Genomic DNA, 57,671 nt, shown 5'->3' with positions numbered 1-57,671 from the left:
GCTTGAGCGTCGTGGCGGACGCCCCGACCGTTTCGAGAATTCCCGAAACCGCCTCGTCGAACCGGGCATTGAGCGCCTCGATCCGGCTCGCCCGCTTTTCGCGCAATTCCCGCTCGCGGGCCTGCGCGGCGGCAAGCTCCTCCGCCTTGATCATGCTCGCCTTGAAATCGGAAAGGGCGCGGTTGATGTCGCCGATCTCGTCGGCGCGGTCGGTATCGACGATCGGCGTATCGAGATGCCCGTCCTGAAGCGCACGGATCGTGCCGACGCTGCGTGCCAGCGGGCGCCGGATCATCCGGTGTGTAAGGAGCGCAAGCACCGCCCCAAGCAGCACCACCAGCGCCAATCCTCCGATCACAAGCCATTGCGACAGCTGGTGCGCCGGGCGCATGATCACGGCCTCAGGCACGGAGACGATGACCGCCCAATTGCGCCCGAAATCCTGGATCGGCGTCGGCACGATGACGTGAAGGATACCGGCATCGTCACGCACGAGCTGACGGGTTCCCTCGCTCAGGGCTTTTTCGATCCCGGGCGCCAGCTCCGGCTCCGTGTCGCTGACGGACTTGCCGAGATTTTCCGCTTCGTCCGTCGCCGTCCACAACCCGCCATGCGACACGAGGCGCACATGGCCGACATCATAAGGATGGATCGCGGCAAATTCCTTCGACAGACCCGAAAGCTCGATGTCGACACCCGCCACGCCGACCGTCTTTCCATCCACGTCGAGCGGAAACGCGGCCGAAGCCAGCATGATGTCCTTGCCGTCGATCGTGTAGATCGTCGGATCCGTCATGAAGGCCCGGCCGCTCTGGAAAGGCTCCTGATACCACGGCAGATCGGTGTTTCCCGCACTCGTCGCCTGCAGGCCGGAGCCGTAATTGTAGTAATAGGGTGCGAAGCGGCCGGTTGCGGTCTGCGTCTTGACGGCGGCCTGGCCGGCCAGCTCTGCGTCGCGTCCGTCGAAGAGGTTCGGCTCGAACACGGCCCAGGCTCCCGCGAGGGCGGCATCCCGCTCCATCAGCTGCTCCAGGACCCGCGTTGCTCCGGAGCGTTCACGGTATCCCGCCTCCATCAGCGCCTCGATTGAGCTGTCGAGCGTCTTGGCGGTCTGCATCATTCCGCCGAGCCGGCTGCGCACGTTCTGCGCCTGCGCCTGCCCGGTCTCCTCCAGCCGCTGCGTTGCCAGCTCGTTGACCGAATTCGTGACGAAAGTTGAGATCGTGGCGATCCCGATGATTAAAAGAAAAGCGATGAGGCCGACGCTCGCCAGGGCGAGACGTAACCCGATCGACCGAAACTTCGACATGTAACCCCCTCGAGATGACGTTGCAGGACTTCGTTGAGACGGTTCGTGAGATTTTGCGGCGAGCCCGCTTCCCGCGTATTTGCCGAAAACCTGCTCCGCCCTGCCAATTCGCCCAAAACCGACCCTGCAACGGCGGCAACGTTCACAAGCTAACTGGTGCCGGGCTTGCGTGACGTTGCGTCAGAGATCTTGCCGCGGTGAAGCCAAACCGTATCCGCCGCCTTCCAGGCGCACGTCGAATGCTGCAAACTTGTGCAGAAGAACGGACAAACGTGCCCGCTGGAGACTGGGACGATTGCGTGGCGATGGCTTAAGAACCTGATTTGACGCGGCTTTCTCCGCCTCGGTCGAGTTGCGGATTGAAGCCGGCTCATCGACACCCAAAATATGCAGACACGCCATTTATGGGTCGGAGCAAACAAGACGATGAACATGATGAAGACGGCCATGTTGCTGGCCGCCCTGACCGCCCTTTTCATGGGCGTCGGCTATCTCGTCGGCGGTTCCGGAGGTGCCTTCATCGCCTTTCTCTTCGCCGCCGGCATGAACCTCTTTTCCTATTGGAACGCCGACAAGCTCGTCCTCAAAATGCACAATGCGCATGAGGTCGACGAACGTTCGGCGCCCGATTTCGTCGGCATGATCCGCCAGCTTGCGGAGCGCGCCGATCTGCCCATGCCGAAAGTCTATCTCATCGACAGCGACCAGCCGAACGCCTTCGCCACCGGCCGCAATCCGGAAAATGCGGCCGTCGCCGCGACGACCGGACTGTTGCAGCAGCTCAGCCACGAAGAGGTGGCGGGCGTCATGGCGCATGAGCTCGCGCATGTGAAGAACCGTGATACTCTGACCATGACGATCACGGCGACGCTCGCCGGTGCCATTTCGATGCTCGGCAATTTCGCGCTCTTCTTTGGCGGCTCGCGCGACAACAACTCGCCTTTCGGGTTCGTCGGCGTGCTTCTCGCCGCGCTGACGGCGCCTTTCGCCGCGATGCTCGTGCAAATGGCGATCTCGCGCACGCGCGAATATTCCGCCGACCGCGACGGGGCGGCGATCGCCGGCAATCCGCTCTGGCTCGCTTCCGCGCTCGGCAAGATCGCCGGCTCGGCCAAACGTCGTCCGATGATGAGCGCGGAGCAGAATCCCGCCTCCGCGCATCTCTTCATCATCAACCCCCTGTCGGGTGCGCGCATGGACAACCTCTTTTCCACGCACCCGTCGACGGAAAACCGCATCGCCGCCCTGCAGGAGATGGCATCAGGCGGCGGCGGGCCGGCCATTCCGCGCCAGGCCTCCCGCCCCGCAATGGAGTCCGGCCCCGCCGCGCGCGGCCCTTCCGGGCCCTGGGGTTCCGCCGGTACGGGCCGTCCGAGCTCCGGCACGGTGCCGCAGACCGGTCGCAGACGCAGCGGCCCCTGGGGCTTAGCTTTCTGGGGCCGATTCTTCCGGGCTGAGGTTTCCGGGCGCTGAATCCGCAAGGGCGTCGCGACGCCCGTGCGCAGAAGAAGGGCACGGACGAGAAGCCACAGGGACGGTGAGCCGGCCTTCGCCACCATCTTTTGACCATTCCTGCATGCGACACGCAGAAGGACGATTCGAACGGCGCCACCCCGGGTGGCGCCGTCGCTTTGCGGCGTCCCTGCCGCAGAGCTGCGATACGGCGATGGCCAAGCGCTGGTCGCGCGGGTAGGAAGACAGGATGACGACAAAAAATCGGCGAGCCGCTCATGAGCGCTGACGAGGGCGCGCGTCGCGATGTCCGCGAACCGCACGACACGCAGGAAAGCCGCGCCGCCTCCGGAGCACGGCCGCATCGCTCTGGCGCTGGCAAAGGCGCAAGCAAGAGCGGCGGCAAGACGGGCGCCAAGGCAAGTGGAAGGGGCACGGCGCAGCCCGGCCCGCCGGGCCTTGCCGCACGCGATGCCGCGACCGCCATCCTCCTCAAAGTGGTGCGCGACGGCTCTCCGCTCGGTCCCCTTCTGGAGGCGGGCGGCGCACCGGGCTTTCGCGCCTTGTCGGCGCAGGACAAGGGGCTCGTGCGGGCAATCCTCGATGCGGCGCTGCGCCACCGCGGCGCCATCGAGGATGCGATCAGAAAGCGCCTGGAACGCCCTCTCGACGAGAAGGCCCACCGCCTCTCCGCCCTCCTGCATCTTGGTGCCACGCAAATCCTTTATCTCGACGTTCCCGACCATGCGGCGATCAATCTCGCCGTGACGGCGGCCGGCCGCGACCGGCGCACCGCCAAGACCAAGGGGCTGGTCAATTCCGTGCTGCGGCGCATCGCCCGCGAGCGGGGCGAGATCCTGGCCTCTGCGGCTTCAGTGAACGGCGCGCCCGACTGGATGATTGCGCGCTGGGAGAAAAACTGGGGTCCGGAGCGCACCGCCGCGATCCTCGCCGCCCATGCCGACGCGCCCCCGCTCGATCTGACGGCGAAATCAGATCCGGCCGAACTTGCCGAACGTCTGTCGGGCGATCTTCTGCCGAACGGCAGCATCCGTCTCGATCGTCTTCACACCGTCTCCAAACTCCCCGGCTACGACAGCGGGGATTGGTGGGTGCAGGATGCGGCCGCCGCAATCCCCGCCCGTCTCCTCGGGGATATCTCGGGCAAGCGCGTCGCCGACCTCTGTGCCGCACCCGGCGGCAAGACAGCGCAGCTTGCAGCCGCCGGCGCGCTCGTGACGGCCGTCGAGAAATCCGCCTCGCGCATGCGCCGGCTCAAGGGCAACCTCGAAAGATTGCGTCTCTCGGCGGAATTCGCCGAGGCCGACGTTTTTTCCTTCCAGCCCGCGGAATCCTTCGATTTTATCCTTCTCGACGCACCTTGCTCGGCGACCGGCACCATTCGCAGGCATCCGGATCTGCCCTGGACGAAGCGCGAAGACGACATCGTGACGCTGCGCGAGCTCCAGCAAAAGATGCTGGCGCAGGCCGCTAACTGGCTGAAGCCAGGCGGAATTCTCGTTTACGCCACCTGCTCGCTCGAGCCCGAGGAGGGCGAGGAGCAGGCCCACATCTTCACCAAGAGCCACGCCATGTTCGAGCCGATGCCGCTCAAGACCGCGGAATTCCCCGAGCTTCAGGACTTTTCCACGCCTGAGGGTTTCTTCCGTTCGCTGCCTGGAATGGCGTTTGGTGGCGATCTTCGCGGCGTCGACGGCTTCTTCGCCGCCCGCTGGCGGCGGCTCAATTGAGCGAAAAAGCAGTGGGCGCGCGGTTTCCGGGCCTCTCGCCTCGCTTGCCAAGAATCGCAAACCCCGTTACGCGCCAATAATATGGCACCCCTGGCCTCGAGCGACCGATGGAGGCTGACGCTCTCACGCGCCGAACGCGTGAGCCGCCGTCTCCGCTTGGGCACGCTCATCGGAACACCCGCTTTCATTGGTGGCGGTGGCAGATCACAGCTTTTGATTGCCCCGCCCGACCTCCGAACCGCCGATCCGACGATCGCGGAAGAGGTCTATTCGGGCCGATTTTCCTTTGCAGGACAATGGGTTGAGACGAAGGGAAAATCACCCTTCGAAATGATCCCGCCGAGCTCGGACTGGGCCGAAGAGCTGCACGGTTTCGGCTGGCTGCGCCATCTGAAGGCGGCCGCGACACCGGTTGCGCGCTCCAATGCGCAGGTCATCGTGCACGATTGGATGAGCGCCGAAAGGCGCCACCATGCCGTCGCCTGGGAACCGCCGGTGGCAGCACGGCGCACCATGTCGCTGTTGTCACAATCGGCGCTGGTGCTCGAAGGCGCCGACCACGATTTCTACCGCCTTTACGTGCGTTCCATGCTGCGCCACGCGCATTTCCTGCGCAAATCCTTCTACGCCGCCGAGCCTGGCCTGCCGCGCCTGCAGGTCGCGATCGCACTCGCCATGGCCGGGCTGTGCCTGTCGCGCCAGGAGCGTCTCGCCAAGCGTGGGCTGGAGCGCGTAAGTCACGAGATTGGCGTGCAATTCCTGCCCGATGGCGGCCATATCTCCCGCTCTCCTGCGGCGATTTTGGAAGCGCTCCTCGACCTCCTTCCCCTGCGCCAGACGGTGGTCGCGCGCGGCCAGCACCCTCCGGAAGCGATCCTGGGCGCGATCGACCGCGCCATGCCGATGCTGCGCTTCTTCCGCCATGCCGACGGCGCCTTCGCCCAGTTCAACGGTGCCTCCGCAGGCGGCCGCGATCAGCTCTCCACCGTGCTCGCTTATGACGAGGCGCTCGGCAAACCCGTCGCCTCCGCCCCCTATTCGGCCTTCGAACGCCTGGAAGCCGGAGAGGCTGCTTTGATCGTCGATGCCGGCCCGCCGCCGCCGCTCGCCTTCAGCGCCGAAGCGCATGCCGGCACCCTCGCCTTCGAATTCTCCCATAACGGACAGCGCCTTATCATCAATTGCGGAGCACCCCGCGCCCGCTATGAAGCCTTGAGGCGCGCCGCTCGGCTGACTGCGGCGCATTCCACCGCAACGCTCGCCGATACGTCCTCCAGTCGATTGGAAACTGAAGGCGAGCGTGTCCTCCTCGTCAGTGGCCCGAAACGCGTCGAGAGAAACCGCCGCCAGGAAAAAGACGGCACGATTCTGCTCGAACTATCCCATGACGGCTACGCAAAGACGCTGGGTTTCGTGCACAGGCGCCAGCTCGTCCTCTCCGGCAACGGTCTCGCGCTGGAAGGACGTGACCTCTTCGAAGGCAACGGTTCGGAGCGAACCCCCTTCGACATCCGCTTTCATCTGGAGCCGAGCGTCGGGGTCGAAGTGCCCGAAGACACAGACATGCCGCCGCATATCGATCTCGTCCTCTCCGATGGGGCGGTCTGGCGCTTCACGGCCGATCAACCTCTGGCTCTTGAAGAAAGCACGATTTTTTCTCTTTCCAGAGGATCCGGCCGCAGCCTGCAGATTGTGGTGAGCGGCGAGGTCGGCGATGCACACGCTGTCGCCTGGAGACTTGCGCGCCTCGCCTGAGGGATTAAGACCGGACGCTCTTCCTTTCTTCGCGACGTCCCCGAGGCTCACCATGTCGGTTTCTTCCAAAAAGGGCTCTTCCGGTCCTGAACGCGTTGTCGTCAAACGCGCCCTTATTTCCCTGTCCGATAAGACCGGAGCGGTCGAGTTCGCCAAGGCGCTCGTCGAGGCTGGCGCCGAAATCCTGTCGACCGGCGGCACGGCGCGGGCGCTCAAGGAAGCCGGACTTCCCGTCAGGGACGTGAGCGAGATCACCGGCTTTCCCGAGATCATGGACGGGCGCGTAAAGACGCTGCATCCGGCAGTCCATGGCGGGATTCTGGCGATCCGCGACGATTCCGAGCACCAGGCCGCCATGCAGGAACACGGGATCGGGCCGATCGATCTCGTCGCGATCAACCTTTATCCGTTCGAAGAGACGGCCGCCAAAAGCAGCGATCCGCTCGAGATCATCGAAAATATCGACATCGGCGGACCCGCAATGATCCGCGCCGCGGCCAAGAACGCCGCCTTCGTCGCCGTGGTGACCGATCCCGACGATTATGGACGTGTCGCAGAAGCCGTTGCCTCCGGCGGCGTCGACAAGGCGCTGCGCCGCGAGCTTGCTGCAAAAGCCTTTGCACGGACGGGCGCCTATGACGCCGCCATCTCCAGCTGGTTCGCCGAGCAGTCGGAGACGCAGTTCCCGGAACGTATGGTGTTCGCCGCAACCCGCGCATCGGAACTTCGCTACGGCGAAAATCCGCATCAGAAGGCGGCGCTTTATTCCACCGACAAGAGCAAACCTGGTGCTGCGAATGCCTGCCTCGTCAACGGCAAGCCGCTGTCCTACAACAATCTGAGCGACGCCGACGCAGCCTTCCAGCTTGCCGCGGATCTCGATCCGGAAAGGCCGGCGATCGCCATCATCAAACACGCCAATCCCTGCGGTGTCGCCGTCGCTGACACGCTCGCCGAAGCGCATGCCAAAGCGCTGATGTGTGACCCCGTCTCCGCCTATGGCGGGGTCGTAGCCGCAAACCGGCAGCTGGACGAGGCGGCGGCCAAGGCCATCACGGCTCTCTTCACCGAGGTCGTCATCGCGCCCGACGCCGACGAAGCGGCGCTCAAGATCCTCAAGGCAAAGGCCAATCTCCGTGTGCTCCTGACGGGCTCCGCCATGCCGGCGACAGGCATGATGGTCAAGTCGATTGCCGGCGGCCTTCTGGTCCAGGAGATCGACGCCGCGCAAGTCAAGATGGCGGATCTCAAAGTGGTCACGAAGCGCGAGCCGACCGAACAGGAACTTGCCGATCTGATCTTCGCCTTCCGCATCTGCAAGCATGTGAAGTCGAACGCGATCGTCTATGCGAAGGACGGAGCGGCTGTCGGCATCGGCGCCGGTCAGATGAGCCGAGTCGATTCAGCCCGCATCGCCGCCTGGAAGGCGCAAGAGGCGACGCGCGCCGCCGGGCTCGAAGATGCTCTGACGCGTGGCTCCGTCGTCGCCTCGGATGCCTTCTTCCCCTTTGCGGATGGCCTCCTGGCCGCCGCAGAAGCGGGCGCCACGGCCGTTATTCAGCCGGGCGGATCACTGCGCGACCGGGAAGTGATCGACGCAGCCGACGAGGCGGGCCTTGCGATGGTGTTCACGGGGCTTCGCCACTTCCGGCATTGATCACGACCAACAGCGAAAACGTCATAGAATGCAGGCGGGTCACATGAGCCGCCTGCAACAAAAAGATGGGCTCCGCGTCGGGCGCACCGCGCACGGAGGCGGTTTTATTCGGCCGCGGCGACCGTATCCTGGAGCGCTTCTTTCGCCGCCTGTATAGCATTGTCGATATGCGCTTCGGTCCGACGCCGGGCTGTGACGGCATCCTTTTGCAGAAGCGCGTCGGCAATATCGGAGAGTTCGGCCACCATTTGCGCGGTGCGTCCCGGGCGTGACAGCGACGTCCCCCGCAAAAGCCGGATGCGGCCATGAAGGTTGCGCAACACCTCCTGCAGCACCTTGTTTCCAGACCCTACCGAAAGTGCCGAGTAAAAGCGGTTCTTGGCGTCGAGAAGCCCTTCGGTATCGTCCGCCGAGAGGGCCGCATGCAAATCAGAGATAATGCGCTGCAGTCTCACGCGCTCTTTCTCACTGGCCGTTGAAGCGAAGAGCGACGCCGCCAACCCCTCGATCTCCCGGCGCACCACATAGATCTGCATCGCTTCCTCGGGCGTCAGCACAGTTACGGCGATCCCGCCGCGAGGAAGCGGCCGCACGAGCCCGTCCGATTCCAGAGCCCGGAGCGCTTCCCGGACGAGCGGACGGCTCACTTCGAGGGTTTCGCAGATCTCTCGTTCGATAAGCCGATCACCCGGCAGCAGGTCACCCTTTTCGATTGCTCGACGGAGAAACTCCTCCGCCTGGCCCCTGACCGGAGCGACGACACGCTGGATTCTGCTCACGGCTTCATCACCTCGCTTGCAATCTGTGCAGCAACGTACATCTTGTCGAGCGTTATGTCATCTTGTCTGACAAACAGTTTGACAATCAATTTGAGATCGTTTCCACTTGCACAAAAGATACAAAATTCGTCTCAGAGGATGACAGGATGAGTTCCCCTCGCTCCAACTCGTCAACGGCAGCGACGCAGTCCCAGCCGAAGAGTGCCCAGCGCAAATCCGCTTTGTCACGGGACACGATGATCAGGATCATCACCGCTGTGATCCTGATCGGCGCGTGGGAAATTTTCGGTCGTTACGGCAACCCACTCCTAGTCGCCGTGCCCAGCGATGTGCTCGCGGCCACCTACGCGCTCGCAGCCGATGGCGAACTGTTCACCGCCACGGCGCAATCCATGTCGAGCTTTGCCGTCGGCTTTACGATTGCAGCTGTCCTGGGGGTGATCATTGGCGTCGCGATGGGATTGAACCGAACGACGGAAATCGTTCTCGATCCTTACATCAACGCGCTCTACTCGATGCCACTCATCGCGCTCGTTCCCTTACTCATGCTCTGGGTCGGGGTCGGCTTTCTATCGAAAGTGGTGATCGTCGCGCTCTTCTCGATCTTTCCCGTGATCATCAACACCTTGTCGGGCGTGCGCAATGTCGAAAAGAGCTATCTCGACATCGGCAAGGCGTTTGGCGCCGGGCGCTGGATGACCTTCCGTCGGATCATCATGCCCTCCGCGGTGCCCTACATCGCCTCAGGAATGCGCCTTGCCGTGAGCCGCGGCATCATCGCGATGGTCATTGCAGAGTTCCTGACGTCGATCGCGGGGCTCGGCGGTCTGATCATCAACTACACAAACCAGTTCGAGACGGCGAAGGCGTTCGTCCCGGTCTTCCTCCTGGCCATTATCGGCAACATCCTGACCTTCGCCGTCAAATGGCTGGAGGAGCGTCTCGGCTCGTGGCGATAACGCCCGGGTCGAATGCGCCACAAGCAACAAGAGGAACAGACAGCATGAAATATACGCTCGGTTGGGCAAGGTCTTTCGCCTTGTCCGCAACGCTCGCGGCAGGATTTATGGGAGCCACGGCGGCCAACGCCGCAGACACGGTTCGGCTGACCCTTCCAGCCAAGATGTTTTTGAACCTGGTCGAATTCGTCGCTCAGGATAAAGGCTTCTACACGGACCAGGATCTCGATGTGGAATTCACCCATATCGCCGACAGCTCGGTGCCCATCCGCACCCTGATTGCCGGATCGACCGACATCATCGAAGCGGGCATGTCGGAAACACTCGTCGCAGCGGCCAAGGGGGCCAAGGTCAAAACCGTCGGTGGCGTTCACAACGGCCTGCACTACGCGTTCTGGGTACGGCCAGGCGCCGGTGTGGAGAGCATCAAAGATCTTCCCGGCAAGAACGTTGCCATTTCGAGCCCCGGCTCGCTGCCGCATGTCGTGACCCTCGCCCTGCTCCACAAAGCCGGCGTGACGGATGAGCAGATCGACACCATCAACTGGGTCTCCTTCAAAGGGTCGAGCGCAAGGCTCAACGCCGTGATTTCCGGCTCGGTCGATGCCACCGTCGCGTCGTTTTCACCCGAAGTCGAACGCAGCGGCAAGGCAGAGCTTCTCTCCATCGTCGGCAAGGATTTGCCCGATTATGTCATGATCCCCTGGGACACCAGCGACGACATGATCGAGAACCGGCGCGACATCCTTAAGCGCTTCATCAAGGCGGAACTCCTCGCCGCCCGCTTCGTCTTCGACAACAAGGATGAGGCGCTCGCCGTCGCCAAGCAGCATTTCGACTATTCCGACGAGGACCTTGATGCCTTCTACAAATTCTACACCGAAGGCGGCATCTGGGATCCAAACGGCCTGATCAGCGATAATGCGGCCGAATACATGCAGCAGCTGAACGTCGACACCGGCCTGCAAGCTGAGGTGCTGCCAGCAGATCGCGTCGTCGACCAATCGGTGACGCAAGAGGTTCTCGAGGACATCGGGCGCTACGAGCGCTGAACATCGAATACCCGAAGGGCGGAACAAGCCGCCCTTCGGGGACTACGGAGAAATACTCAATGGCCGTTCTTTCGATCGCGAACCTCTCCAAAACCTTTCTCGACCGCCGCGGCAACGAGGTGGAGGCCCTCTCCGGCTTCGATCTGACCGTTGAGCCTGGCGAGTTCATCACCGTCGTCGGCCCGAGCGGCTGCGGTAAGACGACGATGCTGCGCATTGTGCAGGGGCTGGAGGACCGTTCCGGCGGCTCAATCAAGTTGGGCGAGCGCGAAATCACCGGACCGGGGCCGGAACGTGGCTTCGTTTTCCAGCAATACGGCCTCCTCCCGTGGATGACCGCAAGCCAGAACATCGCTTTCGCCCTCGACGCACGGGGCGTTCCTCGCAATGAGCACGAGGATCGGATTACCCGCACGCTGCAAACGGTCGGCCTTTCCAAGTTTCGCAATCACTATCCACGCCAGATGTCCGGCGGAATGCAGCAGCGCGTCGGTATTGCACGCGCGTTGGCAATCGACCCCGACATCCTCCTCCTCGACGAACCGTTCGGCGCTTTGGATGCTCTGACACGCGAAGTGCTTCAGGAAGAGATGCTGACCTTGTCGGAGACGATGCAGAAGACCGTTCTCTTCGTCACGCATTCGATCGACGAGGCAATCATGCTCGCCGACAGGATCGTCGTCATGTCAGCACGTCCGGGTCGCATTGAAAACGTCATCCATGTCGACATCGAACGCCCGCGTGCCGGACGCGCCGAAGAGATCCGTGAAAGCCGCAAATTCGCCGAATACCGGCGCGTGCTGTGGGATCTGCTCATGGAAAAGAAGGAGGCCGCCTGATGCCGACAGTCCGAGAGGCCGCCATCGCCCGAGATCACGAATGGCAATATAATCCTCGCGTCTCGACAGACGATGTGGAGGCTTACCATGCGCGGGCCGACACGCTGAGCGAAGAAGCTCGTCTTAGCCAGCCCGATTATCTCGCCGACATTTCCTACGGCGAGGGACATGACGAAACGGTCGATATCTTCCCGGCCGCTCCAGACAGCCCTCTCCATCTCTTCCTGCACGGCGGCTATTGGCGCGGACGTGACAAGCGCGACTACAGCTTTCTCGCGCAGCCTTTCGTGCGCTCCGGCATCTCTCTCGTCATCGCCAATTACAGCCTCTGTCCGAAGGTGGAGCTTCCGGAGATCGTCGAGCAAACGAAAAGATGCCTCGCGGCGCTGCCGTCCTTCGCCGCAAAGATTGGCGCCGACAAGACCCGCATCACCGCCTCAGGCCACAGCGCCGGGGCTCATCTTCTCGCCTGCGCTCTTGCGACAGCGGACGGCCCCCCGCCTGGAGGTCTTGCGGCGGCGGCGCTGATAAGCGGCATCTATGAACTCCAGCCCGTGCTTGGGATCACCGTCAACGAGTCGATCCGGCTCCGCCCCGAACAGGTGGCTGCAGTCAGTCCGTTGAGAATGCGACCAAGGACAGATGTCGCCCTCGACATCATCGTCGGAAGTGCTGAGAGCCCGGGCTGGGTCGCACAATCGGCACTATTCGCCGAACACTGCCAGAAGGCTGGCGCCAGCGTCGACTTCCATGTCGAGCCGGGCGCCAATCACTTCTCCATCATGGAGAGATACGCCAACGAGCGCGACCCTCTCTTCGAGCGCCTGAGAAAGCTCGCCCTCGCCTGAGTGGCCAACCAACAAAAGCAAGGAAGACACATGCGTCTCGTCACCGAAACGCAGGCGCGCACCTGCGTCACCCTGGAGAATGCCATCGAGGCCGTGGCAACGGCTTTCCGCGATGTGGCGGAAGGCTCTGCGCGCAACCTGCCTGTCGTGCGGGAGCGGCTTGCAAGCGGCCTCGGCACCTTCGGCGTGAAATCCGGCGAGATCGACAGGTTCGCGCTGGTGGGGCTGAAGGCCGGCGGCTATTGGCCGGGCAATGCCGCCAAAAGCGATTTGACCAACCATCAGTCGACCACACTGTTGTTCGATGCCACAAGCGGCAAAGCGCTCGCCTGTGTGGAAGCCAACTGGCTGACGGAGGCTCGCACCGCCGCAGCCGGGGCCGTCGCGATCCGCGCCTTGTCACGTCCCGACAGCACAGACCTTGGTATACTCGGCACCGGCATGCAGGCCCGAAGCCAGGTCGAGGCCGCCATGGCGGTGCGCGACATCGAGACGGTGCGCATTTGGGGACCCGAACACGGTCAGGCGAAAGCCCTTGCCGAGATGCTTTCTGAGGCTCATCCGCAACGCCAGTTCATCCTTGCGGAGCGCGAAGACACCGTGCGCTGCTCCGACATTTTGATCACCGTCACGCCGTCACAAGCCGAGCTGTTTCCAGAAGACTGGTCACCCGCCGGCCAGCATATCAACGCCATGGGCGCTGACACGGCCGGCAAGCAGGAACTTCCCGTGCCCTTGCTCGCTCGATCGTGTCTCTTCTACGACGACCTCGTTCAGTCCGCGACGCTTGGCGAGTTCCAGCGTATCGACCTCAAATCCGGAACTGCCTCGTCCCTTCTCGACGTGCTGGCCGGCAAGGCCGAAGGGCGCAAACGTCAAGACGAGCGGACGATTTTCGACAGCACCGGGATTGCGGTTCAGGATCTCGCGGTCGCGCAGCTTGCTCTGTCGGGGACAGTGTAGCCTCAATCAGACACTCGCGGAGGCGGCGCGGCAAAACGTGCCGCGCCCCGCCATCAGTGCCTTTCGGCGAAACCTGATGTCTTCGACATCTGCTGTTCCGCAAGCTCGGCAAGGAGGCTCGCGGCGACTGTGGCCTTCGCCGTCGTCGCACGGCCATCGGCAAGGATCGCGGCCACCCGGCTCGCGGTCGCGCTGACATTGCGGCCATATTCCTCTTCCCAGGCGGAGACGTCGGGGAACCCTCCATTGGCATAGGAGAGAACGTCGAGGGCGAGCACCCGATGCGCGGAGGCGAGCTGATCGCGCGCCTTCTCTGTTGCCAGATTCTCGTAATAATCGGGGCTTTCGACAGCGAGGATCATCGCCTCGAGCCTGGAGAAACAGAAGCGATCTGCGACCTCGAAATAGGCCGCTGCGGCCGCCTCGATCGGCCGGCCGCAGCGTTCCGCGATAAGGGCCACGTCGATCGCATTGGCAAGTTCGGGAAGGATGGCGAGCTCCTCGGCAAGCTCGCCGGGGACGCCCGCCTCGACAAGCCAGGCTTTTCGCGATTTGACCGCATTTGCGGCGAATTCTGGCAGGAGGTCGGGCAGCAATTGCCGCAGCGCCTCCAGCGTCTCCTGAAAACGCTCGACCACTGCACCGATGCCGGACCGGAGATCGACATTGCGCAGGAACCAGCCAATGCGATCGAGAAGCACATCCTGCACCCGCAGATAGAGCTCAAGCTGCAGCTGGCCGCCGATCTTATTGTCGAGGGTTTCGAGCTCCGCATGCAGACGCTGCATGGAGAAGGCATCGCGGACGGCCGTGTAAGCGCGGGTGATGTCCGCCGGCGTCGCGCCGGTGCGGTCGCGCAGCCGCACGATCGCGGTGGGCCCGCCGCGGTTGATGAGCGAATTGGCGAGCTGCGTGGCGATGATCTCCCGCCTCAGACGATGGCCTGAAATCTCATCACCAAACCGCTCCTGCATGTTCTCCGGAAAATAGCGGAAGAGTTCGCGCGCGAGATATTCATCGTCGGGGATGTCGCTTGCCACGAGATCATCGAAGAGAACGATCTTGGCGTAGGAGAGAAGAACGCCAATTTCTGCCCGGGTCAGCGGCTGGCGCTGGGCCTGGCGCTCCGACAGCGTCGAATTGTCCGGCAAGACTTCCACTGCCCGATCGAGCCGGCCCGCGGCTTCAAGTTCGTTCATGAAACGCGCCTGATTGGCGAGGGCGTCGAGGCCGCGCATCTGCTCCAGACTGATGGCCAGCGTCTGTTGGATATTGTTGCGCAAGACGAGGTCGGCGACCTGATCGGTCATCGCGGCCAGGCAGCGGTTGCGCTCCTCCAGCTCCAGCTTGCCCGACCTCAGCGAGGGCGCCAGGGCGATCTTGATATTGACCTCAAGGTCGGAGGAGTTGACGCCACCGGAATTGTCGATCGCGTCGGAATTGCAGCGCCCGCCCCGCAGGCCGTAATCGACACGCGCCTGGGGCGTCATGCCGAGATTGGCACCTTCGCCGACCACCCTCGCACCGACCTCTGCAGAGGTGACGCGGATCTGGTCGTTTGCCTTGTCACCCACTTCGGCATCGCTTTCGTGCGGCGCTCGCACATAGGTGCCGATGCCACCGAACCATAGAAGATCGACCTGCGCCTTCAGAATGGCGCGGATGACCTCATTGGGGCGCGCGGATGTCCCGGAAAGGCCAAGAAGCGCACAGGTTTCAGGCGAAAGCGGCACTGTCTTGTCGTGGCGAGAGAAGACGCCACCGCCCTTGGAGACGAGGCTCGTGTCGTAATCTTTCCACGACGAACGCGGGAGTTCGAACAGCCGCTGACGCTCCTTAAAGCTCGCCTCAAGGTCCGGATCGGGATCGATGAAGATGTCGCGGTGATCGAAGGCAGCGACGAGACGGATCGCACGCGACAGAAGCATACCGTTGCCAAAGACATCGCCCGACATATCGCCGACGCCGGCAACCGTGAACGGTTCGCTCTGGATATCGTGGTCGACCTCGCGGAAATGTCGCTTCACCGCTTCCCACGCGCCGCGGGCAGTAATGCCCATTTCCTTGTGGTCATAGCCGGCCGAGCCCCCCGAGGCGAACGCATCGCCAAGCCAGAACCCATGAGCCTCAGAGACGGCATTAGCCGTGTCGGAGAAGGTCGCCGTGCCCTTGTCGGCGGCAACGACAAGATACGGATCGTCCTCGTCGTGGCGCACGACATCTTCAGGCGGAATGACCTCGTCACCCTCAAGATCGTCGGTGAGCGCAAGCAACCGATCAACGAAGGCGACATAAGCATCGCGTCCCGCTTCGAAGATTTCCTCGCGGCTGCCCTCCGCCGGCAGGAGCCGAGGAAAGAACCCGCCCTTCGCTCCGACCGGCACGATAACGGCATTCTTCACCTGCTGTGCCTTGACGAGACCGAGAACCTCGACGCGAAAATCTTGCGGTCGATCCGACCATCTGAGACCGCCACGGGCGACGGGCCCGAACCGCATATGCACGCCTTCGACCTGTGGCGAATGCACAAAGATCTCCCGGAACGGCCGAGGCGGCGTAAGGAAGGCGAGGTCGCGCGGCTTGAGCTTGATGGTGATCGCGAGCGGCGGCGCACCTTCGGCATCCGTCTGGAAATAATCGGTACGCTTGGTCGCGAGAATGACAGCCCGGTAAGCGCGTAAGATCGTGTCCTCATCGAGACTGTCTACGCGGTCGAGCGGGCCATCCAGAGCCTTTTCGGCATCAGCCTCTGCGGCCTCTCGATCCTCGATCGCGGGATCGAAGCGCGCCCGGAAGCGGTCTACGAGAAGGCGCGCCAAAAGCGCGTTGCGGCCGAGCGTATGCCAGATGTAGTCGAGCGAATAAGGCAGCTGCGTCTGCCGCAGATACCGCCCGATGGTGCGCAAGAGCGCAGCCTCACGCCAGGTGATGCCGGCGGAAAGGACAAGCGCGTTGAAGCCGTCATTGTCGGCACGCCCACCCCATACGGCACTGATCGCCTCCTGGAGCCGAGAAGCGGCATCGCCGACAGGATCGACTTCGCCCGAACCCGCCTCATCCTTGGCGGCAAGCGTCATGTCATGGATGTAAACGGCCGGGCCGGTCGCCGGGCGAACCAGGTAGGTGCGCTCGTTGACAACGGCGAAGCCGAGGTTTTCGAGAAGCGGCACGCGCCGCGACAACGGGATCGGCGCATCGAGATGATGGAAGCGCAGAGCCGTGCGCCTCAACCCGCCGGCGATGCGCCGGTGAAAATGCGCGGCAATCACCGACCGGTCGGAAAGCTCACGACCGATGCGGATGTCTTCGACCGCATCTTGCGGGGTGAAGGCCGCCTGGTACTCGCGTCCGAAGGCATCCCGATACTCTCCGAAAAGCTCTGTTTGCTGCGGGAAGGCGTTGGCGAGCGCCTCGCGCAGCCCGTCTTCGAAGGTGCGGGTGATGGCTCGAATGCGTGCCTCGACCTCACCCTGGTCGGGATCCACGGGAGCCGTTTCGGGATCACGGGCCTCCCGCGCCACGATGAAATGCACCCGGGCGAGATGTCCCTCGGGGAAAGCTGGATAGGCGGCGGAGATCCGCCCGTCATACATCTCCGCCAGCGCCTCACCGATCTTGGCGCGGATGTCCGAGGAATAATGGTCGCGCGGCACATAGACGAGGACGGAGACGAAGCGGCCGAATTTGTCGGCCCGGCTGAGCGCACGCACGCGCGGACGCTCCTGCAGATGCAGGACGGCCATAGCCTGATCATAGAGCGTGGAGAGATCGGCCTGGAAAAGCTCGGTGCGCGGAAAACTCTCCAGGATGTTGAGGAGCGTGCGGCCGGAATGGCTGAAGGGATCGAAGCCGGCGCGCTTCAGGATCTGGTCGACCTTGCGGCGGATATAGGGGATCGACTGAACGGAACGGGTGAACGCGCTCGACGTGAACAGGCCGACGACACGCAATTCGCCAGTGACGCGGTTGTTCTCATCGAAAATCTTGACGCCGATATAGTCCATATGGTCGCGGCGATGCACGCGCGAGCGGACATTGGCCTTCATGATGATGAGCGGTTCCGGGCTCATCAGGAATTCCTGGATCTGCGGCGTCATGGTGACAAGTTCGGCGCCACGGCGCAGCACTTTCACCTCGGGGTCACGCAGCAGGCCGAGCCCCTCGCCATGAGCGTGGTCGAGTGCGCCACCCGAATCCTGTTCGTAGGTGAATTCACGCGTGCCCAGGAAAGTGAAATTGTCGTCCTCGAGCCATTCCAGAAGGGCGATCGCCTCTTCCAATTCGTCCTCGTCGAGCTCGGGCGGATCGACACGGTAGTCCCGGATCGCCATGCGCAAGCGGTCGCGCATGGCGCGCCAGTCTTCGGTCGCAACCCGCACCTCTTGCAGAAGGCTCTTCAAGGACGCTTCGAGCTCACTCTTCGCCGCCTCGTCGGGCAGGCGAGCGATCTCGATATGCAGAAAGCTCTCCCGATTCGGGCGGCCTTTCGATTCCGCACCCGCGGCAGCGAATTCGGTCAGGCGTCCGGCTTCATCGCGCGAAACCTCAAAGATCGGATGCAGGACAAGATGGATCGGCTGCCCGGCGGCCTGGATCTCCCCGAGAACGGAATCGAAGATGAATGGCCGGTTCTTACCGATGATATCGATCGCGGTGACCGGCCGACCGCGCTCGTCGGCGGCTTCGATGTCTCTGAGGCTGACCTTCGGCACGTCCGGATCGCGCTGCGCGATGAAGGCGAAGGCGGTCTTGGCGATACCCGCCAGGCTTTCGGCCGGATAGACGGCGATATCCTCGCCCGCGGCATGGGCAAAAAAGATCTCGGCAAAGCGTTTGAGTGGCGCGGCCTCGATCCCCGCCTCTTCAGCCTCTGCCTCAAGCCTCGCTGTGGCCTCTTCGATGCGTTTCTTCTTCTCCGGCTCGTAGCGGTCGGGCATCGGGTCTCCTCGCCTCTTCTTTCAGCCGCCTGACGCACGAAACGAACGCAAATAGCGCCCTTTCTCGCAGCGGCCGCCTATCTCTGAGGCAAGACATGCACCCCGGCCGGCATCCGGCAAGAGCCAAATGCCGCATGCCGCAATCGTTATTGAACGACGGCCCGCATAGGTCCCGAAAAAGCGGTGAAAACAAACCGATTGGTGTCAGGGCAAAACAACAACCGGCGTTCCGACGCGCACGCGTTCGAAGAGATCGACCACGTCCTGGTTGTACATGCGGATGCAGCCATAGGAGACAAAACCGCCAACCGATTTCGGCCGGTTGGTGCCGTGGATGGCGTATTCACCGCCGGCAAGTGTCATGGCGCGCGGCCCAAGCGGATTGCGCGGTCCTGGCGGGATCAGATCTGGCAGTGAGGGGATGTCGTGTTTGACTTCCTTGGGCGGCGAAAAGGTGGGATCGACCACCTTGCGCGAAATGCGCGTGCGCCCCTCCCATTGTTTGCCGTGCCGACCGACGCCGACGGTGTAGCGCAGGGCCTGCCCCCCACGCATAACGAGATAAAGCCGGCGCTCCTTGGTTTTGACGACGATCGTGCCAGGACGATAAGTGTCCTTGAAAGGCACCGGCTCCCGCGCCTCGGCGACACCCGCAAACGCAACTCCTGCGACGACAACGAGGGCCGTCGCCCACTTCCACACAATCCGCATTCAAAGCCCCCAGAGCCCTGGTTTTGCTTAGATTATGCGGCCGTCATCGGGGACCGGACGAAAAAAGTTCCGGTTTGGTTGAGAATTTAAGAAAATTCGGCACCTGGGGTGCCGGCGCAAGCCGCCAGGACCCCAGATTGCCAAACCAAAAGCCGTTTATCTCAGTTGGCGCGATTCTGCCGATGCTCGACGAGGTCGTCGACCACGGCAGGCTCGGCGAGGGTGGATGTGTCACCAAGATTGGAGAAGTCATCCTCGGCGATTTTTCTAAGGATACGGCGCATGATCTTACCGGACCGCGTTTTCGGAAGGCCGGGCGCGAACTGGATGAGGTCCGGCGAGGCGATCGGTCCGATCTCGGAACGCACCCAGTTCCTGAGCTCCTTCTTCAGCTCCTCGGTCGGCTCTTCGCCCGCCATCAAGGTGACGTAGCAATAGATGCCCTGACCCTTGATGTTGTGCGGGTAACCAACGACGGCAGCCTCCGACACCTTCGGATGGGCAACGAGCGCGGATTCGACTTCCGCCGTGCCCATGCGGTGCCCGGAAACATTGAGCACGTCATCGACGCGGCCGGTGATCCAGTAATCCCCGTCCGCATCGCGCCGGCAACCGTCACCGGTGAAGTAAGTGCCTTTGTAGGTGGCGAAATAAGTCTGCACGAAACGATCGTGATCGCCATAGACCGTGCGCATCTGGCCGGGCCAGGAATCGAGGATGACCAGATTGCCTTCCGTGGCGCCTTCGAGAATGTTTCCCTCGTTGTCGACGACCGCCGGCTGCACCCCGAAGAAAGGCTTCGTCGCCGAACCCGGCTTCTGCGCGATGGCGCCCGGCAGCGGCGTGATCAAAATGCCGCCTGTCTCCGTCTGCCACCAGGTGTCGACAACCGGGCAGCGTTCTTCGCCGACGACACGATAATACCATTCCCAGGCTTCGGGATTGATCGGCTCACCAACGGAGCCGAGGAGCCGCAGGGACTTGCGCGAGGTCTTCGTCACCGCCTCGTCGCCGGCCCCCATCAGAGCACGGATGGCGGTCGGCGCCGTGTAGAAGATATTGACGCCGTGCTTGTCGCAGACTTCCCAGAAGCGTGAGCCCGAAGGGTAGTTCGGCACGCCCTCGAACATGAGCGTCGTAGCACCGTTCGCGAGTGGCCCGTAGACGATATAGGAATGACCCGTCACCCAGCCGACATCGGCCGTGCACCAGTAGATATCGCCGTCGTGATAGTCGAAGACATATTGGTGGGTGATGGAGGTATAGACCATATAGCCGCCGGTCGTGTGCATCACGCCCTTCGGCTTTCCGGTCGAGCCCGACGTATAGAGGATGAAGAGCGGATCTTCGGCGCCCATCTCCTCGGCCGGACAATCGACGTCAACTTTTTCGATCTCCTCATGATACCAGAGATCGCGGCCTTCTTTCATGGTGACGTTGCCGCCGGTGCGCTTGACGACGAGGACGTTGCGGACTGAGGCACCATCCTTCTCGGCCCGCTCGATAGCCTTGTCGGTATTCGCCTTCAGCGGGATCTTGCGGCCCCCGCGCACGCCCTCATCCGCGGTGATGATGAAATCGGAACGGCAGTCCTCGATGCGGTTCGCCAAGGAATCTGGCGAGAAGCCCCCGAACACGACAGAATGGATGGCGCCGATGCGGGCGCAGGCGAGCATCGCATAGGCCGCTTCCGGGATCATCGGCATATAGATCGTGACACGATCGCCCTTCTTCACGCCGTGCGCCTTCATCACATTGGCGAGGCGGCAGACATATTCGTGAAGCTGGCGATAGGTGACGTGCTTGTCATCGGAAGGCTCGTCGCCCTCCCAGATGATGGCAACCTGATCGGCGCGGTCGGCAAGATGGCGGTCGATGCAATTGACCGAGGCGTTGAGCGTGCCGTCCTCGAACCAGTTGATCGACACGTTGTGGTAGTCATAGGAGGTGTTCTTCACCTTGGTGAAGGGCTTGATCCAGTCGATGCGCTGCGCCTGCTCACCCCAGAAACCGTTCGGGTCTTCAACGGACCGGGCGTACATTTCTTGGTACTTGTCCCAATCGATGAAGGCACGCTCGGCCCATTCGGGCGTCACGGAATGTACTTTCGCGTCAGACATGGATGAGCCTCCCCAAGGTTGTGTCGGACCTTACAGCCCGGATTATACCGCGGCATTATGCCGAGGCGGCCGCGGCTGTCCATGCCACGGTCCTCGCACTTTCGTACATAATATCGAGCGCTTCGAAGTCGTGACCAGGGCGGGCCTTCATGCCCCGAAAACGCCGAGACAAAAGCCTTCGGCGACGAGGACAAAAAACCAGCGACCGATCGTCATGAAAGTCTGTCGCGCAGGCTGCCCGGCGAGAACACCGTTGACGCCGGAGGTCGTGGCGACAAAGCCGGCCCAGAGAATGACCGCGGAAACGACGCCGTTGCGGGTGGTCGTCTGACCGGGGCCGAGATGGCCGATCGCGCCGGCGAGCACATAGGCCATAATCAAAATAAGGATGAAGACGAGGATCTGCCGCGGAACCGTGGGGGCGCCCATTGCAAGCGAGCGCCGGACACCGCCGCTAACGCCCTTGGGGGCCGGCAATATACGCAGCCACAGGAGATGGGCGAGGAAGCCGAAAACTGCGGCGAGCGGAATCGCCCAATAATTCATGCTGCCAAAATGCAAGAGCGTACTCCGTGGCCGTCTTTGGTCACCCCGATCTTACGTCCCGAACGCACCGATGATGAAGCCCTGGAGCATGACGACGCCGAGCCAGTGGCCAGAATCGATGAAGGTGAGCGTCCAAGGCATGATCTGGTAGCGGTGATTGACGACGAGCGGCACCAGGATGAATCCCGACCACACGAAGAAGCCGGAGGCGAGGCCGGTTATGATCGACACCTCGCCGATATGACCGATGAGGCCCGCAAGCATCCAGGCCATGAATATCTCGCCGGTGAGAGAGACGAGAAGCGGCGTGCGATCGACGTTTTCATCGCCATCATCGACCTTCACCTGGATGAGGCCGGTCGCGGCAGTAAACGGCTTTGCCAGCACCGCGTAATAAATGGCGCCGAAGCCGAATGCGGCAAACCCGGCCACAATGACGGCAAAATAATTGATTCCGGCAAAAGCCATTCCGTCTCCCCCTCGCAAGGCAGATCGGTACCGCCCCGCAGCCTCAAAAAAGCCTCGCGTCAGCTCTTAACCAGCTTTGACGTCGTCGGCTACCAACCCTCCCAGTCGGCAGATCATTGCGAACTCGTCGTCGCTGACAGGCTGCACCGACAGACGCGAATTTTTGACGAGCACCATCTCGGAGAGGCGTTCGTCGGCCTTGATGGTCTCCAACGAGACGGGCTCCTTCAACGGCGCCACGGCCTTGATGTCGACGCACTCCCATTTCCCGCTCTCGTCCGTGGAATCGGGATGCGCCTCGGCGACGATCTCGACAACCCCGACGACCGCCTTGCCTTCATTGGAATGGTAGAAGAACCCGCGCTCACCGGTTTTCATCTGGCGCATGAAATTGCGCGCCTGATAATTGCGCACGCCATCCCACTCCTGTCCCCTCGCACCTTTTTTGACCTGGTCGTCCCACGACCATTTGTGCGGCTCCGACTTAAACAGCCAATAGGCCATACCCACCCCTTTCAAGGACTTGCAGCGGTCCGTCTTCGTGCCTCAGGCGATCTCTTGCTTCAAGGGCCGGGAGACCAAGGCTGCGATCGCCTCGTCGAGGGAGAGCCTGCCCGAGAGCACCGCCGCGACGGCATTCGTGATCGGCATGTCGATGTCGTGCTCGCGGGCAAGACGCGCGGCGATGGCGGCGGTGAAAGCGCCCTCCGCCAGCGGCTTGCCTGGAGCGGTCAGCTCGGCAACTGATCGACCCTCGGCCAGTGCAATACCAAAACTCGTATTGCGCGATTGCCGGCTCATCGCCGTCAGCATGAGATCCCCGAGACCAGAGAGCCCCATGAAAGTCTCAGGCCGAGCCCCCATTCTCGCGCCGAGACGGCTCATCTCGGCAAGACCGCGGGTGACGAGCGCGGCGCGCGCACTCTCGCCGAGCCGGCGGCCTTCGACGATGCCGGCAGCGATGGCGATGACGTTCTTGAGCGAGCCGCCAAGCTCCGCGCCGATGATGTCGTCGCTCGCATAAGCCCTGAAACTGTCGGAAGAGAGGGTGGCGGCCACCTGCTCCGCGACGGCAATCTCACTCGCTGCCACCGTAACAGCGGTCGGCAGCCCCCTGGCGATCTCCGCGGCATAGCCCGGACCCGACAATGCCCCGATCCGATGGTTCGGCAGCGCCGCCCGCACGATCTCACCCTGCAGCGCACCGGTTTCCTGCTCGATGCCCTTGGCACAGGCGACAACCACGGCGTCGTCCGAAAGCGTTGCGCCGATTCCGGTCAGCAGCGACCGGGTCGCCTGCGACGGCACGACGAGAAGCACGCAATCGGCGTCACCGAGACGCGAGGTGTCGCTGGTGACGTCGATCGTCTCCGGCAGACGCGGACCGGGCAGAAAATCAATGTTTTCACGGCTTGCTGCCAGTCGTGCGGCGGCGGCTTCGTCGATTGTCCAGAGAGTCACCGAAGCCCCGGCGCGGTCTGCAACAAGAGCAAGCGCGGTGCCGAAAGCGCCGGCTCCCGCGACAGCGACTTTGCGAAAAGACGTACCCATTAAACGCGAGCTCCATGACGGCCCGAACCGAGAAGTGGTTCCGCGGCCTGATCGAGGGGCCAACGCGGACGGGCAACGATCTCCTCGACCGCCTCGCCTGCGCTAAGGCGCATGAGCCCAGCCCAGGCAATCATCGCCGCATTGTCGGTGCATAGGTCGGATCTCGGCGCCACGAAGGCGATGCCGGCTTTGTCGGCAAGGTCGGACAGGGCGGAACGGACGGCCCGGTTGGCGGCGACCCCGCCGGCGACAACGAGGGCGTTCCACGGCTGCAGGGTGAGCGCATGGGCTGTGCGCTCGGCGACAATCGCGGCCACGGCCGCCTGGAAGCCGGCACAAAGATCGTCGATATCCGTCTCAGACAGCGGAACCAGTGTCTCCGCCTTGATGCGCAACGCCGTCTTCAGGCCCGAAAAGGAAAAGTCGCAGCCTTTTGTGCCGAGAAGCGGCCGCGGCAAGTTGAAGCGGCCCGGATTTCCTCTGCGAGCACGTTTCTCCACTTCCGGACCGCCCGGATAGCCAAGACCAAGGAGCTTTGCCGTCTTGTCGAAAGCTTCGCCGAGCGCATCGTCGATGGTGGAGCCGAGGCGTCGGTAGCGACCATAGCCTTCGACGGCGACGAGTTGCGTATGTCCGCCGGAAACGAGGAGAAGGAGATAGGGAAAGGCAACATCATCGGTAAGAACCGGGGTGAGCGCATGGCCTTCCAGATGATTGATACCGAGAAGCGGAAGCCCGGCAGCGGCCGCAAGCGCCCGCGCCGTGGTCACGCCGACGAGGAGACAGCCGATGAGGCCCGGCCCGGAGGTCACAGCAATCGCATCGACATCGCAAAGACGTTTGTCCGCATCCGCAAGGGCTGCGGCAATGATGCCGTCGAGGGCTTCCACATGCGCGCGTGCAGCAATTTCCGGCACGACCCCGCCAAAGGCGGAATGCTCCGCGATCTGGCTGAACACCGCATTTGAAAGGATTTTTCCCTTCCCGTCTGGGCCCCGAGTCACGACGGATGCGGCGGTTTCGTCGCAGCTCGTTTCGATGCCGAGGACACTCGATGCGGCGCCTGGGGGGACGCCGGGGAGGACCGGGTCCATTGCACTTATCCCCTTGGCTGATTAGACCCTAGGCGTGTAGCACCGGCTAAGCTGAAGGGGCAAATGGAACGGCTCAGAATTGGGACACGCGGCAGCGGCCTGGCTCTATGGCAGGCGCATGCGACGCGTGACGCGCTGGTCGCGACCGGGATCGACGAAGCCGACATCGAGATCGTCGTCATCAAGACCTCGGGCGACCGTATTCAAAATCGTGCACTGCTGGAAGCAGGTGGCAAAGGCCTCTTCACCAAGGAAATTGAAGAGGCGCTGATCGACAAATCCATCGATATTGCCGTGCATTCCGCCAAGGATATGCCGACGCGCCTCCCGGAAGGGCTGACGCTTGCCGCTTATCTGCCGCGCGCTGACATTCGCGATGCGGTTATTTCGCATCACGGCGGCGGGCTTGAAAATCTGCCCGAAGGTGCCCGCTTCGGCACCGCCTCCTTGCGCCGTGAGGCGCTTTTACGGCGAGCCAGACCCGACCTCGAGATCACACTTCTGCGCGGCAATTTGCCGACCCGCATCCAGAAGGTCGAGGACGGCGAACTCGACGCGACGCTGCTTGCCTATGCCGGCATGTGCCGCCTCGGTGTCGACAGCCATGCAACGGCGCTTCTCGATCCGTTGGAATTCCCGCCGGCTTGCGGTCAGGGCGCAGTCGTCATCGAGTGCCGCGAGGACGATGCAAAGATGCGCGATCTCCTCACCAAGATCGGTCATACCGAGACCGCCTCTGCCGTCACCTGCGAACGCGCTTTCCTCGACACGCTGGACGGCTCCTGCCGCACACCGATCGCCGGCTGGGCACAGGTGGAGGGCGATAAGCTCTCCTTCCGAGGCCTTCTGCTTTCGCCCGACGGCACGGAAGTCCTGGAAGGCTCCGCCGAAGGTTTGGCTGCAGATGCAGAGAAGATCGGTCGCGAGACGGGAGCCGAGGTGCGCGGCCGCGCCTCTGCCGAACTGTTGGCCAAGATCGGGATCGCCTGATGCGCCTCGTCGTCACCCGCCCCGAACCTGATGGTAGCCGCACGGCCCATACGCTGATTGCTCTCGGCCATGAGGTGGTGCGGTCGCCGGCCCTTGCCGTGGTGCCGCTTCAGGCGCCTCTGCCGGAGGACGATTTTCAGGCGGTGCTGGTGACGAGCGCCAATGCAGTGCGGGCTCTTGCCGCCCATGCGGAACTCGCCCGCCTGCAGCATCTGCCATTGCTTGCGGTAGGCGACCGCACGGCCGCCGAAGGACATCATCTCGGCTTCCCAGACGTCCGCAGCGCAGGCGGCGATGTGAACGCGCTTGCCGTGTTGGCTCGCGAAACACTGAAGCCCGAAGACGGCCCGGTTCTCTACCTCGCCGCCAATAGCCGCGCCGGGGCACTCGAGGACAAGCTGGCGACCGCCGGCTTCGAAGTGGTCTTGCGAGAGATCTACCGTTCAGAGCCGGTCAACGAGCTGAAGAGCCGCGCGCGCGACATGCTGGCCTCAGGTGAAGAAGCCGGTATCCTCATCTATTCACAGCAAAGTGCCGCCACCTTCGCGCGCGCTCTGGAAACCGTCGGGCTGACACCGCTCGGAGAGAACATCGTCTGCTTCTGCCTGTCCGACCAGGCCGCCGCGCCGCTCAGACCCATTGCCCGCGGCCCGGTCCTTGTGTCAGATCGCCCCGATCAGGCTTCGCTCTTTGATATGATTGCGCGCTACCGAGGGCCTTCTTGCGACGGATAGGCCGGCAGAATGGGCGAGGCGTTCCACCAACGCCCGCATTAGGGCATAACAATTGAGGAACCGATCGCCGCGATCGGCTTTCAGCTGCAGGAGGGGCAGGTGGCCAGGCAACCTGAGGACAAGCGTATGTCCGCCTCGGGCGACAAGCGTAAACCCGTGACAATCGATCTGAAGGCCGAAGAAGTGAAGCAGAGCTCCGCGGGCGGCCCCGCCGACCCCAAAAAGACCGAAACGCCGAAAATGGCTAGTGACCGCGAGGGACGCCAGGAAGAGCCTGGCAAGACCGGCGCGCCGGCCGGGCCCGTGAAGCCATCGGAAGATGAAAGCGCACATCGCGAGGATGCCGTGAAGACCGGCGCCGCGAGCCGGGGCGCCGACAGCACGAGTGCCAGCAAGACGGACGCAGCGGCCAAGGGCGCCGCCGCCGCGACCGCATCAAGTGCAGCAACCGCGAAGGCCGGCGAGAAACCCTCGACATCGGCCACCGCCGCGGAGAAGGCCACCCCAGACAAAGCTTCTGCGACCTCGAACAAGACATCCGATAAGGAACCGGCCAGGCCTGAGAGCAAGACAACCGCCCCGGGCGCTGTAGGCAAAAACGCTTCCAGCACGAGCGCTGCCGGAACGGCTGGCGCGACCGCAACTGGCACTGCCGCAACTGGTACGGCGACGGGCAAGCCGGGTGCGGTCCCGAGCACGGGCACGAAAGCGGGCGCCGCCGGCAGCGCCGACAAGGGCGCTCCGAAGCCGGGACCCGAAAAATCCGCTTCCGGCAAGACGCCACCCCCGCCCAAGCCGCCGAAGCGCGGAGTGGGATTTGGCGGGCTCCTCCTCGCCGGCATCGTCGGCGGCGGTGTTGCGCTTGGCGGCGCCTGGGCACTGCAGACCTATGGTCCCCAATACGGCGTGACGCTTCCGGGCACCAATGGCGGCGGAGGAACGGGCGCGACAGCGGGAACAGGCAGCTACGATGCGGCAATCTCCCGCCTGCAGGACGAGCAAGCGCAGCTTCAGGAACAACTCGAAGCTCTGCAGAACCGGCCCGCTGTGGCAGAGGGCGGCGAATCGGACGATCTCCGCGCGGAAGTCTCAGAGTTGCAGCGTTCCGTGGCAAACCTCATGGATCAAAACGGCGCTGCGTCGGCGGAACCGACTGCGCTCAATGATCTTCGCAACCGTATCAATTCGCTCGAAGAGCAGATGAGCGCTACAGGAGGCAGCGGCGAAAGCGCGCCCGCCCAGGCTAGCACCGGCGCCAGCGAAGAAGAGCTTCAAGCCCTCTCCGGCCGTCTCGATGAACTTTCTGATCGCCTCGGGGATCTGGAAAACGCCGCACCCGTCGATCTCGGCCCGCTGCAACAGGCGGTGACGACCAACCAGCAGATGCTCACAAAGCTGCAGCAGAGCGTTTCCGGCGCGGCCAACAGCAACGACCTTTCGAAGGTTCGCGATTCGGTCACGGAGGTGCAGAGCGCGCTTCAGGAGACACAGGGCACGACTGAGCAGACGCGAGCCCAGCTCGAGGAGCTTTCCCAGCGTGTTGCAACGCTCGAAGGAAGCATCGAGAACGCCACCGCGATCGCGCCGGCCGTTGCCGCCGAGGCTTTCGCCGACGCGGTGGCAAGCGGCGAACCTTACGAAACCGAACTCAAGGCCGTCGCAGGCTTTGCTGGTGAAGGCGCCGTGACCGAAACGCTCTCGGCGCACGCAGCGGAAGGGCTGCCGACGCGCGAAGCTCTCGCAGCGGAATTTCACACCTATGTTCCGAAGATCCTCCGCGCGGCCGATGCACCCGCCGAGGATGTCGGCGTGATGGACCGGCTCCTTGCCAGCGCGCGCGGCCTCGTCGAGGTGCGGCCCGCAGGGCCGCGTCAGGGTGACGAACCGGATGCCATCGTCTCCCGCATCGAGGCCGATCTCGCTGCCGGCCGCCTCAGTGAGGCTTATGCCGAATGGCAGAGCCTGCCTGAAGATGTGCGCCAGCCCTCCGCCGATTGGGCCGAAAAGCTCAAGGCTCGGGCCGACGCAGACGCGCTCGCGGAAGATCTTCGGGCGAAATCTCTCTCCCGCCTCAACGCCGCCCGCTGAGGACCTGACATGATTCGCTTCCTCATTCTCATCGCCGTCGTCTTCGCCTTCGTGCTGGGTTTCTCCTGGCTGAAGGAGGCTCCCGGCGAAGTGACCCTCACCTTCGCCGACACGGCCTATACGGTCGGGCTTGCCCGCGCCGCCCTCGCGGCTCTCTTGGCGATCGCTGCCGGCTTCATCATCGTCGGCCTGATCGTGCTCATCCTGCGTTTCCCGTGGAAAGCCCGCCAATCCTGGCGCCGCCGCCGCGAACGCCGCCAGCGCGAAGCGCTGTCGACGGGCCTTCTCGCCGTCGCCGCCGGAGATCTGCGCACAGCCGAGCGGGCGTCCCACGACCTGGCGCGCCGCGACAACGAGCCTCTGGCTCTGCTGCTTCGGGCACAAACGGCCCAGCTGCGCGGCGACCACGCCAAAGCGCGTGAAGCCTTTAAGGGCATGCTTGGCCATGAACGGACTCGCATCGTGGGCCTGAGAGGCCTGTTCATCGAAGCAGCCCGCGAAGGGGATCACGACACGGCCCGCGCGTTCGCCGAACAGGCGCGCGAGACCTCGCCTTCGGCCGCCTGGGCCTCGCGCGCCCTGATGCGCTATCAGACGGCGGAAGGCTCCTGGGAAGAGGCTCTGAAGACGCTTTCGCGTTATGCCGAGACCGGAGACATCGATCGCAAGGAAGCGCGCCGTCTGCGCGCCGTCATCCTGACCGCCCAGGCAATCGACTGGGAGGACGGTCAGCCCGACAAAGCCAAGGAAGCAGCGCTCGAGGCCCATGGCCTGCAGCCGGGCCTCGTTCCGGCGGCGGTTCTCGCCGGCCGCCTCTCCTCCCGCCTCGGCGACATTCGTCGCGCGACGCGCGTTCTGGAGACCACGTGGAAGGCCAATCCGCACCCCGACATTGCCGACGCCTACGCCAATGTGCGCCCGGGCGATTCCGCCCGCGACCGCTTCCAGCGTCTCGAAACCCTGATGAAGCTGCGCCCGCAGGAAGATGCCGCACGAATGGTGATGGCACGCGCGGCGATCGGCTCGCGTGACTGGGAGCGCGCCCGCGAGACGCTCCTGCCGATGATCCGCACGCGTCCGACGCAAAACGCGCTTCTGATGATGGCCGAGATCGAGGAAGGCGAGCATGGCGACCGCGGCCGCGCGCGCGAATGGTTGTCGCGCGCCGTGCACGCGCCACGCGATCCGGCCTGGACGGCCGATGGCGTGATCCTCGACGAATGGGCGCCGGTTTCGCCGGTGACCGGCCGCATCGACGCGGTGGAATGGAAGGTGCCGATCGAGGAGCCGGAGAGCCGGCGCACCATCGATATCGACGAGGCGAGCTTCCGTCCGCGCGAGATCAGTCCTCTGCACGACGACGGTCCGACCCCAACACTGACCACAACGCCCGTGCCCACGACATCTGCGGCCAGCGGACCGGCGACGGCACCTGCCACAGCGCCCGCGCAGACAGACAGAGCGACCAAACCCGCCAATGCCGGAAAGCCGGAAGCGACAAAGCCCGTCGCCTCGGTTTCGCCCGCCGCGGCGGCGACAAAGGCCGAGCCGCAGACTGCAACGGCGGCAGGCTCGCCATCGTCACCGACGCAGTCTCCGCAGACACAGCAGCCCAAGACAGCCGCCATCATTGGCGGAGCCGGCGCAGCAGCCGGTGTGGGAGCCATCCAGCCGCCGAAGCCGAGGGACTCTTCTCCCGCAGCATCCAACAAGCCGGCGGCGACGGGTACGCCAGAGACCCCAAAGGGCTCCGCGACAACCGATGCCGCAAAACCGAAGGAGAGCGGGGCGGGCTCACAGGCCACGACATCCTTTGCCGCGCCAGTCGCGTCCGACAGCAAGTCTGTCGAAAGCACAGCCGGCAGCTCAGCAGAAGCAAAACCGACGGATGAAAAGCCGTCGATCGCCTCGCCTGCGGCGAGCCCGACACCAGCAACTCCGACACCAGCAACTCCGACGCCGGCCACTCCCACCCCGGCCACTCCCACACCGGCCACTCCCACACCGGCCAGTCCGACTCCAGCCACGCAGACGCCTGCCACATCGGCGAATGCGGCTCCCAGGCGGCCTGACCCCTTGGCCGAGGGGAAGGGCGAACCACCCAAAGCACCGCCCGTCCCGGTCGATGCGCCAAAGGATGCCCATTCTGACGACGAGGATGCTTCGCCCCGCGCCAATGGCAGCCAGGGCAATAGGCCGCGCCTCCCGGACGACCCGGGGCCAGAGAAAAAGAAACCCGATGAAGAGGCCGGACGCAGCCGCTTCAGGCTTTTCTGAGACTTTCGCCATGGCAAATGCCCATGGCAAACGGGTGTCTTCCCCGCTTGCCCGCGCGCCGACATTTCGCTAAGAGGTGGCGCGCTAAGGGGCACTGCCCCTCAAAGCCCGGTGTCGATCGACGACATCTTGTCGCCGAGCCAAGGCTCGGCCGGGCCGCATTAGCTCAGTTGGTAGAGCACCTCATTCGTAATGAGGGGGTCGCTGGTTCGAGTCCGGCATGCGGCACCATCGCCTCCCTTTCTCCAACCCGGGAGGCAGCCATGAAAGCCCAGTTAAGTGCAGCGTCGACAGCTACGTCAGTCGCGTGACGGACGAGACGACGAAGGCTGCGCGGGCCACCTCTTTTGCAGCGTCGGAAAAGCAGAGCCAGTCGGCTTACTCTCGTGAGAATTTTCCGAAGCAGATCGGGCACCGCGGCTATGATTTCTGGCTGAAGCCGGGTGGTGAGCGTCTCAACCTCGCCCCGATGATTCGCACCAGTGCCGCCGCCTATTTCTCTGAGCGCCGCATCACCTGGCATCTTGCGGCCGACCATGCGCTTTCATCGCAGGCGTGCTGTCTCAACTTCCTGATGCCTCTCGCCGAGCGACCCGAAATCCTCTCACGGCTCGTCTCGCAGGCGCTCGACATTCCCCCACCTCGCATGCTCCCGATCGAAGCCGGGCCGGAAGGACGTCCCTGGTATGTGGCTTTCGAATGGATCGGCGGCGACTATCTCAACGAAAGCCGCTCAGTGGCGAAAGGAACTGGCAACGGGGGACGCACCCGCGGCGCCAATTGCACCAGCGCCGATGCCTGCCTCGCCTTCCAGCATCAGGGCCGGCGCGAGACGCTGCTGATCGAGTGGAAATACACTGAAAGATACGGCGCACCGCTCGCTCCGGCAGGCCATGAGGTCCGCATCTCACGTTATGGGAATCTCACCTTCGCTCCAGATGGTCCGATCCGCTCAGATCTCGGGCTCTCGCTGGCCGATTTCTTCTACGAGCCGTTTTATCAGCTCCTGCGCCAGCAGATGCTCGCCTTTCAAATGCAGAAAGCGCACGAAGAAGGCGCGGAGCGGGTCCGCATCCTGCATATCGCCCCGTCCGCCAATCTGGCTCTGCGCAAAGTGACATCGCCAGCGCTCAGGCCATTCGGCCGGGACGCCTTTGCCGTCTTCAGCGGCCTTCTCGAAACGCCGGGCGACTTCGTCAGTTGCTCGACCGAGGCGCTCTTCCGGCCGCTGATCGACGAGCTCGGCCCGGATGATCCGTGGGCGTCCTATCTCGATGAGCGCTACCGCTTTCTGACTGCCGACAGCGAAGCCACCTCTGCCTAGATCGGCCCTCCTAGAGGACCAACACTCCCAGGCTACGGCCGCGTGCGTTCGATCGCCTCTTCGAGCCGCGCGCGGGCGCTCGCCGACAGACGCTCCACGTCGATGAGCCGGGCCAGCACCAGCGGCGGATCATCCTCGTCGAGCAGCGCCAGATTGGCCTCCACCACGTCGCTCAATTCCGCGATCGCGATCTCGCCGACGGCGCGCCGATGCGCAGGCCCTGCCGGCGGCCGGTAGGCGACGCGGCTCGCAACCGTTCCCTTCTTCCACAGGAAGTCGCCGGACGATTCTTCCGTACGATCGACCTCGCGCAGATGTTTGGCGATCTGGTCGCGAATGCGCCGGCCAGTCCGCTGCCAGCCATGAGCGCGGGCGATGCGCTGCGCCAGGATATCTTCCCGCACCGGCGCTTCGGCCGCGATCACAGCCTCGACCATATCGTGCAGCGTCTGCCGGTAGGAAAAGTCGAAGAACTTGTCCGGATCCGCGTGAAAGCGCGAAAGGTCGGCGATACGGAAGCGGCCGTCAGCGGCCTGTACGGATTCCGAGGGTTGCTTGTCGACCGCGTCTGGATCCGGTTGTGTTTGCGCCATGGGGAACCTCTCCGTTGTGATCGATCTGCGCCCCGCCTGGGCGCAATCTGCATAGAGGGGATAAGGTCCTCAAGAGGCAGGAGCGCGACCGACGATGTCGCGCGACGACCCGTCTCGACAAAGGCCGGCTTGCGATCATCGCCCACGCATCCCATAGCTGAACCAATCCACTCTTTGCCTGCGACGAGGATTCCTTGGCATCCTTCACTTTCCTGCACGCCGCCGATCTGCATCTGGGTAGCCCGCTGCAAGGCCTGAGCGTCAAGGATCCAGACATCGCCGCACGCTTTGCACAGGCGATCCGACGCGCATTCCAAAACCTTGTGGCCCAGGCGATCGAACGCAAAGTCGCCTTCCTCGTCATTGCCGGCGATATCTATGATGGCGAATGGCCGGACAACAATGTCGGCCTCTTCTTCAACCGCGAGGTCGCGCGTCTCGACCGCGCCGGCATCCCGGTCTTTCTCCTCAAAGGCAATCACGACGCTGACAGTGTGGTGACGAAGAGCATCGCGCTTCCAGGCTCGGTGCATGCCTTCGACACCGCGAAGCCGGAGAGCTTCCGCATCGACACTCTCAAAGTGGCTCTGCACGGCCAGGGGTTCCGTGAACGTGCGGAGCGCAACAATCTCGCGCTCGCCTACCCACCGCCCGTCCCCGGTTATTTCAACGTTGGCGTCCTGCACACGGCGCTGACGGGACGCCCGCCGCATGCGAGCTATGCCCCCTGTTCGGCCGAGGAGCTCGCCGCGCGCGGCTATGATTACTGGGCACTCGGCCATGTCCACGATTTCGAGATCGTGGAAGAGGATCCGCCGATCGTCTTCCCCGGCAATCTTCAGGCCCGCTCCATCCGCGAGACCGGCGAGAAAGGCGCCGTCCTCGTCACCGTCGAGGACGGGCATGTGACAAACAAAGAGCGACTTCTGGTCGACGAGGCCCGTTTTGCCGAGGCAACACTCGATATTGCCGGCATCGAGACCATGCCGCAGCTTCTGACAGCGGTGGAAGAACGCATCGCCACCCATGCCGAGGCCGCAAAAGACCGGCTCCTGGCCCTGCGTCTCCGCCTCACCGGCCCGTCGCCGCTGCGGCGGCGATTGGTCGCCGATCGCGCCAATCTCGTCGATGACGTGCAGGCCGCCTGCCATCGCTGCCATCCCGACATCTGGCTGGAAAAGCTCGATCTGCGCGTGAGCGAGCCGGCAACGCCGGCACAAGCGGTCAGCCCTGATCAGAAGCTCGATATCGAACCGTTGCTTCAAACGCTCGTGCACGATCCGGAGATCGCCGAGCAGGCCGAGGCGATCATCGCCGAAATCACCGCCAAGCTGCCGGGCGGGCTTGGCGCGGAGAAGACACCGCTCGGTGCAGATACCACCGCTCTTCTCGCCGAAGCCGCAGATCTTCTGCGCGTCCGTCTCGCAACCTGGGAGGATGCCGATGCGCTTTGAGCGCCTCACGCTGCTACGCTACGGCGCATTTTCCGAGCGGCAGATCAGCTTCCGCGACGGAGCGAAGCTGCATCTCGTCTATGGGCGCAACGAAGCCGGCAAATCCTCCGCGCTTGCCGCGATCTCCGACCTCCTTTTCGGCTTTCCAGAACGGACCAACGGCTTTGAATTCCTGCACGGGACGAAAGCACTCCGTGTGGCCGCGAGCCTCCGGGCGGGGGACGGAACGAGCCTCACATTTCGGCGAAAGCGCGGACGCAAGCTCACGCTGCTCTCCGACGACGACAGCGAAACGCCGTTGCGTGACGACGCGCTTCTGCCCTTCACCGGCGGTCTGTCGCGCGATGTCTTCGAGCGGGCATTCGGTCTTGATTCAACGCGGCTGCGTGCCGGAGCCGATGCCATGCTCGCCGCCGAAGGTGAACTCGGCAGTCTTCTGTTTGCTGCCGCGTCGGGGCTTTTGCATCTGCGGGCCACCAAAACGAGGCTGGAGGAAGACGCCACGCGCATCTTCGCGCCACGCGCCTCCAAAGACCGCCTCTTCTACCAGATCCGCGAGCGCCATGAAGATGCACGCAAGGAGGAACGCGCGAGCCAGCTGCGCGCCGGCGACTGGCGCGACCTCAACCGCGCAATCGACGAACTGCAGGAGGAATATGAAGGTCTGGCAGCGCGGCGCGCCAAATTGCGCCAGAGTCTGCACGCGCTGCAGCGCTTGCGACAAATCGAGCCGACGGTGGCCGAGCTCGACCGCGAGAGAGAACGGCTCGGACATTTTGCCGATCTGAGCGCCTATCCGCCGGGCGCCGCCGACCGGATCGAGGTGCAATTGCACGAGGCCGCTCGCGCCGAAGAGGCACTCACCGCAGTTCAGGAGCGGGTCAAATCCGCCGAGGCGGCGCTCGCCGCGATCACGGTGGACGATGCTCTCCTCGGCAAGGCGGAAGCGATTGGTGCGCTTTACGGCAATTCCGGCGCCTATGCGTCGAGCCTGCGCGATCTCCCCCGCATCGCGGCCGAGCGCGACGATTACACCGCCCAGATGGCGGAGCTCGCCGGCCGGCTCGGCATCGCCGCCACGGATCTCGAACGCCTGCAGCCGACCGACGCCGCCCTTGCCGCGCTGGAGACCGCGGTCGGTGAAGGACGTGCGCTCGCAGGCGACGAGGAGACGCTCGGCAAACGCCTGTCGGAGGAGCGCGAGGGGCTCGCCGCGCTTGCCCGCAAGGCACCGTCCACACCGCTCATCGACCCGAAACCCTTCGAAGACCGACTTCTGGCGCTTCGCCCGGATCTCAAGACGCTGGAGCGGCACGACGAGCTCGAACACGCCGAGGCCGCGCAGCGCCGCCGGCTGACCGAGGAGGCGGCCGCCCTCACGCCGCCTGTGACGGATCTCGATCGCCTTGCCGCAGCGCCGCTGCCCTCCGCCGGAACGCTCGCAAACCATCGCGACCGGCTGAAGGCGCGCAGCGAAGAGCTGCGGGAGATCGAGACAGCGCTGCGACGCAACACCGAAGCGCAGGCCGAACTTGAAGCGGCAGGCAGGACGAGCGGCGATCGCGCACCGCCGGACGCAGAGGCGATCACCGAGGCGCGCGCCCTACGCAATCAGGCTTTCGCGCGGTTTCGCGGCCCGCTCCTCGGCGAGGCGCCGCCCCTCGCTGAGGACGACGCCGCGCATGCCCTCGCCACATTCGACGTCCTGACGCGCGAGGCCGACCGGCTGGCCGACGAGGCCCTGGCCGGGGCGGAATCGCTGGCGCGCCGCGCTCTTGAAGAGGCAGAATATCAGACGCTGCGCCAGGAGGCCGAGTCCTTAGAGGACAACGCGGAGACGGCCCGCGCAGCGCTCGCCAGCGCAGAAGCGGACTATCGGGCGCTCTTTGAGGAATGCGGCGTCGTCCCGGGCACGCCGGACGCCATGATCTCGTGGCGAAGCGAGGTCGCGAGGCTTCTGGAAGAGCGCCGCGCCCAGCTCGAAAGGGATGCCAATCTCGCCGCCCTGCAACGGCTGTCGGAGGAGATCGCGCCGGCGCTCACGTCACTTGCCGATGGCATCGGGCTCAAGGGCGCAGAAGAGCTCACACAGCCGGCGCTCTTGCGCGCCATCGAGGAGCGCTTGCGCGCGCTTGCCGCCGCCTGGGGCGAGAGCCGCGCGCTCGCCGGGCGGCGCGAGGACGCCGAGGCACGCATTGCGCGGCTTGAGGAAGAGACGGCGAGACTCAGCGAGACGAAGCGGCTCTGGCAGGAACGCTTCACCGCTGCCTCGGCCGTGATCGGGCTGTTGCCGAAGACGACGATCGCAGAGGCCGCCGCCAATATCCGTCTGTGGGAGCGCTTGCCCGATTTGCGACGCGAGCGCGATGCCCGCGAGCGTCGGGTTGCCGGGATGCGCCGCGACATTGCCGATTTCGAGACGAGGGTGGGAGCCGTCGTCGCGGAGGTTAAGACAGAGCTCGCGGGACTTCCAGCCGGCCATGCCATCAAGCTTCTCGAGGAACGGGTCCAGGAAGCCCGCACCGACGCAGCGCAACGGCGCGCAGCCCAGACGGCGCTCGCCGACGCAAAGGCGGCCCGTATCGCGAGTGAAGAGAGTTGCGAGCGCGCCCGCAAGGCGCTCGAAGAAGCGCTCACCGCCACCCCGGAGGCCGATCCGAGCGAGCTGATCGCGCGGCTGCGGGAACGCGATCGGCTGGCGGCAGATCTTGCCCGCTGCCGGGAGCGCCTTGCAGAGATATCGGACGGTGCAGGCGAAGACGCCGTGCGCACCGAACTCGCCGCCTTCGATCGCAGTCGCGCCGAGATCGACATGGAAACGCTGAGGCGGGACGAAGAGCAACTCGACCAGGAGATGGCTGAGCTCTATGCCCGTCTCGCAGAAAAGCGTGGCGAGCGCGAACGCCTGGAACGCGCGCCCGGCTCGGAGGCCGCGGCCTTCGCAAAACAGGCTGCGGAGGTCGAAATCGTCGAGGCCGCGCGCCAATGGGCGGTCTTGAAACTCTCAGCGGCGCTTCTCACGGCCGCGATGGAGCACCACCGGGCAAAAGAGAGCGATCCGATGATGGAGCGCGCCGGCACCCTCTTCTCCATGCTGACCGCCGGCGCATTTGCAACACTTGCGCAGGAGCTCAACGAGGCAGACGAGCCGGAACTCAAAGCGGTGCGGAAGAGCGGCGAGCAGATCGCCATTTCGGGTCTGAGCGACGGGACGCGCGACCAGCTCTATCTCGCGCTTCGCCTCGCCTTTCTGGAGGATTACTGCCGCCACAACGAGCCGGCGCCCTTCATCGGCGACGATCTCTTCCAGACCTTCGACGATGAGCGCACAGCGGCCGGCATCAAAACGCTTGCAGCTTCGAGCACACACTTCCAGCCGATCCTCTTCACGCATCACAGAAGCGTGGTGGCAACAGCCGAGCAGGCTCTGGGACAAGACCTCGATCTGATCGAGATTTAGGCCGGGTCACACCCAAACGTTGGCGCGCCTTAACAAGCCGTCACTGGCAACGGCACGCCTCTTGCACTAGCTTCAGTGCCAAAGGGATCCAACAATGCTCGATGCACTGCGCAACTTCCTGACTTTCAAGGGCGAAGAACAACAACGCCCGTTCACCGACGACGATCAGCGACTGGCCTTTGCCGCATTGCTCGTCCATTGCGTCGCCGTCGATGGCGCTGCCGGCGAAGATGAGCGCGCACGCATGCGCGAAATTCTCAAGGCGGATTACGGTCTGAGCGGGGACGATCTGGAGCGTCTGATCGCCGAGGCCGAGCGCGTCGACGCCGAAGCGATCGACCTTTACCGCTTCACCAGCGTGTTGAAACGGCAGATGACCATCGAAGAGCGCATCCGCGCGGTGGAAAGGCTCTGGGAAGTCATCTATGTTGACGGCGAAGTGCATGAATTCGAAGACAATCTCGTCTGGCGCGTCGCCGAGCTTCTGGGCGTCGATCGCAATGCGCGCATCGGCCTGAAGCACGCCGTGGCTGAGCGTCACGCCCAGAGCGAGCGCGAATGACACGATGAGTGATGCAACAATCCATTATCTGAGGCGTCAGCTCTCGGAAGACGCCGCCAGACGGCCTGTGCTTGTCATCCTGCACCAGGAAACATCGAGCCCCGGAAAGCTCGGCCAGATGCTGCAGGCGAAGGGCTACCCCCTCGATATCCGTCGGCCGCGCTTCGGCGATCCGCTGCCTGAGACGATGGCCGATCACAGCGGCGCTGTCATCTTCGGCGGCCCGATGAGCGCCAACGACACCGACGATTTCGTCAAGCGCGAGATCGACTGGATCAATGTCCCTCTCAAGGAACAAGCCCCCTTCCTCGGCATCTGCCTTGGCGCCCAGATGCTGGTGAAGACATTGGGAGGCGAGGTCAAAAGCCATTGCGAAGGCTGTGCGGAGATCGGGTTTTATCGCCTGGACGCAACGCCCGAAGGAGCCGCGATGATGGACTGGCCGAGCCATGTCTATCAATGGCACCGGGAAGGCTTCGACCTTCCGACAGGCGCGACGCTGCTGGCCCGTGGAGAGCTCTTTCAAAACCAGGCGTTCTCAATCGGTCCGGCCGCTTTCGGCGTGCAATTCCACTCCGAGCTCACCTATGCGATGGCCTGCCGCTGGACCGTGCGCGGCGCCGAGCGCATGAATCTGCCGGGCGCGCGGCCGAGGCCCGACCATATGGCCAAATGGTTCCGCTACGATCCGCCCGTGCGCCAGTGGCTCGACGGCTTTTTGGACAGCTGGATTGCGCGCGACGGACGTGCGCGGAGCGCTCAGGCTGGAGAGGCCGGCGCATCGACCGCGGCAAAGAGCGTCTCCTCCAGCCAGTCGAGGATCGCTTCAAGCTGAGCCGCCTTTGGCCCCTCCGGCGGTTTCGGTCGGCGGACCAGCACGACCGGCAGGCCCAAAAGGCGTGCCGCCTCGATCTTGGCGCTTGCGCGGCCACCTGAATCTTTCGACACGATCCATTCGATCCCGTGTTCCTTGAAGAGCGCAATCTCGGCCTGCGGATCGTTGGGCGGGCGACCCAAAATGACCTCGCCGCGCGGAAACTCCTCTCCGGCCACTGGCGGTTCGATCATGCGCATCAGGCACCACAGATCCTGGCGCGCCGCAAAGGCCCGGATTTCGCGACGTCCCGCGGCGAGAAAGACCCGTGCCCCCTGCGGAATCGAGGCCGCGGCCTCCGCCATATCGACAACCTCGATGAAATGGTCCTCCGGCCGGCGTTCGAAACCAGGGCGCACGAGTTTGATGCGCGGCACCTGCGCCATTTCGGCTGCCTCTTTGGCGTGCTGCGCGATGCGTGCGGCAAAAGGATGCGTCGCATCGACGAGTGCGTCATAACCGCCCTCTCGCAGAGCCTGGGCGAGCCCATCAGGCCCGCCAAAGCCACCGCGGCGGACATTGCCGGCCACCGCCTGAGGCAGACGCGTCAGCCCGGCAAGCGAGGTGACGGTGTCGAGACGGGCGTCTCCCGCAAGCCGCGCCGCCAGTTCTCCGGCCTCCGCCGTGCCGCCGAGGATCATCACCTTGGCCATGAGCTCTCCATTCATTCCCGCGTGTGCCGATAGACCGAAACGCGCCGCCAGATTGTGCTGTGATCAAAACGCCTTGAATGCAGCACAGGCAAGCCCGCGAAGGCACTTGTCTTGCCGTTTTCCTCCTGCAAAAAGAGCGACATGGACGCTCTGCCCCCCTCCCCCCTCTTTGCGGACCTGCCCCAGTTCGAACCCGGCCATGTCTGGCTCGTCGGCGCCGGTCCGGGCGACCCCGGTCTGATGACGTTGCACGCTGCCAACGCCCTCGCCCAGACCGATCATGTCATCTACGATGCGCTCGTCGATCCGTCCGTGCTGAAATACGCGCGGAACGGCGCCGTCATCGAATATGCCGGCAAACGCGGCGGCAAGCCCTCGGCCAAACAGCGCGATATCTCGCTGCATCTCGTCGAGCTGGCGCGCGCAGGCAAGCGCGTCTGCCGTCTGAAAGGCGGCGATCCCTTGATCTTCGGGCGCGGAGGCGAAGAAGCCCTGACGCTCGTTGCCCACAACATCCCCTTCCGCATCGTGCCGGGCGTGACGGCCGGCGTCGGTGGGCTCGCCTATGCGGGCTTTCCCTCCACGCACCGCGACATCAACCATGTCGTGACCTTCCTCACCGGCCATGATCAGACGGGCCTCACCCCCTCCTCGATCGACTGGCAAGCCCTCGCCAAGGCCTCGCCGGTGATCGTCATGTATATGGCGATCAAGCACCTGGCCGGCATCGCCGATGCGCTGATGGCGGCAGGTCGCGGTCCCGACGAGGCTGTGGCGATCGTCTCCGAAGCCACGACATCACGCCAGCGCGTTCTGGAAACGGTGCTTGGCCGCGCGGCGGAGGATTGCGCGGCTGCCAAGATGGAGCCCCCCGCCCTCGTCGTTCTCGGCGAAGTGGTGAAACTGCGCAAAGGCCTCGACTGGCTCGGGGCTCTGCAAGGCCGTAAGCTCGATCCGGACCCCCTCGGCACGGGACTCGATCTCTACGCCAAGGAGGCCGGTGGCACCGCATGAAGAGCGGGCCGAAGGCATTTCTTATCGCCGGAGGCTCCAGCCATTCCGGCAAGACTGTTCTGACGGCAGGCCTCATCCGCGCCCTGATCCGGCGCGGGCTCAAGGTGAAGGCTGCCAAGTGCGGACCCGATTACATCGACCCGCGCTTTCTGGAAGCGGCCTCGGACGCGCCGGCGATCAATCTCGATCCCTTCGCCATGCGGCCGGAACGGCTTCGCGCACTTGCCGCCCGTCAGGCGCAAGGCGCGGACCTTCTCGTCGTCGAAGGCGTGATGGGGCTTTACGACGGCGGTGCGAACGGTCTTGGTTCGACCGCAAGCCTCGCCGCGCACCTCGCGCTTCCGACCTTCCTCGTCGTCGCAGCCAACGGCATGTCGCAATCGACGGCGGCCGTGGCGGAGGGCTTCGCGCGGCTTGCCGACGGTTTTTCGCTTGCAGGCGCGATCGTCAACCGCGCCGGTTCCGAGCGCCACCAGGGTCTTATCCAGGAAGGCTTTGCGCGTGCATCCGTGCCGCTGATCGGAATCGTGCCGCGCGATGAGCGACTGGCATTGCCGTCACGACATCTGGGGCTCGTCCAGGCGGAGGAGCATCAGACGCTCGATGCCGTCATTGAGGCATCGGCAGCACTGATCGAGAAACATGTCGATCTCGATGCCGTCCTCCAGGCCGCCGAACCGCTCGGCGACAGCCACGAGAACGCCGCGACCCTTCCCCCTCTCGCCCAAAAAATCGCCCTCGCGGACGACGTTGCCTTCCGCTTCGCCTATCCCCATTGGCTCGCCGATTGGCGCGCCGCTGGCGTCGAGATCACCACCTTTTCGCCGCTCGCCGACGAGGCGCCGGCAGACGATGCGGGTGCGATCTTTCTGCCTGGGGGCTATCCCGAGCTCTATGCGGGAAAGCTCGCCACGGCCGCGACCTTCAAGCGTTCCATGCGCGACGCGGCGTCGAAAGGCCGGCTCGTCTATGGCGAGTGCGGGGGATTCATGACGCTCGGCGACGGTTTGATCGACGCCGAAGGCAGACGGCACGAGATGCTTGGGCTTCTACCGCTCGTGACGAGTTTCGCCGCGCGGCGTCTCCATCTCGGCTACCGCCGGCTGACGCCGCTTGCCGACAGGCCCTTCGCAGGGCCTCTCGGCGGACATGAGTTCCACTACGCCAGCATCGTGAGCGAAGGCCCGGCGGAGCGCCTCTTCGACAGCCGGGATGCTGCCGATACGCCGCTTGGCGAGGTTGGCCTCTGCCGCGGCAGCGTATCGGGCTCCTTCCTGCATGTGATCGACCGCGCCGCGTAAGGCGTGGGGCCTCAAGCTTCGCGCGTGGCGGCGCGCAGGATGTGGGAATGCGACGCGTCGTAAAGCGCACTGTCGCGGAATTCGTCCGCATCGAGCGCCCGGCCGATGAAGATGAGCGCGGTGCGGGTGAGCTTCTTCTCGCGCACTTTCTCACGCACATTGGCGAGATCGGTGCGGATGAAATCCTCATCCGGCCAGCCGACGCGATACGCGACGATGACGGGGCAATCCCCACCGACGACCGGCGTGAGATCACGCTCGATGGCGAGAAGATTGCGCACCGAAAGATGCACCGCCAAAGTCGCACCGGTCTTGGCGAAGGCGACGAGGTTCTCCCCCTCCGGCATCTTCGACGATTGCATGGCGGTCCGCGTGATGACGACCGACTGGCTCACCTCGGGAATGGTGAGCTCCTGGCCGAGAGCGGCCGCAGCGGCCGCAAAGGCGGGAACCCCCGGCGTCACATCATAGGCGATGCCGAGCTCTTTCAGCCGCCGGATCTGTTCGGCGATGGCCCCGTAAAGCGAGGGGTCGCCGGAATGAACGCGGGCGACGTCCTGGCCCTTGCGGCAAGCCTCTTCCATCACGGCGAGGATTTCGTCGAGCGCCATCGGCGCCGTATCGCGCACGAGCGCATCCTTCGGCGCGGCCGCCACGACCGCTTCCGGAACGAGAGAGCCCGCATAAAGACAGACCGGGCAGCTTTCGATGAGCTTCAGCCCGCGCACGGTGATGAGGTCAGGTGCGCCCGGCCCCGCACCGATGAAATGCACCTTGCCGGTGGGATTGTTGTCGAGACTGGTCACGCTGTCGTCTCCTTTTCGGGGGCCTGAACTTTGCGGTGGTAGTCGCGCGGCGTGAAAAGGAATTCGCGTCCGCCTGCTGTGAAGGTTCGGCTCGTCGACGATCCGACGACGACGAGGCTCATCATGTCGACGTCGTCGACGGACAATTCGCCAAGGGTGGTGAAGTGCAAGCGCTCGCCCTCCCGCCCGAGAAGACGGGCAATCACCACCGGCGTCTCCGCCGGACGATGGGCGAGAAAGATCTCGCGGGAATCGGCAAGCTGATGCCGCCGGCGCTGCGACACCGGATTGTAGAAGGCGACGACGAAATCGCCCTGAGCCGCTGCCTCGACACGCGAGCGGATGGTCGCCCACGGCGTCAGAAGATCGGACAGCGAGATGAGGCAAAAATCGTGGCCCATCGGCGCACCGAGGCGCGAGGCCGCAGCCTGGAAGGCTGAAATGCCCGGCGCCACGACGAGCTCGACACGCTTCACCGCAGACGCGGGATCGGCGCCTTCCAAGACCTCGCAAACGAGCGTGGCCATCGCATAGATGCCCGGATCGCCGGAGCAGATGAGCGCCACCGAGCGGCCTTCGGCCGCGAGTTCGAGCGCCTTTTGGCAACGGTCCCGCTCTTCGCCGAGCGGCGAATCGATGCGGACCTTATCGGTGATATGAGGGCCGATGAGGTCAAGATAGTAGGAATAGCCGATGACCGTATCGGCACCGGCGATGAGCGCGTCCGCCTGTGGCGTCCGCCATTCCGCGTTACCCGGCCCGATACCGACGACCGCGAGCTTGCCGCGGGCGCGCCCGACAGACGCCATCTCGATCGGCGATGGTGCCTCGGCGATGGCGCAGGTGGCACGCGCGCTCTTCTTCTTGGCGACCACGAGAAGCCCCTCGGGGCCGACGGCGGCGAGGGCTGCCGCTTCGGCGACCCCATGCGTGCCGACTTCGCGGAAGACCGCCTCCGAAGGATTGTCGAGGCGCGGTGTTTCTTCCTCGAGGCGCGCAGCGGTGAAGAAGCGCGCCGGCACGCCGAGCGTCTTGGCGGTTTCCAGGATCGCCGTCTCGTCGGCCTTCAGATCGAGCGAGACGATGCAGGCGACCGAATGCAGAGAGAGCCCGGCTTCTGAGAGCGTTTCCTGGACGAGGGTCATCACCTCTTCCGTGTCGGCGCCTCGCTCGCAGCCGACCCCGATCGCAAGCGCCTTCGGGTGATAGACGAGCGTCTGCGCATCGCCCTTGCGATCTTCGGTCGTGGCGACGAGCTTCACGGAGCTGTCGGCTCCGCGCGGCAGGGCACTTTCCTCGATCCAAGGTAGATCGCCTTCAAGCTCCACCGTCGCACCAGCGAGAAACGCCGACATCACATCCTTGGCGTCTTCCGGATTGGCGAGCGCAAAGCCGTGCGGGGGCTCGTCGAGCGCGATGCCGAAGCGGGTATCGCCGGCCGTGGTGATGGCGGCGAAGCCCGAGAGTTTGGCCGCGATCTGCCGCGCCAGACCGTTGGCGCCGTGGTGGCCGCCGAGAAGCGGCACCACGGTGCGACCATCCTCGGAAAGAGCGAGGACGGCGGGCTCGCTGCGCTTATCGGAGAGAAGCGGGGAAAGGACGCGCACCAGGATACCGGCCGCACAGATACCGACGATCGGCCGACCGGCCTGGAACAGCATCCGGCAATGCGCCCCCGTATCCTCGAAGACACAATTGGCGGGAGCAGCACCGCTTTCCACGGCCTTCTTCAGGGCATGGACGTCGCCCCCGATCGCTTCCCGCAACCTGTTCGCGGTCACAAGGCCCCGTTCGGTCAAAGCGAGAAAGACGGGCGTCATCGTTCAACCTTCGCAATCAGGATCATCGAGAAATATGGCGCCTCGTCGGCTTCGAGCTCGGCAAGCGGCACCACTTTTTGCTGCGGCAGGCTCGCATGCGAGACGTAGACGGCTTCGTCGAGCCGCCCGAGATCGGCGATGAGCTCCTTGAGCTGCGGCAGATGACGGCCGACTTTCAGGATCGCCGCCGCTTCGCTTTCACCGAGGCGCGCCTTGAGGATCGCCGGGTCGAGCGTCGCCGGAAAGACATTGAGCGTGCCCGTGCGCCGTGTCAGGGGCCGGCCCGCGGCCGCCGCAACGGCGGTGAGCGAAGAAACGCCCGGCACGATCTCGCAGCCGAAGCGCGGGCACAGCCGGTCGTGCAGATACATGAAGGTGCCGTAGAAGAACGGATCGCCTTCGCACAGCACAATCACGTCCTGACCGTCTTCGAGCTCGGCCGCGATCTCTTCCGCGGCGCGGTCATAAGGCTCGCTCGGGACATGTCCGGCGCGCATCGCAATGCGGATGACGATCTCGCGTGCATCGCCTGCAATGTGCTTTGCCGCGATCGCTCGTGCAAAGCTCTCGCCGGGATCGGGGGCGGGATAGGCGATCACCTCGGCGCTTTCGATGATGCGCGCCGCCTTCAAGGTGATGAGCTCCGGATCTCCGGGCCCGACACCAATGCCATAAAGTTTGCCACTCATTCCGGGAGCAGACCTCCGTCATCCATTCTGGTTTCGCCAACGCTCCCCTTAACCCACGCCCATTGCGTGACGGGCATCGCAGGTCGCCAGCCGTGATACGGGCCGATCGCCTCCGCATGCGAGACCGCAAGGCGTGTAAGCTCACCCCCTGAGCTTTGATGCTCGGCGAGAAGGACGGCTTCGCTTTCAAGCGTCACCGCATGCACGACGAGCCGGCCGCCGGGCTTCAAGGCCCGGCGCGCCAGTGCAAGTGTTTCCGGCCGCACGCCACCGCCCACGAAGACGGCATCGGGCGCAGGCCAGTCCGCGAGCGCCTCCGGCGCCTCGCCCTCGCGAATGTCGAGCTCCGGCACGCCGAGTTCCAAGGCGTTCTTCGCCGCCATGGCCCGTCGCTCCAGCCGCGGCTCGAGCGCGATCGCACGCGCATGATGCGCCGCACACATGAACTCGATGGCGACCGATCCGGCACCCGCGCCGATATCCCAGAGAAGAGCGCCAGGGAACGGGGCAAGCCGCGCGATCGCGGCCGCGCGCACTTCCCGCTTCGTCATCTTGCCGTCGTGTGTGAACGCATCATCCGGCAATCCGCCGGAGCGCGGCATGAAGCGGGCGCCAGGCCCGGCGATGCATTCGACCGCAAGCGTGTGGAAATCGGCGGTCTCCGCCGACCAGTCACGCGCCCGACCTTTGATGCCGGTTTCTTTCGGTCCGCCCATATGGGCAAGCGCGACCATGCGGCTGTCGCCGAAACCGCGCGCCGTCAGATAGGCGGCAACGGCAGCCGGCGTCGTGCCGTCATGCGAGAGAATGAGGAGCTTCGCACCGGGATAGACAGACAGCGCCAGCCGACCGATCGGCCGGCCATGCAGCGTCACCATCTCGACGCGCTCCAACGGCCAGGCGAGCCTTGAGGCCGCGAGCGCGAAAGCCGACAGACCCGGGATGATGAGCATCTCTTCGGGCGGGATGGAGCGGGCAAGCGTCGCGCCGATCCCGAAATGCATCGGATCACCGCTCGCAAGCACCACGACCCGCCGCCCGCGATACTCAGTCAGACGACTCACGAGTTCACTTAAAGGGCTGGGCCAGGCGAGTTTTTCCCGCTCGTCCTCGGGCAGCATGGCAAGATGGCGCTCGCCGCCGATGAGGATTTCGGCGTCGTCGACCAGCCGCTGAGCGGCGGCGGAAAGACCAGAAAGACCGTCCTCACCGATGCCGATGACGAAAAGCCAGGGTTTCATGCTGCCTCCTCACCGATCATGAGCGCGTTGAGCGCCGCAGCTGCCATCGCCGATCCGCCACGCCGACCCCTGAGCGCCACGAAAGGCAAGCCGAGACGGTTGGCGATCAGCGCCTCTTTGGATTCCGCCGCACCGACGAAACCGACCGGGAAACCGATGACGAAGGCCGGGCAGAAAGCGGGGTCTTCGGCAAGTTCCAAAAGGTGGAAGAGAGCCGTCGGCGCGTTGCCGATGACCGCGATGGCACCCGAAAGCCGTTCGCCAAGAGCCGAAAAGCCCGCGGCTGTCCGGGTCGTTTGAAGCTCGCCGGCAAGCCGCGCCGCATCGGGCTGCGCAACCGCCGCTTCGATGGGGTTGCCGGCGGGCAGATGCCGCCGGGCAATTCCCGCAGCGACCATGGCCACATCGCAAAGGATCGGTGCACCGGCCAGAAGAGCGGCACGCCCCGCGGCACCCGCCCCCTCCGACCATGCGAGATCGGCGACAAGATCGGGCATCCCACCGGAATGCACGACGCGTTTGGCGAGCGGCCTGAGGTCGACAGGGACCCCAGACAACTCGCATTCCGCTTCGATGATCGCAAAGGAGCGGCGGGTGATTTCGGCGCCGTCGCGCAGATAGTCCATGTTCGCTCAGTGCCGCTTCATCGAACGCGGGCCGAGCGGGTGATCGGCATGCGGATACGGATGATGATGGTGGTCATGGCCATGACCATGGTCGTGATCGTGGCTGTGCCCGTGATGCGGATGATCATGGTCGTGGGAATGTCCGTGGTCATGATCATGCCCCTGGCCGTGATGGTGATGCCCATGGTCGTGGTCATGCCCGTGCGTGTGCGGCTCGTCCTGACAGCGGCCGTTGCAGCTGCCGTCGTCGTTGCACAGATCGCAGGCGGCGCCAACGCCTTCCACATGATGGTGGTGGCTTTCCTGCGGCAGGCCGATTTCCGCCTCAAAGCCCAGGATCTGCTCCCGGTATTTGCACATCTGACAGTTCATCAGATTGGCGCCATTCAGGATCTCATTGACCCGGTCGGCCATGGTCGCGATCACCTGCGGGTGATCGTTGAGATAGCCCGCCTTGAGGAATTCGATCTCCGGATGGCGCTCGGCCACAGCGTCCGTCGCCATGTAGATGCGGCTCACCAGAACGCCGGTGAAGAGGAAGTACGGGAAGACGATGATGCGCCGGTAGCCGAGCTTGGCCGCATGTTCGAGGCCCGGCTCGACGAGCGGGAACGTGACGCCCGAATAGGCCGTCTCCGCCCAGCCGAAGCCGAAGCCTTCCCACAGCATGCGGGTGATCTTGCAGACGTTGGAATTGGCGTCGGGATCGGAGGCGCCCCGGCCGACGACGACGAGTAGCGTCTCATGCAGCGGCACATCGGAGGGCGAAGCGGCGAGCGCCTCTGAGATGCGGTCGGAGGCAGCGCGGATCATGCGCGGATCGATACCGAGATCGCGGCCATAATCGATCGGAACGCCGCGCTCGGCCTGATAGGTATTGAGGACGGAGGGAATGTCGTTCTTGGCGTGACCAGCGGCAAACAGCATGCCGGGAACGGCGAGGATGCGCGTGCAACCGAGATCCACCAGCTTATCGAGGCCGGTGCGCAGAACCGGTTCGGCGAATTCCAGGTAACCGTATTCGACCGGCCATTGCGGGAAGAGCTTGCGCGCTTCCGTTGCAAGACGGGCGAATTCGTCGACCGCCGCTTTGTTGCGGCTGCCATGGCCGCAAATCATCAATCCGAGTTTTTCCGACACGCGTTCAATCCTCCGATTTTCGGGTGGCGAGGCGACCGCGCATGCGCGCAAAAGCAGGGAGGAAGCAGGACTGCGTCACGGCGGGCCTTCACAAAAACGAACGGATGACCCGCCCACAGCGGAGCTGTGGCGCTGGACGGCCCCGGTTTTGGCTCCCGGTAGGGGTCAGCCGCGCCCGAGATCGTTTTCAGCCCTTCGACGGGCAACCATCCCTGAACCGGCTCTAGAGAGCGAAGGAAGGCGCGTCAATCACGGAAGCCATTTGGCCGCTTGCCAGCCGAAAAGTGGACTGCTCTTTTCGACGGAAATAGCTGAAGATAAAAGTGAAATGCTCAAGCTCTCTGCCAATCTCGGATTTTTATGGACAGACCGGCCGCTGGAGGAGCGAATCGTCGCAGCAAAAAAGTCAGGCTTCGACGCGGTTGAGTTTCAGTTCCCTTATGACGCGTCACGCGAACCGCTGAAACAAGCGCTTCACGAAACCGGCCTGCCGCTTCTCGGCCTCAATACGCGAACCGGTAAGGACGGCGAATTCGGGCTTTCCGCGCTCCCCGGGCGGGAGAAGGAAGCCCTCGCCGCGATCGATGAGGCGATCGAATGGGCCGTCGATCTCGGCGGCACCTCCGTGCATGTGATGGCCGGCATTGCCGACGACGAGACGCCTGTCCGCCGGTGCAAGGAAGCTTTTGTGAACGCCCTCTCCTATGCCGCAGGTCGGGCGGAACAGCACGGCCTGACCATCCTGATCGAGCCGATCAACGCGCGCGACGTGCCCGGCTACTTCCTGTCATCGAGCGCGGAGGCGGCACGCATCATCGACATGGTGGCGGCCGACAATCTGAAGCTCCAGTTCGACTGCTATCACGCCCAGATCATGGAAGGCGATCTCACCCGCCGCGTCGCGGCGCTGATGCCGAAGATCGGCCACATCCAGATCGCCGGCGTGCCGGGACGCAACGAGCCCGATGAGGGCGAGATCGCCTATTCCTGGCTTTTGCCGGAGATCGAGCGTCTCGGCTATCGGGGCGCCATTGGCGCCGAATACCGCCCCCGCACGACGGTGGAGGCGGGCCTTTCCTGGATGAGGACTTACCGCGACAGCGCCCGATAGCGCTCCACGAGGCCGGCGGTGGAGGAATCGAGACCGTCCGTTGTCGCTCCGTCGCGGATGACCGGCAGGAGGTTGGAGGCGAGCGCTTTGCCGAGCTCCACGCCCCACTGATCGAAGGAATTGATGTCCCAGATCGCGCCCATCACGAAGACCCGGTGCTCGTAAAGCGCAATCAGCATGCCGAGCGTGTGCGGATCGAGACGCTTGTAGATGAGCGTGTTCGACGGCCGGTTGCCCGGAAACACCTTGTGCGGGGCGAGCCGGTCGATTTCCGCCGGCGCCATCTTCTGGGATGAAAGCTCCGCGCGCACCTCGTCCTCGGTGCGGCCGAAGGCCAGCGCCTGCGCCTGCGCCAGGCAATTGGCGAGGAGCTTGGCATGATGGTCGCCCATCGCTTCGTTGGGTTCCGCCGCAATCAGGAAATCGACGGGCACGACCTCGGTCCCCTGGTGGATGAGCTGGAAGAAGGCGTGCTGACCGTTGGTGCCGGGCTCGCCCCAGACGACCGGCCCAGTCTGGTAATCGACCGCCTTGCCTTCGCGCGTCACCCGCTTGCCGTTCGATTCCATATCGAGCTGCTGCAGATGCGCGGCGAAACGGCCGAGCCGCTGGTCATAGGGGATCACCGCCTGGGTCGGATAGGCGCAGACATTGCGGTGGTAGATCCCGATGAGCCCCATGATGACGGGGAGGTTCTCGGCGAGCGGCGCCGTGCGGAAATGCTCGTCCATCTGCCGCGCCCCGGCGAGAAAGCGCTTGAAGTTCTTGAAGCCGATCGAGATCGCCAGCGGCAGCCCGATCGCCGACCAGACCGAATAGCGCCCGCCGACCCAGTCCCAGAAGCCGAAGACGCGCTCTTCATCGATGCCGAATTCGCCGACCTTCTTGAGGTTGGTGGACAGGGCGGCGAAATGCGCCGAAACCGCCTCCTCGCCAAGCCGCTCCACGATCCAATCGCGCGCCGAGGCGGCGTTGGTCATCGTCTCGAGCGTCGTGAACGTCTTCGACGCGATCAGAAAGAGCGTACGCTCCGGATCGAGTTCGGCGAGCGTGTCGTGGATATGCGCCCCGTCGACATTGGAGACGAAATGCACGCGCGGCCCTCCATTGCGGAAGGGCGTGAGGGCCGCCACCGCCATCGCGGGACCAAGATCGGAACCGCCAATGCCGATATTGACGACATCGGTGAAGGCCTTTCCGTTCGCACCCGTAATCTTGCCCGAGCGCACCCCTTCGGCGAATTCGCCCACACGCTCCAGAACGTCATGCACGCCGAGCATGACATCGACGCCATTCACCTCGACGGCAGCCGATTCCGGCGCCCGCAGGGCGGTGTGCAGCACGGCCCGCTTTTCGGTGAGGTTGATGGCCTCGCCGGTGAACATGGCATGCCGCAGAGCCTCCACTTCCGCAGCCTGGGCGAGCGCGATCAGAAGATCGAAGGTCTCCGCGGTGATGCGGTTCTTCGAATAATCGAGCGTGAGATCACCAAGGCTCGCCGAAAAGCGCTCAAACCGGCCCGGATCCTCCTGGAAAAGCTCGCGCAGATGGCGCGCGGCAAGACTGCTTTCATGCGCCTTCAGGGCATCAAGCGCTGTCCGGGCGGCAGGCTTCATCGTGTCATTCCTCCTGGGGGATCTTTCGTGGGGATCTTCAAAAGCGGCGAGAATTCATGGCTTGCGCAGATTGACGGCCTCTCGGGCGAGGGTTTCGATCTTCGCCCAATCGCCGGCGGCAATCGCCTCCTTCGGCGCGAGCCAGGAACCGCCCACGCAGGCGACATTGGGAAGCGCGAGATAATCGCCGGCATTGCCGGGATTGATGCCGCCCGTCGGGCAGAAACGGATCTCTCCAAGCGGCGAGACGAGGGATTTGAGGTAGGCGGCGCCGCCGGCCGCCTCGGCGGGGAAGAACTTCTGGTGATGGTAGCCGGCTTCCACCAGTGCCATCGCCTCCGACGGCGTCGCAGAACCCGGAAGGCCCGGCAGCACGCAATGACGCGCCGCTTCCAGAAGCTGCGGGCTCATGCCGGGCGACACCCAAAAACGCGCGCCGGACCGTTCCGCACGCTTCAGATGGTCGGGGGCGAGAACGGTGCCGACACCGACCGCGACCTCTTCGACCTCCTCCACGATACGCCGCACGGCCTCGAAAGCGGCTTCAGTCCTGAGCGTAATCTCGATCGTGGAAATACCGCCGGCGTGAAGAGCGCGCGCGAGCGGCACGGCAACCTCCGCATCGTCCAGAATGAGAACGGGAACGACGGGCTGTGCGCCGAGAAGGCTTTCGAGTTCTTCGGTCTTGTGATGCATCGTCTCTGGTCTTCTTTCCTGAATTCGCCCAGCCCCCCGCGGGCGTGACACCCACGATCTTCGCCTATCTAGGACTTCCTCCAAGAAGGCGAGCGCGACCTCTGCGCACGCCCCCTCTTTTGCGCGTCAAGCGGCCTCGGTGAGGGCGGCAGGTCGGATGACACCTGCCCCCTCTTCGGCATCGCCCGCCATGGTGCGGAAGGCGGCGAAGAGTTCGCGCCCCATGCCGAACTGGTTGCCGGAGAGATCGCCCGTCTCGGCCTCCCGCGCCGCCCATTCCGCCTCGTCGACAAGGGCCGAGAGTGTGCCGGCCGTCGCATCGACACGGACGACATCACCGGTTCTGAGCTTTGCGATCGGACCGCCAGAGACGGCCTCCGGTGTGACATGGATGGCGGCAGGCACCTTGCCGGAAGCGCCGGACATGCGCCCATCGGTGACGAGGGCCACTTTGAAACCCCGGTCCTGCAGCACACCGAGTTGCGGCGTAAGCTTATGCAGCTCCGGCATGCCATTCGCCTTCGGCCCCTGGAAGCGCACGACAGCAACGAAATCGCGATCGAGCTCACCCGCCTTGAAGGCCGCAAGGAGATCCTCCTGCGAATGAAACACGATCGCAGGCGCCTCGACGATATGCCGCTCCGGCTTGACGGCGGAAACCTTGATCACGGCGCGGCCGAGATTGCCGGTGAGAAGCTTCAAGCCGCCCGTCGCCTGGAAGGGATTGGCAGCGGAGCGCAAAACATTCTCGTCGTGGCTCGTCTCGGGCGCCTCGCGCCAGGTGGCCTCGCCCCCGGCGTCGAGCACCGCCTGGCGGCGATATTGCGAAAGGCCACCGCCGGCGACCGTGCGCACATCCTCGTGCAGAAAGCCTTCATCGAGGAGCGTGCCGATCAGATAGCCCATGCCTCCGGCCGCGTGGAAATGGTTCACGTCGGCAAGACCGTTCGGATAGATGCGCGTGACGAGCGGAACGACCTCCGAAAGCGCGGCGAAATCCTCCCAATTGACCACGATTCCGGCGGCCTGTGCGATCGCCACGAGATGCAGCGTGTGATTGGTCGATCCGCCGGTCGCGTGCAGGCCGACGATGCCGTTGACGATCGCCTTCTCGTCGATGATCTCGCCGACCGGGGTGTAGTCGTTGCCGAGCGCGGTGATGGCGAGCGCCCGCTTCGCTGCCGCACGCGTCAGCGCGTCCCGCAGCGGCGTGTTCGGATTGACGAAGGAGGCTCCGGGCAGATGCAGGCCCATGATCTCCATCAGCATCTGGTTGGAGTTGGCCGTGCCGTAGAAGGTGCAGGTGCCGGGTCCATGGTAGGATTTCGATTCCGACTCCAGGAGCTCCGCGCGCCCGATCTTGCCTTCGGCGTAGAGCTGGCGGATGCGTGCCTTTTCGTCGTTGGGAAGACCCGACGGCATCGGCCCTGCCGGCACGAAAACCGCCGGCAGATGCCCGAAGGACAGCGCCGCGATCGTCAAGCCGGGAACGATCTTGTCGCAAATGCCGAGAAAGACGGCGGCATCGAACATGTTGTGCGACAGCGCGATCCCGGCCGCCATGGCGATGACGTCGCGCGAGAAGAGCGACAGATCCATGCCCGTCTGTCCCTGAGTGACGCCATCGCACATCGCCGGCACGCCGCCCGCGACCTGTGCCACACCGCCCGCCTCGTGCGCCGCCTTGCGGATCACGTCGGGAAAACGCTCGTAAGGCTGATGCGCCGAGAGCATGTCGTTGTAGGCCGTGACGATCGCAAGATTGGGCGTCGTATCGCCCGCGAGGGCTGCCTTGTCGGATGCAGCGCAGGCGGCGAAGCCATGGGCGAGGTTGCCGCACGACAGGGTCTGACGGCGCGGACCCGCATCGCGGGCTTTGTGGATGCGATCGAGATACGCCTGACGCGTTAGGGCCGAGCGCGCCGCGACGCGTTCCGTCACGGCTGCGATTTCGGAGCGAACTGACATAAGAACTCCTTCGCCTTACGGCGCATAGAAGATTTCGGTGGGGACCCGGTCCTGTCTCAAGATAGCGCGGATCGGCATCTCTTCGATGTCGCCGTCAAGACGCGCTTTGTCGAGGACGGCGCGTTTCTCCTCGCCTTCGATATGCAGGATCAAGGTCTTGACGCTGAGAAGCCGGGGCAGAGTGAAGGTGATGCGCGGCTCTCCGGCCGCCTCTGCACGCATCGGCAGGAGCGGCAGATCCTGTGCCGGATCGATGGCCGCGGCGAGATTGTCCCCGCCCGGGAACCAGGAGGCGGTGTGGCCGTCCGATCCCATGCCCATGACGACGACGTCGAAGGTTTCCGGCAATGCCTCGGTCGCAAGCGTCGCCGCACCCACGCCATCCTCCGGCGTGTCTGCTCCCGTATAAAGCGGAATGAAGCGGGCGGCTTTGGCCGGGCCTTTGCCGAAATGCTCGGCCACGAGCCGTGCGTTGGACCGCTCGTGCTCCACTGGCACCCAGCGTTCATCGACGAGCGTAACGAGGACTTTCTCCCAAGCGAGCGGACGCTGCGACAGGACCTCGAAAAAGAGCTTGGGCGTGGAGCCGCCGGAGAGTGCCAGGCTCGCCACGCCGTTCTTGGCAATACCTGCGGCAAGGGTGCGCTCCGTGAGGTCGGCAAGACTTTCGGCGAGTGCGTCCCGGTCCTCGAAATTGTGCCAGTTATGCACCATCAATCGGTATCCTCATGCCAGGTGCGGCCGTCACGCTCGATAAGGGCGATGGCAGCCGACGGTCCCCAGGTGCCCGCCGTGTAGGGCACGGGCGGACTGCCGTCCTCGTCCCAGGCATTATGGATCGGATCGGTCCACGCCCAGGCGGCCTCCACCTCATCGCGGCGCATGAACAGCGTCTGGTTGCCGCGAATGACGTCCAGGAGCAGCCGCTCATACGCATCGGGATAACGCTCCTGGAAGGATTCCGCGAAGCTCATATCGAGCGGCACGTAATTGAGACGCATGCCGCCCGGACCCGGATCCTTGATCATGATCCACTGCTTCACGCCTTCGTCCGGCTGCAGGCGCAGGACGAGCCGGTTCTGCGAAATGACGCCAGAATCCTTGGGAAAGATGGAGTGTGGGATTGCCCGGAAGGTGATGACGATCTCCGAGACCCGGTCGGCGAGCCGCTTGCCGGTCCTCAGATAGAAGGGCACGCCGGCCCAACGCCAGTTGGCGACCTCGACCTTCAATGCCGCAAAAGTCTCGGTGCGGCTGCGCTTGTCTCCGATCTCCTCCGCATAGGAGGGAACCGCGCCGCCTTCTGCAGCACCGGCGCGGTATTGGCCGCGCACCGTCAGGCGGTCGTAATTCGTGGCATCGATCGGCTTCAGCGCTCGGAGAACCTTGAGCTTCTCGTCACGGAGCGAATTGGCATCGAACGAATCGGGCGGCTCCATCGCGACGAGGCACAGAAGCTGGATCATATGGTTCTGCACCATGTCGCGGAGCGCGCCGGACGTGTCGTAATAATCGCCGCGCGAGCCGACCCCGATCGATTCGGCCACCGTGATCTGCACATGATCGATATGGGCAGAGTTCCACAGAGGCTCGAAAAGCGTGTTGGCGAAGCGCAGAGCCATCAGGTTCTGCACCGTCTCCTTGCCGAGATAATGATCGATGCGGAAGACCTGGCTCTCGTGAAAGGCCTGAGCGACGGCATCGTTGACCTTGACCGCAGAGGCGAGATCGCGCCCGACCGGCTTTTCGATAACGACCCGCGAATTGGGAGTCACCAGCCCGTGCTGGGCGAAGCGCTGACACAGATCGTCAAAGAGGTTCGGAGCGACCGCGAGATAGAAGGCGCGCACACGCTCTTTGTCGCGATCGAGCTCATCGCGCAGCGCGTCCCAGCCCTCGTCCGACAAGGCATCGAGCGAGCGGTATGAGAGCATTCCGAGAAAAGCGTCGAGCGTTTCGCGCGAGCGCTCGCCTTCCGGTACGAACTCCGTCAGCGCCTCTTCCGTCATGGCGCGATAATCATCGTCGCTCATCTTGCGGCGGGAGGCGGCGATGATCCGCCCTTCGGCGGGAATCTGGCCATCACGCATGCGGTGATAGAGGGCAGGAAGGAGTTTGCGGCGGGCGAGATCGCCCGTTCCTCCGAAGACGATATAATCGAAGGGCTCGACCGGGATGACGCGGTAGGTCATGAAGACAGCCTGCAGAGAAGAAAGAAGCGACAACTTGTCCCAGCGTTCCGCCACATTCCCCAGTCTCGGTCAAGGGAGCCCCTCTGGTGCGGGCATGATAAGTGGCACGAACTCCGGATCTCCCGGTGCACGTATCGCGGCCAAGAGCGTGAGCAAGACCTTTGCCGACGGCCTCAGCACACTGGAAGCCGTGTCTCTCGAGGTCGAGCCCGGGGAATTCGTCGCGCTTCTCGGCCCGTCCGGCTGCGGCAAGACCACGTTTTTGCGGGTTGCGGCGGGCCTGGAGCCGTTGAGCGAGGGCCGCATCACTGTCGAGCGTGCTGCATCCGATCGGCCCGCCGAGATCGGCTACGTCTTTCAGACGCCGACCTTGATGCCCTGGGCAAGTGTCCTTGCGAATGTCCGCCTGCCGCTCACCTTGCGCAAACAGCCGCGAAAATCGGCCGACGCAGATGCGAAAGCCGCGCTGGCGAATGTCGGCCTCGCCGATTTTGCCGAGGCATTGCCGCGCCAGCTCTCCGGCGGCATGGCGATGCGCGCCTCGCTCGCACGCGCGCTGGTGACGAAGCCGAACCTTCTTCTTCTCGACGAACCGTTTGCGGCGCTCGACGAGATGACCCGTTTTCGCCTCGGCGACGAGCTCATGGCGCTGCAGGCAGAGCAGCAGTTCACCGTGCTTTTCGTCACGCATTCCCTGTATGAGGCGGCGTTTCTGGCGGACCGCATCGCCGTCTTCTCGCCGAGACCAGGCCGCATCATCGGTGAGGTGAAAAACACCGCAGCGCGCCCACGCCGGCCGGATTACCGGACCAGCCAGCCTTTTCAGGAGCTGGTGGAAGAGCTCCGCCGGCTCCTCTCCGGCAACGCGGAGCCTTCATCTTCGCCACAGAACATGTCGTAGATGACGTCGATGAGCCGTCGGGCTCGCCCGGAGGCGAGGCTGTAAAAGATCGTCTTTCCCTCGCGGCGGGTCGCCACCAGCCCTTCCAGGCGCAGACGCGCAAGCTGTTGCGACACCGTCGGTTGGCGCAGCGCCAGGAGCGTTTCCAGCTCCGTCACCGATTTTTCGCCGTCGGCCAGATGACACAAGATCATCAGACGGCTCTCATGCGACAGCGCCTTCAGGAAGGCGCTCGCCGCGGCCGCCTTTTCGGCAAGGCTCGGCAGTTCGGGCTCGTCGGTCTCTGTCAGCGTTCTTGCAAGAGGCATTGGGGTCCTGGCCAGCTCTCGTCAGCGATGAGGTCGCGCGCTATGGTCGCTTCGCCCGCGACATCGCAGCGCGGTACCATAACGTTCTCTTGAATCTCTTTTTATCGCCATCCGAGCCATATGTAGAGGAACTTCAAACTTTGCCCAAGCGCTGAATGCGCAGGGCGCAACCTTCGCATCCCAGAGGACAGACCGTGCTCGACATCACCTGGGTCGGCGCCTTTATCGGCGGCCTCTTATCTTTCGTCTCGCCTTGCGTTCTTCCGATCGTTCCGGCCTCGCTGTGCTTTATCGCCGGCGTGTCTCTTGATGAGCTTTCAGGTCAGGGGGACGTTCCTTCCGGCCTGACGCGCAAGGTCTTCACCGCCGCCCTGGCCTTCGTGCTGGGCTTCACGACGGTCTTCGTGCTGTTGGGCATGACGGCCTCCGGCATCGGCCGGCT

48 protein-coding genes and 1 tRNA gene (2 of these 49 cut by a window edge) are annotated in these 57,671 nt (G+C 64.2%); 24 read left to right on the top strand and 25 right to left on the bottom strand.

Annotated elements, in window-relative coordinates; all coding sequences use genetic code 11:
- On the bottom strand, positions 1-1,309 hold the 5' portion of the coding sequence (locus tag ACK8CP_RS16050) for a methyl-accepting chemotaxis protein (protein WP_414832488.1). 755 nt of this gene lie to the left of the window's left edge; 1,309 of the gene's 2,064 nt are visible here — the first part of the coding sequence; it begins with the start codon at positions 1,307-1,309; its stop codon lies beyond the left edge, outside the window.
- A 426-nt stretch (positions 1,310-1,735) separates the two neighbouring features.
- Between ACK8CP_RS16050 and htpX the strand changes: the two genes are divergently transcribed.
- The 4 genes from htpX to purH all read left to right on the top strand — a co-directional run bounded on the left by htpX (position 1,736) and on the right by purH (position 7,924).
- Positions 1,736-2,782 (top strand): zinc metalloprotease HtpX, encoded by a 1,047-nt coding sequence (gene htpX, locus ACK8CP_RS16045; RefSeq protein WP_414832487.1) that lies wholly within the window; start codon positions 1,736-1,738, stop codon positions 2,780-2,782.
- Positions 2,783-3,039: 257 nt separating this feature from the next.
- Complete coding sequence (locus ACK8CP_RS16040; RefSeq protein WP_414832486.1) at positions 3,040-4,512, top strand: RsmB/NOP family class I SAM-dependent RNA methyltransferase; 1,473 nt, start codon at positions 3,040-3,042, stop codon at positions 4,510-4,512.
- Between the two features lie 330 nt (positions 4,513-4,842).
- Entirely contained in the window at positions 4,843-6,267 is a 1,425-nt protein-coding gene (locus ACK8CP_RS16035; protein ID WP_414832485.1) for a heparinase II/III family protein, read from the top strand.
- Between the two features lie 52 nt (positions 6,268-6,319).
- Positions 6,320-7,924, top strand: coding sequence for a bifunctional phosphoribosylaminoimidazolecarboxamide formyltransferase/IMP cyclohydrolase (purH, locus tag ACK8CP_RS16030; protein WP_414832484.1), 1,605 nt, complete (start codon positions 6,320-6,322; stop codon positions 7,922-7,924).
- A gap of 104 nt (positions 7,925-8,028) precedes the next feature.
- Here the strand turns inward: purH and ACK8CP_RS16025 are convergent, their stop codons facing one another.
- Positions 8,029-8,703 (bottom strand): GntR family transcriptional regulator, encoded by a 675-nt coding sequence (locus ACK8CP_RS16025; RefSeq protein WP_414832483.1) that lies wholly within the window; start codon positions 8,701-8,703, stop codon positions 8,029-8,031.
- Between the two features lie 85 nt (positions 8,704-8,788).
- Complete coding sequence (locus tag ACK8CP_RS16020) at positions 8,789-8,953, bottom strand: hypothetical protein (RefSeq protein ID WP_414832482.1); 165 nt, start codon at positions 8,951-8,953, stop codon at positions 8,789-8,791.
- Here ACK8CP_RS16020 and ACK8CP_RS16015 point away from each other — a divergent pair.
- The 5 genes from ACK8CP_RS16015 to ACK8CP_RS15995 are packed head-to-tail and all read left to right on the top strand — an operon-like array spanning position 8,940 to position 13,364.
- Complete coding sequence (locus ACK8CP_RS16015) at positions 8,940-9,662, top strand: ABC transporter permease (protein WP_414832481.1); 723 nt, start codon at positions 8,940-8,942, stop codon at positions 9,660-9,662. The two genes, ACK8CP_RS16020 and ACK8CP_RS16015, sit on opposite strands and share 14 nt — an antisense overlap.
- A 44-nt stretch (positions 9,663-9,706) precedes the next feature.
- On the top strand, positions 9,707-10,714 hold the full coding sequence (locus ACK8CP_RS16010; RefSeq protein WP_234630149.1) for an ABC transporter substrate-binding protein: 1,008 nt from the start codon (positions 9,707-9,709) through the stop codon (positions 10,712-10,714).
- Positions 10,715-10,773: 59 nt separating this feature from the next.
- Positions 10,774-11,553 carry an ABC transporter ATP-binding protein gene (locus ACK8CP_RS16005; protein ID WP_234630148.1) on the top strand — a complete coding sequence of 260 codons (780 nt, stop codon included), beginning with the start codon at positions 10,774-10,776 and terminating at the stop codon, positions 11,551-11,553.
- The gene (locus ACK8CP_RS16000; RefSeq protein ID WP_234630147.1) at positions 11,553-12,401 is read left to right on the top strand and encodes an alpha/beta hydrolase; all 849 of its coding nucleotides are present in this window, start codon (positions 11,553-11,555) and stop codon (positions 12,399-12,401) included. Before ACK8CP_RS16005 ends, ACK8CP_RS16000 begins: the two co-directional genes overlap by 1 nt.
- 30 nt (positions 12,402-12,431) lie before the next feature.
- Entirely contained in the window at positions 12,432-13,364 is a 933-nt protein-coding gene (locus ACK8CP_RS15995) for an ornithine cyclodeaminase family protein (RefSeq protein WP_234630146.1), read from the top strand.
- Between the two features lie 53 nt (positions 13,365-13,417).
- Here ACK8CP_RS15995 and ACK8CP_RS15990 read toward each other — a convergent pair whose 3' ends face one another.
- The 8 genes from ACK8CP_RS15990 to tsaD form a co-directional block, all read right to left on the bottom strand.
- Entirely contained in the window at positions 13,418-18,301 is a 4,884-nt protein-coding gene (locus tag ACK8CP_RS15990; protein WP_414832480.1) for an NAD-glutamate dehydrogenase, read from the bottom strand.
- A gap of 204 nt (positions 18,302-18,505) precedes the next feature.
- Positions 18,506-19,012: a L,D-transpeptidase gene (locus tag ACK8CP_RS15985; RefSeq protein WP_234630144.1), complete on the bottom strand. Its 507-nt coding sequence runs from the start codon at positions 19,010-19,012 to the stop codon at positions 18,506-18,508.
- 161 nt (positions 19,013-19,173) lie between these two features.
- Entirely contained in the window at positions 19,174-21,132 is a 1,959-nt protein-coding gene (gene acs / locus ACK8CP_RS15980) for an acetate--CoA ligase (RefSeq protein ID WP_414832479.1), read from the bottom strand.
- Between the two features lie 147 nt (positions 21,133-21,279).
- Positions 21,280-21,693: a DUF1761 domain-containing protein gene (locus ACK8CP_RS15975; protein WP_414832478.1), complete on the bottom strand. Its 414-nt coding sequence runs from the start codon at positions 21,691-21,693 to the stop codon at positions 21,280-21,282.
- A gap of 36 nt (positions 21,694-21,729) precedes the next feature.
- Positions 21,730-22,146: a DUF1761 domain-containing protein gene (locus ACK8CP_RS15970; RefSeq protein ID WP_234630141.1), complete on the bottom strand. Its 417-nt coding sequence runs from the start codon at positions 22,144-22,146 to the stop codon at positions 21,730-21,732.
- A 66-nt stretch (positions 22,147-22,212) separates the two neighbouring features.
- Entirely contained in the window at positions 22,213-22,650 is a 438-nt protein-coding gene (locus tag ACK8CP_RS15965) for an EVE domain-containing protein (RefSeq protein ID WP_234630140.1), read from the bottom strand.
- A 42-nt stretch (positions 22,651-22,692) separates the two neighbouring features.
- Positions 22,693-23,697, bottom strand: a complete 1,005-nt coding sequence (locus ACK8CP_RS15960; protein WP_414832477.1) for an NAD(P)H-dependent glycerol-3-phosphate dehydrogenase — start codon at positions 23,695-23,697, stop codon at positions 22,693-22,695.
- Positions 23,697-24,791 (bottom strand): tRNA (adenosine(37)-N6)-threonylcarbamoyltransferase complex transferase subunit TsaD, encoded by a 1,095-nt coding sequence (gene tsaD / locus ACK8CP_RS15955; protein WP_414832476.1) that lies wholly within the window; start codon positions 24,789-24,791, stop codon positions 23,697-23,699. Before tsaD ends, ACK8CP_RS15960 begins: the two co-directional genes overlap by 1 nt.
- Positions 24,792-24,854: 63 nt before the next feature.
- Between tsaD and hemC the strand changes: the two genes are divergently transcribed.
- From hemC to ACK8CP_RS15925, 6 genes are all read left to right on the top strand, one after another.
- Positions 24,855-25,781: a hydroxymethylbilane synthase gene (gene hemC, locus ACK8CP_RS15950; RefSeq protein ID WP_234630137.1), complete on the top strand. Its 927-nt coding sequence runs from the start codon at positions 24,855-24,857 to the stop codon at positions 25,779-25,781.
- Positions 25,781-26,515, top strand: a complete 735-nt coding sequence (locus ACK8CP_RS15945; protein ID WP_414832475.1) for a uroporphyrinogen-III synthase — start codon at positions 25,781-25,783, stop codon at positions 26,513-26,515. The genes hemC and ACK8CP_RS15945 overlap by 1 nt, the downstream gene beginning before the upstream one ends.
- A 99-nt stretch (positions 26,516-26,614) precedes the next feature.
- Entirely contained in the window at positions 26,615-28,603 is a 1,989-nt protein-coding gene (locus ACK8CP_RS15940; RefSeq protein WP_414832474.1) for a hypothetical protein, read from the top strand.
- 9 nt (positions 28,604-28,612) lie between these two features.
- Positions 28,613-30,880 (top strand): heme biosynthesis HemY N-terminal domain-containing protein, encoded by a 2,268-nt coding sequence (locus tag ACK8CP_RS15935; RefSeq protein ID WP_414832473.1) that lies wholly within the window; start codon positions 28,613-28,615, stop codon positions 30,878-30,880.
- A 155-nt stretch (positions 30,881-31,035) separates the two neighbouring features.
- Positions 31,036-31,111, top strand: a tRNA-Thr gene (locus tag ACK8CP_RS15930).
- Positions 31,101-32,204 (top strand): PGN_0703 family putative restriction endonuclease, encoded by a 1,104-nt coding sequence (locus tag ACK8CP_RS15925; RefSeq protein ID WP_414832472.1) that lies wholly within the window; start codon positions 31,101-31,103, stop codon positions 32,202-32,204. Before ACK8CP_RS15930 ends, ACK8CP_RS15925 begins: the two co-directional genes overlap by 11 nt.
- A 32-nt stretch (positions 32,205-32,236) precedes the next feature.
- On the opposite strand, the gene ACK8CP_RS15920 is transcribed toward ACK8CP_RS15925, so the two are convergent.
- The gene (locus ACK8CP_RS15920; RefSeq protein WP_414832471.1) at positions 32,237-32,797 is read right to left on the bottom strand and encodes a DUF3320 domain-containing protein; all 561 of its coding nucleotides are present in this window, start codon (positions 32,795-32,797) and stop codon (positions 32,237-32,239) included.
- A gap of 194 nt (positions 32,798-32,991) precedes the next feature.
- On the opposite strand from ACK8CP_RS15920, the gene ACK8CP_RS15915 reads away from it, so the two are divergent.
- The 4 genes from ACK8CP_RS15915 to ACK8CP_RS15900 all read left to right on the top strand — a co-directional run bounded on the left by ACK8CP_RS15915 (position 32,992) and on the right by ACK8CP_RS15900 (position 39,108).
- A complete protein-coding gene (locus ACK8CP_RS15915; protein ID WP_414832470.1) occupies positions 32,992-34,251 on the top strand; it encodes a metallophosphoesterase family protein in 1,260 nt (419 codons plus the stop codon).
- Positions 34,241-37,711 (top strand): AAA family ATPase, encoded by a 3,471-nt coding sequence (locus ACK8CP_RS15910; RefSeq protein WP_414832469.1) that lies wholly within the window; start codon positions 34,241-34,243, stop codon positions 37,709-37,711. The genes ACK8CP_RS15915 and ACK8CP_RS15910 overlap by 11 nt, the downstream gene beginning before the upstream one ends.
- A 94-nt stretch (positions 37,712-37,805) precedes the next feature.
- Positions 37,806-38,273, top strand: coding sequence for a TerB family tellurite resistance protein (locus tag ACK8CP_RS15905; RefSeq protein WP_128290552.1), 468 nt, complete (start codon positions 37,806-37,808; stop codon positions 38,271-38,273).
- 4 nt (positions 38,274-38,277) lie between these two features.
- On the top strand, positions 38,278-39,108 hold the full coding sequence (locus tag ACK8CP_RS15900) for a glutamine amidotransferase (protein WP_414832468.1): 831 nt from the start codon (positions 38,278-38,280) through the stop codon (positions 39,106-39,108).
- On the opposite strand, the gene ACK8CP_RS15895 is transcribed toward ACK8CP_RS15900, so the two are convergent.
- Positions 39,033-39,800, bottom strand: coding sequence for a cobalt-precorrin-6A reductase (locus ACK8CP_RS15895; protein ID WP_414832467.1), 768 nt, complete (start codon positions 39,798-39,800; stop codon positions 39,033-39,035). The two genes, ACK8CP_RS15900 and ACK8CP_RS15895, sit on opposite strands and share 76 nt — an antisense overlap.
- 141 nt (positions 39,801-39,941) lie before the next feature.
- On the opposite strand from ACK8CP_RS15895, the gene cobA reads away from it, so the two are divergent.
- Positions 39,942-40,814 (top strand): uroporphyrinogen-III C-methyltransferase, encoded by an 873-nt coding sequence (gene cobA / locus ACK8CP_RS15890; RefSeq protein ID WP_414832466.1) that lies wholly within the window; start codon positions 39,942-39,944, stop codon positions 40,812-40,814.
- Positions 40,811-42,115, top strand: coding sequence for a cobyrinate a,c-diamide synthase (locus ACK8CP_RS15885; protein WP_414832465.1), 1,305 nt, complete (start codon positions 40,811-40,813; stop codon positions 42,113-42,115). The genes cobA and ACK8CP_RS15885 overlap by 4 nt, the downstream gene beginning before the upstream one ends.
- An 11-nt stretch (positions 42,116-42,126) precedes the next feature.
- Here ACK8CP_RS15885 and cobM read toward each other — a convergent pair whose 3' ends face one another.
- Genes cobM through ACK8CP_RS15855 form a run of 6 tightly spaced genes read right to left on the bottom strand, consistent with a single transcriptional unit; the run spans position 42,127 to position 48,416 of the window.
- Positions 42,127-42,921, bottom strand: a complete 795-nt coding sequence (gene cobM, locus ACK8CP_RS15880) for a precorrin-4 C(11)-methyltransferase (RefSeq protein WP_414832464.1) — start codon at positions 42,919-42,921, stop codon at positions 42,127-42,129.
- The gene (cobJ, locus tag ACK8CP_RS15875) at positions 42,918-44,741 is read right to left on the bottom strand and encodes a precorrin-3B C(17)-methyltransferase (RefSeq protein WP_414832463.1); all 1,824 of its coding nucleotides are present in this window, start codon (positions 44,739-44,741) and stop codon (positions 42,918-42,920) included. Before cobJ ends, cobM begins: the two co-directional genes overlap by 4 nt.
- Positions 44,738-45,430: a precorrin-2 C(20)-methyltransferase gene (gene cobI, locus ACK8CP_RS15870; protein WP_414832462.1), complete on the bottom strand. Its 693-nt coding sequence runs from the start codon at positions 45,428-45,430 to the stop codon at positions 44,738-44,740. The genes cobJ and cobI overlap by 4 nt, the downstream gene beginning before the upstream one ends.
- Positions 45,427-46,671, bottom strand: coding sequence for a precorrin-6y C5,15-methyltransferase (decarboxylating) subunit CbiE (gene cbiE / locus ACK8CP_RS15865; RefSeq protein WP_414832461.1), 1,245 nt, complete (start codon positions 46,669-46,671; stop codon positions 45,427-45,429). Before cbiE ends, cobI begins: the two co-directional genes overlap by 4 nt.
- The gene (locus ACK8CP_RS15860) at positions 46,668-47,297 is read right to left on the bottom strand and encodes a precorrin-8X methylmutase (protein ID WP_414832460.1); all 630 of its coding nucleotides are present in this window, start codon (positions 47,295-47,297) and stop codon (positions 46,668-46,670) included. The genes cbiE and ACK8CP_RS15860 overlap by 4 nt, the downstream gene beginning before the upstream one ends.
- Before the next feature lie 6 nt (positions 47,298-47,303).
- Positions 47,304-48,416, bottom strand: a complete 1,113-nt coding sequence (locus ACK8CP_RS15855; protein WP_414834284.1) for a sirohydrochlorin chelatase — start codon at positions 48,414-48,416, stop codon at positions 47,304-47,306.
- Positions 48,417-48,765: 349 nt separating this feature from the next.
- Here ACK8CP_RS15855 and ACK8CP_RS15850 point away from each other — a divergent pair, with 349 nt between their 5' ends.
- The gene (locus tag ACK8CP_RS15850) at positions 48,766-49,548 is read left to right on the top strand and encodes a hydroxypyruvate isomerase family protein (RefSeq protein WP_414832459.1); all 783 of its coding nucleotides are present in this window, start codon (positions 48,766-48,768) and stop codon (positions 49,546-49,548) included.
- Here the strand turns inward: ACK8CP_RS15850 and pgi are convergent.
- The 5 genes from pgi to zwf form a co-directional block, all read right to left on the bottom strand.
- Entirely contained in the window at positions 49,527-51,164 is a 1,638-nt protein-coding gene (gene pgi, locus ACK8CP_RS15845) for a glucose-6-phosphate isomerase (protein ID WP_414832458.1), read from the bottom strand. The genes ACK8CP_RS15850 and pgi overlap by 22 nt on opposite strands.
- 54 nt (positions 51,165-51,218) lie before the next feature.
- On the bottom strand, positions 51,219-51,860 hold the full coding sequence (gene eda, locus ACK8CP_RS15840; protein WP_414832457.1) for a bifunctional 4-hydroxy-2-oxoglutarate aldolase/2-dehydro-3-deoxy-phosphogluconate aldolase: 642 nt from the start codon (positions 51,858-51,860) through the stop codon (positions 51,219-51,221).
- A gap of 126 nt (positions 51,861-51,986) precedes the next feature.
- The gene (edd, locus tag ACK8CP_RS15835) at positions 51,987-53,828 is read right to left on the bottom strand and encodes a phosphogluconate dehydratase (protein ID WP_414832456.1); all 1,842 of its coding nucleotides are present in this window, start codon (positions 53,826-53,828) and stop codon (positions 51,987-51,989) included.
- Between the two features lie 15 nt (positions 53,829-53,843).
- Positions 53,844-54,542 carry a 6-phosphogluconolactonase gene (pgl, locus tag ACK8CP_RS15830; protein WP_414832455.1) on the bottom strand — a complete coding sequence of 233 codons (699 nt, stop codon included), beginning with the start codon at positions 54,540-54,542 and terminating at the stop codon, positions 53,844-53,846.
- On the bottom strand, positions 54,542-56,020 hold the full coding sequence (zwf, locus tag ACK8CP_RS15825) for a glucose-6-phosphate dehydrogenase (RefSeq protein WP_414834283.1): 1,479 nt from the start codon (positions 56,018-56,020) through the stop codon (positions 54,542-54,544). The genes pgl and zwf overlap by 1 nt, the downstream gene beginning before the upstream one ends.
- Positions 56,021-56,168: 148 nt before the next feature.
- Between zwf and ACK8CP_RS15820 the strand changes: the two genes are divergently transcribed.
- Positions 56,169-56,921: an ABC transporter ATP-binding protein gene (locus ACK8CP_RS15820; protein ID WP_234630114.1), complete on the top strand. Its 753-nt coding sequence runs from the start codon at positions 56,169-56,171 to the stop codon at positions 56,919-56,921.
- Here the strand turns inward: ACK8CP_RS15820 and ACK8CP_RS15815 are convergent.
- Positions 56,843-57,229, bottom strand: a complete 387-nt coding sequence (locus ACK8CP_RS15815; RefSeq protein WP_234630113.1) for an ArsR/SmtB family transcription factor — start codon at positions 57,227-57,229, stop codon at positions 56,843-56,845. The genes ACK8CP_RS15820 and ACK8CP_RS15815 overlap by 79 nt on opposite strands.
- Positions 57,230-57,423: 194 nt before the next feature.
- Between ACK8CP_RS15815 and ACK8CP_RS15810 the strand changes: the two genes are divergently transcribed.
- On the top strand, positions 57,424-57,671 hold the 5' portion of the coding sequence (locus tag ACK8CP_RS15810) for a cytochrome c biogenesis CcdA family protein (RefSeq protein ID WP_234630112.1). Its footprint extends 490 nt past the window's final position; 248 of the gene's 738 nt are visible here — the first part of the coding sequence; its start codon is at positions 57,424-57,426; the stop codon falls past the right edge of the window.

The sequence above is a fragment of the Afifella sp. YEN Y35 genome (assembly GCF_047553465.1).
Classification (GTDB): Bacteria; Pseudomonadota; Alphaproteobacteria; order Rhizobiales; family Afifellaceae; genus Afifella; species Afifella aestuarii.
The sequence above is the reverse complement of the archived record's forward strand: the minus strand, read 5'-3'. Positions and strand labels throughout refer to the sequence as shown.

Coding starts and splice junctions, on each gene's coding strand:
- htpX (WP_414832487.1), top strand. CDS start 1,736: ATGAACATGATGAAGACGGCCATGTTGCTGGCCGCCCTGACCGCCCTT.
- tsaD (WP_414832476.1), bottom strand. CDS start 24,791: ATGGACCCGGTCCTCCCCGGCGTCCCCCCAGGCGCCGCATCGAGTGTC.
- ACK8CP_RS15860 (WP_414832460.1), bottom strand. CDS start 47,297: ATGGACTATCTGCGCGACGGCGCCGAAATCACCCGCCGCTCCTTTGCG.
- ACK8CP_RS16040 (WP_414832486.1), top strand. CDS start 3,040: ATGAGCGCTGACGAGGGCGCGCGTCGCGATGTCCGCGAACCGCACGAC.
- ACK8CP_RS15855 (WP_414834284.1), bottom strand. CDS start 48,416: ATGATTTGCGGCCATGGCAGCCGCAACAAAGCGGCGGTCGACGAATTC.
- ACK8CP_RS16010 (WP_234630149.1), top strand. CDS start 9,707: ATGAAATATACGCTCGGTTGGGCAAGGTCTTTCGCCTTGTCCGCAACG.
- ACK8CP_RS15965 (WP_234630140.1), bottom strand. CDS start 22,650: ATGGCCTATTGGCTGTTTAAGTCGGAGCCGCACAAATGGTCGTGGGAC.
- ACK8CP_RS15960 (WP_414832477.1), bottom strand. CDS start 23,697: ATGGGTACGTCTTTTCGCAAAGTCGCTGTCGCGGGAGCCGGCGCTTTC.
- ACK8CP_RS15935 (WP_414832473.1), top strand. CDS start 28,613: ATGATTCGCTTCCTCATTCTCATCGCCGTCGTCTTCGCCTTCGTGCTG.
- ACK8CP_RS15985 (WP_234630144.1), bottom strand. CDS start 19,012: ATGCGGATTGTGTGGAAGTGGGCGACGGCCCTCGTTGTCGTCGCAGGA.
- ACK8CP_RS15945 (WP_414832475.1), top strand. CDS start 25,781: ATGCGCCTCGTCGTCACCCGCCCCGAACCTGATGGTAGCCGCACGGCC.
- edd (WP_414832456.1), bottom strand. CDS start 53,828: ATGTCAGTTCGCTCCGAAATCGCAGCCGTGACGGAACGCGTCGCGGCG.
- ACK8CP_RS15995 (WP_234630146.1), top strand. CDS start 12,432: ATGCGTCTCGTCACCGAAACGCAGGCGCGCACCTGCGTCACCCTGGAG.
- ACK8CP_RS15920 (WP_414832471.1), bottom strand. CDS start 32,797: ATGGCGCAAACACAACCGGATCCAGACGCGGTCGACAAGCAACCCTCG.
- ACK8CP_RS15970 (WP_234630141.1), bottom strand. CDS start 22,146: ATGGCTTTTGCCGGAATCAATTATTTTGCCGTCATTGTGGCCGGGTTT.
- ACK8CP_RS16000 (WP_234630147.1), top strand. CDS start 11,553: ATGCCGACAGTCCGAGAGGCCGCCATCGCCCGAGATCACGAATGGCAA.
- zwf (WP_414834283.1), bottom strand. CDS start 56,020: ATGACCTACCGCGTCATCCCGGTCGAGCCCTTCGATTATATCGTCTTC.
- ACK8CP_RS15895 (WP_414832467.1), bottom strand. CDS start 39,800: ATGGCCAAGGTGATGATCCTCGGCGGCACGGCGGAGGCCGGAGAACTG.
- ACK8CP_RS15815 (WP_234630113.1), bottom strand. CDS start 57,229: ATGCCTCTTGCAAGAACGCTGACAGAGACCGACGAGCCCGAACTGCCG.
- ACK8CP_RS15925 (WP_414832472.1), top strand. CDS start 31,101: ATGCGGCACCATCGCCTCCCTTTCTCCAACCCGGGAGGCAGCCATGAA.
- pgl (WP_414832455.1), bottom strand. CDS start 54,542: ATGGTGCATAACTGGCACAATTTCGAGGACCGGGACGCACTCGCCGAA.
- ACK8CP_RS16015 (WP_414832481.1), top strand. CDS start 8,940: ATGATCAGGATCATCACCGCTGTGATCCTGATCGGCGCGTGGGAAATT.
- cobI (WP_414832462.1), bottom strand. CDS start 45,430: ATGAGTGGCAAACTTTATGGCATTGGTGTCGGGCCCGGAGATCCGGAG.
- ACK8CP_RS15885 (WP_414832465.1), top strand. CDS start 40,811: ATGAAGAGCGGGCCGAAGGCATTTCTTATCGCCGGAGGCTCCAGCCAT.
- ACK8CP_RS15850 (WP_414832459.1), top strand. CDS start 48,766: ATGCTCAAGCTCTCTGCCAATCTCGGATTTTTATGGACAGACCGGCCG.
- cbiE (WP_414832461.1), bottom strand. CDS start 46,671: ATGAAACCCTGGCTTTTCGTCATCGGCATCGGTGAGGACGGTCTTTCT.
- purH (WP_414832484.1), top strand. CDS start 6,320: ATGTCGGTTTCTTCCAAAAAGGGCTCTTCCGGTCCTGAACGCGTTGTC.
- hemC (WP_234630137.1), top strand. CDS start 24,855: ATGGAACGGCTCAGAATTGGGACACGCGGCAGCGGCCTGGCTCTATGG.
- ACK8CP_RS16005 (WP_234630148.1), top strand. CDS start 10,774: ATGGCCGTTCTTTCGATCGCGAACCTCTCCAAAACCTTTCTCGACCGC.
- ACK8CP_RS15905 (WP_128290552.1), top strand. CDS start 37,806: ATGCTCGATGCACTGCGCAACTTCCTGACTTTCAAGGGCGAAGAACAA.
- ACK8CP_RS16020 (WP_414832482.1), bottom strand. CDS start 8,953: ATGATCCTGATCATCGTGTCCCGTGACAAAGCGGATTTGCGCTGGGCA.
- acs (WP_414832479.1), bottom strand. CDS start 21,132: ATGTCTGACGCGAAAGTACATTCCGTGACGCCCGAATGGGCCGAGCGT.
- ACK8CP_RS15900 (WP_414832468.1), top strand. CDS start 38,278: ATGAGTGATGCAACAATCCATTATCTGAGGCGTCAGCTCTCGGAAGAC.
- ACK8CP_RS15910 (WP_414832469.1), top strand. CDS start 34,241: ATGCGCTTTGAGCGCCTCACGCTGCTACGCTACGGCGCATTTTCCGAG.
- ACK8CP_RS16035 (WP_414832485.1), top strand. CDS start 4,843: ATGATCCCGCCGAGCTCGGACTGGGCCGAAGAGCTGCACGGTTTCGGC.
- pgi (WP_414832458.1), bottom strand. CDS start 51,164: ATGAAGCCTGCCGCCCGGACAGCGCTTGATGCCCTGAAGGCGCATGAA.
- eda (WP_414832457.1), bottom strand. CDS start 51,860: ATGCATCACAAGACCGAAGAACTCGAAAGCCTTCTCGGCGCACAGCCC.
- cobA (WP_414832466.1), top strand. CDS start 39,942: ATGGACGCTCTGCCCCCCTCCCCCCTCTTTGCGGACCTGCCCCAGTTC.
- cobJ (WP_414832463.1), bottom strand. CDS start 44,741: ATGACGCCCGTCTTTCTCGCTTTGACCGAACGGGGCCTTGTGACCGCG.
- ACK8CP_RS15990 (WP_414832480.1), bottom strand. CDS start 18,301: ATGCCCGACCGCTACGAGCCGGAGAAGAAGAAACGCATCGAAGAGGCC.